Annotated in this window: 39 protein-coding genes, 1 tRNA gene and 2 pseudogenes (1 of these 42 only partly in view); 29 read left to right on the top strand and 13 right to left on the bottom strand. The window is 45.6% G+C overall.

Translation table 11 applies throughout. From position 1 onward, the window contains the following. Positions 1-143: 143 nt before the first annotated feature. Positions 144-533 (bottom strand): glycine cleavage system protein GcvH, encoded by a 390-nt coding sequence (gene gcvH / locus JGK14_RS07775; RefSeq protein ID WP_293184463.1) that lies wholly within the window; start codon positions 531-533, stop codon positions 144-146. A gap of 60 nt (positions 534-593) precedes the next feature. Here gcvH and JGK14_RS07770 point away from each other — a divergent pair, with 60 nt between their 5' ends. Beyond that, positions 594-1,421, top strand: coding sequence for an alpha/beta hydrolase (locus tag JGK14_RS07770; RefSeq protein ID WP_325314924.1), 828 nt, complete (start codon positions 594-596; stop codon positions 1,419-1,421). Positions 1,422-1,597: 176 nt separating this feature from the next. On the opposite strand, the gene JGK14_RS07765 is transcribed toward JGK14_RS07770, so the two are convergent. After that, a complete protein-coding gene (locus JGK14_RS07765; RefSeq protein ID WP_293198058.1) occupies positions 1,598-3,913 on the bottom strand; it encodes a phosphodiester glycosidase family protein in 2,316 nt (771 codons plus the stop codon). A 631-nt stretch (positions 3,914-4,544) separates the two neighbouring features. On the opposite strand from JGK14_RS07765, the gene JGK14_RS07760 reads away from it, so the two are divergent. The 4 genes from JGK14_RS07760 (at position 4,545) to JGK14_RS07745 (ending at position 10,392) form a co-directional block, all read left to right on the top strand. Next, entirely contained in the window at positions 4,545-9,281 is a 4,737-nt protein-coding gene (locus JGK14_RS07760) for a glutamate synthase-related protein (RefSeq protein ID WP_293324109.1), read from the top strand. Between the two features lie 241 nt (positions 9,282-9,522). Continuing rightward, positions 9,523-9,708: a hypothetical protein gene (locus JGK14_RS07755; protein ID WP_293211281.1), complete on the top strand. Its 186-nt coding sequence runs from the start codon at positions 9,523-9,525 to the stop codon at positions 9,706-9,708. A gap of 48 nt (positions 9,709-9,756) precedes the next feature. Further along, on the top strand, positions 9,757-9,954 hold the full coding sequence (locus tag JGK14_RS07750) for a hypothetical protein (protein ID WP_293184477.1): 198 nt from the start codon (positions 9,757-9,759) through the stop codon (positions 9,952-9,954). Between the two features lie 3 nt (positions 9,955-9,957). Further along, positions 9,958-10,392: a hypothetical protein gene (locus tag JGK14_RS07745; RefSeq protein ID WP_293193851.1), complete on the top strand. Its 435-nt coding sequence runs from the start codon at positions 9,958-9,960 to the stop codon at positions 10,390-10,392. 214 nt (positions 10,393-10,606) lie between these two features. Here JGK14_RS07745 and JGK14_RS07740 read toward each other — a convergent pair whose 3' ends face one another. The 4 genes from JGK14_RS07740 to JGK14_RS07725 all read right to left on the bottom strand — a co-directional run bounded on the left by JGK14_RS07740 (position 10,607) and on the right by JGK14_RS07725 (position 13,922). Next, positions 10,607-10,831, bottom strand: coding sequence for a type II toxin-antitoxin system HicB family antitoxin (locus tag JGK14_RS07740; protein WP_293324106.1), 225 nt, complete (start codon positions 10,829-10,831; stop codon positions 10,607-10,609). Between the two features lie 5 nt (positions 10,832-10,836). Continuing rightward, on the bottom strand, positions 10,837-11,076 hold the full coding sequence (locus JGK14_RS07735; protein ID WP_293324103.1) for a DUF4926 domain-containing protein: 240 nt from the start codon (positions 11,074-11,076) through the stop codon (positions 10,837-10,839). 10 nt (positions 11,077-11,086) lie between these two features. Beyond that, on the bottom strand, positions 11,087-11,422 hold the full coding sequence (locus JGK14_RS07730; protein WP_293277136.1) for a DUF6883 domain-containing protein: 336 nt from the start codon (positions 11,420-11,422) through the stop codon (positions 11,087-11,089). A 61-nt stretch (positions 11,423-11,483) separates the two neighbouring features. Then, on the bottom strand, positions 11,484-13,922 hold the full coding sequence (locus tag JGK14_RS07725) for a tetratricopeptide repeat protein (RefSeq protein WP_293324100.1): 2,439 nt from the start codon (positions 13,920-13,922) through the stop codon (positions 11,484-11,486). Positions 13,923-14,027: 105 nt separating this feature from the next. On the opposite strand from JGK14_RS07725, the gene JGK14_RS07720 reads away from it, so the two are divergent. Continuing rightward, positions 14,028-14,222 carry a hypothetical protein gene (locus JGK14_RS07720; protein WP_325314923.1) on the top strand — a complete coding sequence of 65 codons (195 nt, stop codon included), beginning with the start codon at positions 14,028-14,030 and terminating at the stop codon, positions 14,220-14,222. Positions 14,223-14,317: 95 nt separating this feature from the next. Here the strand turns inward: JGK14_RS07720 and JGK14_RS07715 are convergent. From JGK14_RS07715 to JGK14_RS07705, 3 genes and pseudogenes are all read right to left on the bottom strand, one after another. Next, positions 14,318-14,675: pseudogene (locus JGK14_RS07715) on the bottom strand (DUF5615 family PIN-like protein). Next, on the bottom strand, positions 14,675-14,920 hold the full coding sequence (locus JGK14_RS07710; RefSeq protein ID WP_293193839.1) for a DUF433 domain-containing protein: 246 nt from the start codon (positions 14,918-14,920) through the stop codon (positions 14,675-14,677). The pseudogene JGK14_RS07715 and the gene JGK14_RS07710 overlap by 1 nt, the downstream one beginning before the upstream one ends. Positions 14,921-15,124: 204 nt before the next feature. Next, positions 15,125-15,394 (bottom strand): hypothetical protein, encoded by a 270-nt coding sequence (locus JGK14_RS07705; protein ID WP_293184503.1) that lies wholly within the window; start codon positions 15,392-15,394, stop codon positions 15,125-15,127. A 236-nt stretch (positions 15,395-15,630) separates the two neighbouring features. Between JGK14_RS07705 and JGK14_RS07700 the strand changes: the two genes are divergently transcribed. The 19 genes from JGK14_RS07700 to JGK14_RS07610 all read left to right on the top strand — a co-directional run bounded on the left by JGK14_RS07700 (position 15,631) and on the right by JGK14_RS07610 (position 46,807). Next, on the top strand, positions 15,631-15,834 hold the full coding sequence (locus tag JGK14_RS07700) for a hypothetical protein (RefSeq protein ID WP_293146445.1): 204 nt from the start codon (positions 15,631-15,633) through the stop codon (positions 15,832-15,834). A gap of 151 nt (positions 15,835-15,985) precedes the next feature. Beyond that, positions 15,986-16,058 (top strand) — tRNA-Ala (locus tag JGK14_RS07695). 240 nt (positions 16,059-16,298) lie between these two features. After that, a complete protein-coding gene (gene gcvT / locus JGK14_RS07690) occupies positions 16,299-17,450 on the top strand; it encodes a glycine cleavage system aminomethyltransferase GcvT (RefSeq protein WP_325314922.1) in 1,152 nt (383 codons plus the stop codon). A 19-nt stretch (positions 17,451-17,469) separates the two neighbouring features. After that, positions 17,470-17,598 (top strand): hypothetical protein, encoded by a 129-nt coding sequence (locus tag JGK14_RS07685; RefSeq protein ID WP_293181185.1) that lies wholly within the window; start codon positions 17,470-17,472, stop codon positions 17,596-17,598. 5 nt (positions 17,599-17,603) lie between these two features. After that, entirely contained in the window at positions 17,604-18,110 is a 507-nt protein-coding gene (locus JGK14_RS07680) for a GUN4 domain-containing protein (protein WP_293181188.1), read from the top strand. Positions 18,111-18,346: 236 nt separating this feature from the next. Continuing rightward, positions 18,347-21,088: a DEAD/DEAH box helicase gene (locus JGK14_RS07675; protein ID WP_293211275.1), complete on the top strand. Its 2,742-nt coding sequence runs from the start codon at positions 18,347-18,349 to the stop codon at positions 21,086-21,088. 480 nt (positions 21,089-21,568) lie between these two features. Further along, entirely contained in the window at positions 21,569-24,334 is a 2,766-nt protein-coding gene (locus tag JGK14_RS07670; protein ID WP_293324085.1) for a glycoside hydrolase family 10 protein, read from the top strand. A gap of 743 nt (positions 24,335-25,077) precedes the next feature. Beyond that, entirely contained in the window at positions 25,078-29,019 is a 3,942-nt protein-coding gene (locus JGK14_RS07665; RefSeq protein WP_293181197.1) for a PAS domain S-box protein, read from the top strand. A 9-nt stretch (positions 29,020-29,028) separates the two neighbouring features. Next, on the top strand, positions 29,029-30,453 hold the full coding sequence (locus JGK14_RS07660; RefSeq protein WP_325314920.1) for a hybrid sensor histidine kinase/response regulator: 1,425 nt from the start codon (positions 29,029-29,031) through the stop codon (positions 30,451-30,453). 314 nt (positions 30,454-30,767) lie between these two features. Next, a complete protein-coding gene (locus tag JGK14_RS07655) occupies positions 30,768-31,163 on the top strand; it encodes a response regulator (RefSeq protein ID WP_293181203.1) in 396 nt (131 codons plus the stop codon). Beyond that, positions 31,160-33,646: a response regulator gene (locus JGK14_RS07650; RefSeq protein ID WP_293216679.1), complete on the top strand. Its 2,487-nt coding sequence runs from the start codon at positions 31,160-31,162 to the stop codon at positions 33,644-33,646. Before JGK14_RS07655 ends, JGK14_RS07650 begins: the two co-directional genes overlap by 4 nt. 209 nt (positions 33,647-33,855) lie before the next feature. Continuing rightward, entirely contained in the window at positions 33,856-36,495 is a 2,640-nt protein-coding gene (locus tag JGK14_RS07645) for a response regulator (RefSeq protein ID WP_293181209.1), read from the top strand. Between the two features lie 570 nt (positions 36,496-37,065). Continuing rightward, positions 37,066-39,738 carry a response regulator gene (locus tag JGK14_RS07640; protein WP_442921437.1) on the top strand — a complete coding sequence of 891 codons (2,673 nt, stop codon included), beginning with the start codon at positions 37,066-37,068 and terminating at the stop codon, positions 39,736-39,738. Then, on the top strand, positions 39,713-41,371 hold the full coding sequence (locus tag JGK14_RS07635) for an adenylate/guanylate cyclase domain-containing protein (RefSeq protein WP_293181216.1): 1,659 nt from the start codon (positions 39,713-39,715) through the stop codon (positions 41,369-41,371). The genes JGK14_RS07640 and JGK14_RS07635 overlap by 26 nt, the downstream gene beginning before the upstream one ends. Positions 41,372-41,439: 68 nt before the next feature. Continuing rightward, on the top strand, positions 41,440-41,955 hold the full coding sequence (locus JGK14_RS07630) for a DUF1499 domain-containing protein (protein ID WP_293225020.1): 516 nt from the start codon (positions 41,440-41,442) through the stop codon (positions 41,953-41,955). Between the two features lie 371 nt (positions 41,956-42,326). Then, a complete protein-coding gene (locus JGK14_RS07625; RefSeq protein WP_325314919.1) occupies positions 42,327-43,178 on the top strand; it encodes a DUF2382 domain-containing protein in 852 nt (283 codons plus the stop codon). A gap of 493 nt (positions 43,179-43,671) precedes the next feature. Continuing rightward, positions 43,672-44,565, top strand: coding sequence for a DUF2382 domain-containing protein (locus JGK14_RS07620; protein WP_293181225.1), 894 nt, complete (start codon positions 43,672-43,674; stop codon positions 44,563-44,565). A 476-nt stretch (positions 44,566-45,041) separates the two neighbouring features. Continuing rightward, positions 45,042-45,527, top strand: a complete 486-nt coding sequence (locus JGK14_RS07615; protein WP_293197127.1) for a glutathione peroxidase — start codon at positions 45,042-45,044, stop codon at positions 45,525-45,527. A gap of 818 nt (positions 45,528-46,345) precedes the next feature. Beyond that, a complete protein-coding gene (locus JGK14_RS07610) occupies positions 46,346-46,807 on the top strand; it encodes a VOC family protein (RefSeq protein ID WP_293181234.1) in 462 nt (153 codons plus the stop codon). Between the two features lie 74 nt (positions 46,808-46,881). On the opposite strand, the gene JGK14_RS07605 is transcribed toward JGK14_RS07610, so the two are convergent. Continuing rightward, positions 46,882-47,304, bottom strand: a complete 423-nt coding sequence (locus JGK14_RS07605) for a CHASE3 domain-containing protein (protein WP_293192293.1) — start codon at positions 47,302-47,304, stop codon at positions 46,882-46,884. Positions 47,305-47,389: 85 nt separating this feature from the next. Further along, the gene (locus tag JGK14_RS07600) at positions 47,390-47,662 is read right to left on the bottom strand and encodes a hypothetical protein (protein WP_293239261.1); all 273 of its coding nucleotides are present in this window, start codon (positions 47,660-47,662) and stop codon (positions 47,390-47,392) included. A gap of 129 nt (positions 47,663-47,791) precedes the next feature. Between JGK14_RS07600 and JGK14_RS07595 the strand changes: the two genes are divergently transcribed. Beyond that, positions 47,792-48,397: a hypothetical protein gene (locus tag JGK14_RS07595; protein WP_325314918.1), complete on the top strand. Its 606-nt coding sequence runs from the start codon at positions 47,792-47,794 to the stop codon at positions 48,395-48,397. Between the two features lie 229 nt (positions 48,398-48,626). Here the strand turns inward: JGK14_RS07595 and JGK14_RS07590 are convergent, their stop codons facing one another. Continuing rightward, positions 48,627-50,762 (bottom strand): sensor histidine kinase, encoded by a 2,136-nt coding sequence (locus tag JGK14_RS07590; RefSeq protein WP_293192290.1) that lies wholly within the window; start codon positions 50,760-50,762, stop codon positions 48,627-48,629. Positions 50,763-51,118: 356 nt separating this feature from the next. Between JGK14_RS07590 and JGK14_RS07585 the strand changes: the two are divergent. Further along, positions 51,119-52,332: pseudogene (locus tag JGK14_RS07585) on the top strand (RNA-guided endonuclease InsQ/TnpB family protein). Between the two features lie 32 nt (positions 52,333-52,364). Here the strand turns inward: JGK14_RS07585 and JGK14_RS07580 are convergent. Next, positions 52,365-52,712, bottom strand: a complete 348-nt coding sequence (locus tag JGK14_RS07580; protein WP_293181249.1) for a slr1659 superfamily regulator — start codon at positions 52,710-52,712, stop codon at positions 52,365-52,367. A 223-nt stretch (positions 52,713-52,935) separates the two neighbouring features. Between JGK14_RS07580 and JGK14_RS07575 the strand changes: the two genes are divergently transcribed. Then, positions 52,936-53,823: an RNA-guided endonuclease InsQ/TnpB family protein gene (locus JGK14_RS07575; RefSeq protein WP_442921436.1), complete on the top strand. Its 888-nt coding sequence runs from the start codon at positions 52,936-52,938 to the stop codon at positions 53,821-53,823. A gap of 25 nt (positions 53,824-53,848) precedes the next feature. Further along, on the top strand, positions 53,849-53,967 hold the beginning of the coding sequence (locus tag JGK14_RS34000; RefSeq protein WP_442921435.1) for a zinc ribbon domain-containing protein. 163 nt of this gene lie beyond the right edge of the window; the window shows 119 of its 282 coding nt (coding positions 1-119); the start codon lies at positions 53,849-53,851; its stop codon lies off the right edge, out of view.

The raw sequence follows: 53,967 nt of genomic DNA, 5'->3' as shown, positions 1-53,967 counted from the left end.
CAAATAGTCTCGTGCGATCGCCCGAGTTGCGGACAAAGCTACCCAAATAGTCAAGGATGGGTAGCTTTGTCCATAAATTAAGTTACAGTTTCAAACCCCATGCCCTGTTTGGCCCATGCCCCATGCCCTGTTTGCCCCATGCCCTACTCCCCTTCTACCATTTTGCGATAGTCTTGAACCGACAAAGCATCATCCGCATCGCTAGCGTTGTCAACGCGCACTTTCAGAAACCAGCCAGCGCCGTAGGGATCTTCTGCCAAGTTTTCGGGAGACTCTATAATGTCATCATTGCGTTCTACGACTGTACCAGTCACAGGCGCTTTCAAGTCTTCAACTGCTTTCACTGACTCGACTGTACCGAATGGTTCGCCCTTTTCCAACCCTGCACCGACTTCAGGCAAATCTAGAAACACAATATCACCGAGTTGGTCAACTGCAAAGGAACTGATGCCGATCGTGGCTATTTCCCCTTCGAGTCGGATGTATTCGTGAGTGTCTAGGTATTTTAGGTCATCGGGGTATTGTAGTGCCATGTTTTTTCTCGCAATGAACAAAGTCTCAATTAAATCTTATTAAATTATGGGCATTGAGTTATGGCAAATTGGAATAAAAAAAATATGAACCTTTTACTTTTCGGGGAATTCTCTGTCCAACGAGTCTTTAGCTCTATAATTTTTATCTACGCTTTTCTGTGTCTTTACGCAGTCTTTTTTTCAGACAGGTTGATTTTTCAACCTCCCGCTGCTGGCTACCAGGATACCAGCGAAATCATTAAACTTAGCTCAGCTAATGGTCTGAAAATTTCTGCTGTTCATTTTCCGAACCCCCAAGCCCAATATACCATACTTTACAGTCACGGCAATGCAGAGGATTTGGGATATATTTGGTCGGTTTTGCGAGAGATTCGAGATAGCGGGTTTGCTGTATTTGCTTACGATTATCAAGGTTACGGTACGAGTCAGGGAAAGCCTTCTGAGTATAATGTTTATCGCGATAGTTCGGCGGCTTACGGTTATTTAACCGAACAGTTGCGAGTTCCGCCTAAGCAGATTATTGTGTACGGACGTTCTGTTGGTGGCGGGCCGGCTATTGATTTGGCTTCGCGGCAATCTGTGGGCGGTTTGGTGGTTGAAAGTTCGTTTGTTTCGGTTTTTCGGGTGTTGACGCGGATTCCGCTTTTCCCGTTTGATAAGTTTGTGAATGTTGATAAAATTGGTAAAGTACGATCGCCCGTTTTAGTCATGCACGGTAAGGCCGATCAAGTAGTGCCGTTTTGGCACGGAGAGCAGCTTTTTGCGGCTGCTAAGCAGCCGAAACTTAATTTTTGGGTCGATCGCGCCGGACACAACGATTTAATGGAGGTCGCTGGCGATCGCTATGCTACGACTTTGCGAAGGTTTGTTGGTGCGATCGCCAATTAAGTTTGCAGTCAGGACTTGAGTCCTCAGAAAGAAGGACTGATATCGTTTCCGGTTGCATCGGAATGATTTAACCGCAGAGAACGCAGAGGACACAGAGAGAATAGAGAGATTAACAATTCCCATGCTACCGGATTTGATATGAAGTCCGAACGATCGAACCTTTTTTTTCGATTTATTTAAGGTTGAATGAAAATGCCGATCGCATTATGGACTCTCGCAGCAGTAGACGGCGGGCGATCGAGCAAACTGCCTCCCAAATACAAACTTGTCGAACTTCCCCCATCCAAGTTTAAAGCCTCCACAGCACCCATTTGCTGCAATATCTGCGCCAGTTCCGCGAAATTTGGGCCGGCCCCGCCCGCGCGATTGTGCACCGCTACAATTAGCAAATTCCCCGCAGCAGTGCGCCCGATCGCACTCCGAATCGCCGTCTGTCGAACATAGGCATCGCTAAACCCTTCCGCCTTCGCATCCACAGCCACTCGACTGTTTTGTACCAACACCGGCCCGCCACCGAGAATGTAGGGAAAGCGGTTGAAATCTGCCGGAATTGTATTAGTTTCTAAACGCAATAAAGTACCAACCGCCAATTGAGATGCAGGGGACAAATCGGAACGCAAAGCTAAAATATAACCGTTCCCTGGAATTGGAAAATTGGTTTTTCCCGTGGCACCTCCGGGGGATTGACTGACAACTCTATCGCCCGCAACTGTGACAACTATTTCATCGTCGGAAAACGGAGTATAAGTCCCTCCCCAATCGGGATTGTAACGACCGATTCCAGATTCCACGTAGGCACTATTTAACTGAGAAATAGATAAACGTTGATTCGCAGAAGTTATTAAAGTTTCTTGCAAAGTCAAACGATCGATCGCAAATTCGCCTCGATCGTTCCAAGCGATCGCCCCGCGATTCAATATCGGCCCGGAAAGCCATTTCGTATCCCGCCGAATCGCACCTAAAGCTAGTCGATTGATGCGATTGAAAAATCCGGCATTAATTGCAGCAGCCGTTCCCGAAAGTTCCGCTGTTTGTAATAAAGGTGCACTACCTTTCTCTGTCGGCGGATTGCTCAACAACGGTCGAATTTTGATGCCGGATTGACGCGGATTCACTTCTAAGGAATATACCGGGAAACGCGCTGTTCCTAAATTTTGATACTGTTGTCTCCATCGAACTCCCGCCGCCCAAGCAATGTCTTTTTCTACTAACGAGTCGGGGCGAATGTCGATTACTAATCGATGGGGATTTCCTAAACTGAAAACTTGCGGCCGCCAGCCTAAGGGAATTTGTACTTTGATTCTGGTTTGATTCCCCGCAGGTTCGATTTTTAGCGATCGCAATTGCTGACTGGTTGCAAAAATGCGATCGCCCAAAGTGCGATCGACTTTGGCATCGATCGCGATCGACCATTCTTGACTGGCGATCGCCTGTATGGGTGCTAGCGGCTGCGAGAATGCTGGTTTTGTCGGGTCGTCTGGTGTTTCGAGGTTTGGTGTTACGGGGCTGACCTGCAAAGGGATAGCGGGTTTTGTGGGGTCGTCTGTTGGTGATGGGCTGGGTGTATCCACAAAGTTAACTTGCCACGGGGCGGCGCGATCGAGATCTAGAACAATGCGATCGCCCGTTTCTCTGGCTGCTTGCCGAATTCCGGTGACATTCGCAGGTTGAGTGGTGATTTTTAGGAGATTATTGTCGATCGATATTTGCCAGCCGGCAAGTTTAGCAAAATCGGTAATATCTAAGTAACGATACGCACCAGTCGATCGCACTGTCAAACTTTGAGCATTACTTAAAGATACGGAAAACCACTGTACAGGTTGTTTGGTACTGTCGGCGGTGGACAGCAAATCGACTCCGGCAGATTGCATTAAGCCAACATCCGCAATCCAAGTTCTGAAATTAGTAGAAGTGTTATTTGTTGGCTGCTGAGTCCAAGCTAAGGGCAGAATCCGGCCGTTGAGAGAGACTTGGCGGCCTTGTTTGATTGTGGCAACTGGTGGTATAGATTGAGTCATTAGTTTTAACTCAGACTTTGCACTATTTTTGGCCACAGGCAAGATGCCTGTGCCACTATCCATCAAGCTATTTGTGGGGTGGGCATCTTGCCCGCCCCCAGAGGCCACAGGCAAGATGCCTGTGCCACTATTTATCAAGCCTTTCTTTGTGGGGTGGGCATCTTGCCCGCCCCCAGAGGCCACAGGCAAGATGCCCCCAGAGGCCACAGGCAAGATGCCTGTGTCACCATTTATCAAGCCTTTCTTTGTGGGGTGGGCTTCTAGCCCGCCCTCAGTCACAGGCAAGATGCCCCCAGAGGCCACAGGCAAGATGCCTGTGCCACTCCGACTCTCTTGGGCTGTTGCAGGTTGATTCCAGACTGAGTACAGAAGGATCGTCGCCAGTACGGGCGAAATCGACACTGACAATATCCAGGGCCAAACACTCGATCGCCTTCTGTTAGCTGCTACTAGCCGTTTTTGTCTAATGTGCATTTTTTTATTCTGGAAACCTAAAACCATTAACCTTCAAAAACGCCTGTCTTATAGCACAACGGTAAAAAATTCTAATTTTATTGGATAATCTTAATTTCTTTGGCTGTGTAGTTGGCTGTAGTTAGTTGCATAATATTAAGGCAGGGTTTAATTAGTTGTGAGCCTCGCTGCTACAACACTACTTGCACCTACTCACGCCCGCGAGCAGGTGTCTTTTATGTCTGGGGCGCTGACGAAAGCAACTAAACACCGCAGTGAACAAAATAAAGCTAAAGTTACTATTTACTGATGTTCGCTGCAAGGCGATCGAGCGGACTCAGGAAAAAACACGCAAAAAACTCGATCGCCCCCAATATATCTAGTTGCTGGGTAGCAATTCCTCAAAGGATCGCTGCTTGTTAACAGCAGCGTATTCTGCCAGAGATCTCCGAAGCGATTCGATCGAGATAATTTAAAATCTCCAAACAGGGTTTCCGCGTTACGTACAGGAAGCATCTACGTAAATTTTTATCGAATCAGCTTGCTATGTGCTGTTTTAAGATTTACTAGACTCCCACCGCTCGGCAGCATTCTCTCTCCGAGCTATAAAAACAAATCAACCACACAATCACAGAAATAACATTCAATCAACATGGGTAACACGATCGATCTAAACAGCAACGTGCATCAAACTGAGCGAGGAACTCCATTTGCCGGCCAAAACTGGTTAGTGGAAGAAAGAGATGCCTGCGGTGTGGGGTTTATTGCCAATCAAAGCGGCGAAGCTACGCACTCACTTATTCAAAAAGCCCTCCCAGCCTTAACTTGTCTGGAACATCGCGGCGGTTGCAGTGCAGACTCCGATTCTGGCGACGGCGCAGGTTTGATGACTGCAATTCCTTGGGAATTGTTGCATACTTGGTTTGCCGAACAGGGAATTGTGCCTCCACCACAGGAAAACTGCGGGGTAGGAATGATGTTTCTGTCTCAAGATGAAAGTCAAGCCAATACCGCGCGGCAGGTGGTTGAGGAAGTTGTGAAAGCACGCGGTTTCACTGTGGTGGGATGGCGGAAAGTTCCCGTTGTACCGTCGGTTTTGGGCCCGCAAGCACGGGAAAATCAACCTCAAATCGAACAAATCATTGTAAGTTCACCAAACTTAGCCGGAGATGAGCTCGACAGACAGTTATTTCTCGCCCGCCGCACGATCGGACACTCGCTATCGGATCGCCCAGGCTTCACCCGCCAAGACTTTTATAGTTGCTCTTTTTCTTCCCGCACGATCGTCTATAAAGGCATGGTGCGATCGGCAATACTCGGAGAATTTTACCTCGATCTGAAAAATCCCGCTTATAAAAGCGCCTTTGCCGTCTATCACCGCCGCTTCAGCACCAACACCATGCCCCGCTGGCACCTAGCCCAACCCATGCGCTTGCTGGGACACAACGGCGAAATTAATACGCTGTTGGGCAATATTACCTGGATGAAAGCGCGACAAGCGAATTTATCTCACCCGAATTGGAGTCAAGCCGACATCGACACCTTCAATCCCATTGTCAACTCCGAAAGCAGCGATTCGGCAAACTTGGACAACGTGATGGAAATGTTGGTGCACTCCGGCCGATCGCCCCTGGAATCGCTGACAATTATGGTGCCCGAAGCCTACAAAAATCAGCCGGATTTGGTTCCCTATCCCGAAATTGTCGATTTTTACGAATATTACAGCGGTATTCAAGAACCTTGGGATGGCCCGGCGCTGTTGGTATTTAGCGATGGCAAGCAAGTAGGTGCTACGCTCGATCGCAACGGTTTGCGTCCAGCCCGCTACTGCATTACTAAAGACGGTTTGGTAATTGTCGCCTCCGAAGCCGGAGTTGTCGATATTCCCGAAGCAGATATCGTCGAAAAAGGCCGCTTGGGGCCCGGACAAATGATTGCAGTGGACTTGCAAACCAAGGAAATTCTCAAAAATTGGCAGCTAAAACAGCGGATTGCGAAGCGCCACCCCTACGGCGAATGGCTCAAACAACACCGCGAAACCTTGCAACCTCAGCCTTTTGCCGAAACCGCAACCCTCGACTCGCAAGCCCTGTTAGCCACCCAAACTGCTTTTGGCTACACCGCCGAAGATTTGGATATGGTAATTGTGGAGATGGCAAGTTCTGGAAAAGAACCGACTTTCTGCATGGGCGATGACATTCCCTTAGCTGTGTTGTCAGAAAAGCCTCAGTTACTTTATAACTATTTCAAACAGCGGTTTGCTCAAGTGACAAATCCGCCGATCGACCCCCTGCGCGAGGGGATGGTGATGTCGCTGACAATGAATATGGGTTTGCGCGGCAATTTACTGCAAGCAACACCGGAAAATGCCAAGCTGCTAAAAATTGATTCCCCCGTACTCAACGACGGTGAACTGTCTTTCTTGAAAGACCAAAAGTCTTTCCCTGCAAAGCAACTGTCAACTCTTTACAAAATTACTTCCGGGCCTGCTGGCTTGCAAAGCGCAGTCGAGCAACTTTGTCAAGATGCTGTGGAGGCAATTCGATCGGGCGCAAGAATTCTGATCTTGAGCGATCGACCATCGCAGGAAAAAGGCGAATCTGCTGCTGTGGGATTGAGTGATGAATGCACTTACATTCCCCCCTTGCTAGCAGTTGGTGCAGTTCACCACCACTTAATTAGCGTCGGGATGCGGATGCAAACTTCGCTGGTTGTGGATACGGCGCAGTGCTGGAGCACTCACCACTTCGCGTGTTTGATTGGTTACGGCGCGATCGCAGTTTGCCCTTACTTGGCACTGGAAAGCGTGCGCGGCTGGTGGTTTGACACCAAAACTCAAAACTTGATGGAACACGGCAAAGTTCCCAAGATTACGGTGACTGAAGCTCAAGCTAAATATCGCACAGCGGTAGAAAACGGCTTGCTGAAAATCATGTCGAAAATGGGGATTTCGCTGCTGTCTAGCTATCAAGGCGCGCAAATCTTTGAGGCGATCGGGATTGGCGCCGATTTGCTCGATTTGGGATTCAAAGGCACTGTGTCTCGAATCGGCGGTTTGAGTATCGCTGAACTTGCTAACGAGGTAATGTCTTTCCACTCTCAGGCTTTCCCAGAATTACTGCTGAAAAAGCTGGAAAACTTCGGCTTCGTGCAGTACCGCCGAGGTGGCGAATATCACATGAACAGCCCGGAAATGGCCAAGGCTTTGCACAAGGCTGTGGCTACATTTAAGGCTGATACTAACGGTAACGGTAACGGGGCCGAAGTCTCTCCCGCCGCGAGCGGGGACGCTCGCACTGAAGCAAAAACGGCTTACGATCATTACGAGGTTTACAAAAAACAGCTAGAAAACCGCCCGGTTACGGCTTTACGAGATTTGCTCGACTTTGCGAGCGATCGCCCTTCCATCCCCATCGAAGAAGTCGAATCTGTAGCAGATGTTGTCAAACGCTTCGCCACCGGCGGAATGTCCCTCGGCGCTTTGTCGCCGGAAGCCCACGAAACACTCGCCATTGCAATGAACCGCATCGGCGGCAAATCCAACTCCGGCGAAGGCGGCGAAGACCCGATTCGATACAATGTGCTGAACGATGTGAGCGCGGCCGGCTTCTCACAAACCCTACCTCACTTAAAAGGTTTGCAGAACGGCGATACAGCCTGTTCGTCAATCAAACAGGTAGCTTCCGGGCGTTTCGGGGTAACTCCTGAGTATCTGATGAGCGCCCAACAAATCGAAATTAAAGTCGCACAAGGTGCGAAACCGGGTGAAGGCGGTCAATTACCGGGGCCGAAAGTGAGCGAGTACATTGCCTATTTGCGCCGATCGAAACCGGGTGTCACTTTGATTTCGCCTCCTCCTCACCACGACATTTATTCGATCGAGGATTTGGCGCAGTTGATTTTTGACTTGCATCAAATCAATCCGAAAGCGGGTGTTTCGGTGAAGTTGGTATCGGAAGTCGGTATCGGCACTGTAGCAGCGGGCGTTGCGAAGGCAAATGCTGATGTGATTCAAATTTCCGGCCACGACGGCGGCACCGGTGCGTCTCCACTTAGTTCGATTAAACACGCAGGTTCTCCGTGGGAACTCGGATTGACCGAAGTTCACCGAGTGCTGATTGAGAACAAGTTGCGCGATCGAGTTTTACTGCGCGTTGACGGCGGCTTCAAAACTGGTTGGGACGTAATTATCGGCGCTTTAATGGGCGGCGAAGAGTACGGTTTCGGCACCGTGGCAATGATTGCCGAAGGCTGCATTATGGCTCGCGTTTGCCACATGAATAGTTGTCCTGTGGGCGTGACAACTCAACAGGAACACTTGCGGAAACGGTTCCCGGGAACACCGGAACACGTGGTTAATTTCTTCTATTTCGTAGCAGAAGAAGTGCGGAGTTTGTTGGCGAAATTGGGTTACAAGTCGATCGCAGATATCATCGGCCGCGCGGATTTGCTGAAAATGCGCGATGGGGTGAAACTAACTAAAACTCAAGCGATTAATTTGGATTGTTTGACGAAGTTACCGGATACTAAGGGCGATCGATCTTTCTTAGTCCACGGCGACATTCACAGCAACGGGCCTGTGTTAGACGACGAATTGTTGGCGGATGTTGAGATTCAAAGTGCGATCGCCAATCACGGCACTGTCAGCAAGAATCTAACATTGGTAAATACCGATCGCACTGTGGGAGCGCGTTTATCAGGTGCGATCGCGCTACAACACGGCAACACCGGCTTTACTGGTGAAATCACCCTCAACTGCACAGGTAACGCGGGCCAAAGCTTCGGCGCGTTCAATTTGCCGGGGATGACGCTGGTACTGTCTGGCCAAGCTAACGACTACGTTGGTAAGGGGATGCACGGTGGCGAAATTGCGATCAAACCGCCGATTGGTGCGACGTATGATGCAGCCGAAAATGCGATCGTCGGTAACACTTGCTTGTACGGCGCGACGGGCGGAACCCTGTTAGCTGCGGGTAAAGCGGGCGAACGGTTTGCGGTGCGTAACTCAATGGCGAAAGCAGTCATTGAAGGTGCAGGCGATCACTGTTGCGAGTACATGACTGGCGGCGTCATCGTCGTCCTAGGAAAAGTCGGCCGGAACGTCGGCGCTGGAATGACTGGCGGCTTGGGTTATTTCCTCGATGAAGATGGCAATTTCCCGGCGCACGTCAACGGAGAGATTGTGAAGATGCAGCGCGTTTCTACGGCCGCTGGTGAGGCGCAATTGAAGGAGTTGATTGAGATGCAGCGCGATCGAACTAACAGCAAAAAAGCCGCGAAGATTCTCGCAAATTGGTCGGAATATTTGCCGAAGTTCTGGCAAGTTGTGCCGCCAAGTGAGGCGAATTCGCCGGAGGCTTCGGAGCAAAAGATTGCTGTGGAAGTTTAATTTTGCGGCTGGTTAAATAGATGAGGGGTGACGCGAGTTGCCCCTTTTTTGATAATTATTCTGGGTTTTTGAGTTGTAGAGTCGATCGCAACGCTGCGGTGTTATACTAAATGTCAGGTGTAACACCTGTTAATATAAGCAACTTTTAAAGCTATATGAAGACAGGTGTATTACCCGAGGACAAGTGTTTGAAGGTAAAGAGTAGAGATAATGGGTATTAATGTATGCGAGCAAACAAGCAATGCCTTCCAAAAAGCCTGTAATCACCATCCGAGTCAACCCCGAAGAATATGAGGTTTTGCAAGAATGGGCTGATTCCGAGTTCAGAAGTGTGCCCAGCTTAGTGCTGGCATTCGTTCGGAAAACGCTCTTAGAGCGCAAGCAGCAACACCCAGACTATCGAACTCAACAACCTAAATCTAAATGACCTTGCCATTGACACCATTCAAATGAACATTATGGAGATACGATCGTTGTGACCAATTCTCAACCAGAGGAAGTCACCTCAAGCCACTCCGTCACCGAACGATGGCGGTGTTACGCAATGCAGGAAAAATACGGCTGGCGACTGCTACGAATCAAACCGACAAAAGACTCAACCCTCAAATACTCCTGCATATTTGAAGGTGAAACCAGTTTTCCTAACTACATGGATGAAGACGAGGAGGATTAACAAATGGGCAGAAAATACATTATTTTTCGCGCTGACTGGACAGAAGAAGAAGGTGCCGAGAACAGACTTTTAGCTCACACCGGAGGGCTAACCGACATTTTGGCAGAGTATTTTGATTCATCAAATTCACCGATTCCCGAACCTGGTTATCGGCCGCTAGAGTTCCAAACTCTGACAGAATCTAAAGACACCCAAATAGCTGGTGCTGATACTCATTACCGCGTAGGCGACTGGGAAGTAATTAGAGTAGAAGAATACCAGACAGCCATCCCGAACAATGCCTTTGAGGCGATCGTGGTTTGCTACTGCAAATACTCCCCTGTTCAAACACCCTTGATACCGATGCCAAAATCTACGGTTTCAGTTGACTCCTTCGGTTCCGAGGAAAAATATCGGCAGTATCTCGAACAAACAAAGCAAGCAACAGCACTTGTTTAGAAATAATCTCGACTAGGAAGGTATGGAAATTTTCATACCTTTTTTGATTATTTGCGGTTGGCTAAAACAAAAGTGGCGATCGATCTCCCAATTCGTGCCAATTTTGCCTAGAATAGATATAACCTATGAAATAACATCTGTCATGCAAAGTTACACGATCGCAGAAGTCTGTAATCCACAGGCGACAATCTTTATTAATGATGTTTAGAGATGCTTATGCGTGTTGTAAAAATTGACCGAATAATTGCGGCTGTGGCAAGGGTTTACCATCAGCTACGGTCGATTCAGTGAGAAGTTCCAAAACCTCGCGGGCATTTTTTAATGCGTCTTCGTAAGTATCCCCGTGGGTATGACAATAGTCTCCCCATTCGGGAAAACTAACGACATAGCAGCTATCCTCATCTGACCACTGAATAATAATTGTATAATGACTGTTCATTTAAGTTATGCGTAGGCAGGAAGTGGCTCATAAACGAGTTGAATTAGTTTTTCTGAGGGAACAGTTTCCATTGCATAGGTATTACCTTGAGCATCCGCAAAATCCACTAAATAAGCGCGATCGTCAAAGCTCATCAGAATCGTGCCAACTTGTCCAGGTCGGAGCAAAATTGGCTGAGAGGTTTCTTTATGAATTGCCTGAATTTCTGCGATCAAGGCAACAACATCATACTCGTGTAACGTCATTATAGTATCCTCACTTATTGACAGGATAGGTATTAGTGAGCCTGGGAAAGTCTTCATCGGTGCGAATCATCCAACATGACAGCACCCAAGAGCTTCCAGTTTCTGTAGTCATAAAAAATTTGACATCATACTGGGTTCCATAGTTGTCTGTTTTATAAATTTCTGCCTCTTTATTGACCGCAGATTCTAGTAGAGCTACTTCTAAAATAGCTTTATTTTCTAGTGTAATTCCCAATCGATTTCTAAACAGGATGGCTTTATCTTTTCCTTTGGGATGCTGCATATTTAGTGAGTATCGCTCAAGCTTGTCGCCAAGCAGTGCTTTCTCTCCGTTGGGTAGTTTCATCTGTTGAAATGGTATAAGTCACTTGGCTGGACATGAATCAAGCTGGCGTCTCCTCCATTTTTCATTTTTCATTCTCAATTTTTAATTGTAACGCCTCACATTCCACCGCCAACGAAATACCCAACTCTGTCGCCAGCGCTAACGCTTGCTGACAATACTGCCGCGCCATCTCAACCTCGCCCAAGCCTTGATGCAGTTCTGCCAAATTTTTCAGGACTTCAGCTTTACCTGCTAAATCACAAATCTCACAAAAAATTACCAATGCCACGTGCAAATTTTTCAGCGCATCTGAATACTGCTCTAGTTTAATTTGAGAGTTTCCCAAATTGCATAGGGCACCACCTTCTCCGCGACGATCACTAATATCATGAGCAATAGTTAGCCATTGCTGAGTGTAGTTAACTGCCTGCTGATATTTGGCTAGAGCATGATAGACAAGCCCTAAGTTTCCCAGGGCATTACCTTCTCCTCGACGATCACCGATGCTATGCTTGATCATCAAAGATTGCTCAGTGTGGTCAATCGCTTGCTGATACTTACCTAGACAATGATAAGCAAGTCCTAGCCCGCCCAAGGCATTACTTTCTCCTCGGTAATCGCCAATCTTACGGGAAATCGTCAACCATTGTTGAGCATACTCAATCGCTTGTTGATAATCGCCCAACCTACGGCAAGTGAGTCCTAATCCACCCAAGGCGTTACCTTCTCCCAAAAAATCGTTAACTTTACGAGCTATTGTTAGACTTTGTTGATAAAAATATATTGCCTGAGAGTATTTAGACATATGAAAATTGTAATTTCCTAGCATTAGGTAACAAGTTATATCTGTGTCAGGAGTTACTTTGTTGAGTAGTTTCAGGCATGATTTTTCTCCATCTTTGTAGTAGCTCCAAAACTCTAGTTGTCTAGGAATATGAACTTTTGAAAAAAATTCTAAAGGTGTTAAGAGAATTTTTCTAGCCTCTTCCCAATTTCTGATTTCGCAGTAATGGTCAAACGCTTCCAGATAACCACGCACGGTTTCCAATTTGGGTGCATTAGGTGAAGGTTTGTAGGCAGTCAGCCATAGATCGGCTGCTTGACGTTCGGCAGATGTCCAGACCACTGTATCGGCTTTCAGCAGCTCGTAGGCGACGGAGCAAATCAAATTGTGTTGGCGAATATCAGTGCCTTCTTTTTCAATCAAAGCCCGATCGCCCAAAACTCGATAAGCCACTTTTTGCTGTTGAGACGATCGATCGCCAATCATCGCCAACCAAAACTTTTTCGGAACCGGGCGACGAAACACCGCACTGCGACAGAGTAAATCCAGAGCATCCGCAGGGAGTTGTTCTAAGGATTTCTTGATGCGTTCTCGGACTTTGCGATCGAGGGCTTCGTTGTATTCCGTTTCATCCAAGCGAGTCGCTTGTAGTTCCCTCGCAACTTGCTCAAATTCTGGTTGATAAATTTGCCAATAGCCGGAAACATTGCCTGCAAATTCCTGCAAAATATCTTCAGCAATCACCTTCAAAACCAGCGGATGACCTTCATATATCTTGGCGATGCGGGTGAGGATATCTTGGTTAGAAGGTTCGACAATGACGCCGCGTTTGGCAAAGAATTCCAGTTGTTCTAGCTGCAACAGCCCATTCAGTCGGTATTCTGCCCAAGTATTCGGGTAGCGATCGCTAAATTCAACCAGTGCTGTAGGAAGCGCTTGCGCCGTCAATACCAAGTGGCTGACAAGACCTGACTCGGTAAGGAAACGCTGAAGAAAAGTTGCCCAATAAGTATCAACAAATTCATTCGGTTGTTCGGGATTGAGCAAGCGTTCCAACGAATCTATTTGAATCCAGTACGAATGAGATTGCAGCTTTTGCAAGAGTCGTTTGGCTAGCCGATCGGGATTATTTCGTTCCTGGGGATCGAGTTCGCGATCGCCCAATTTAGCTAATAATTCAGCAACAACAGAGGCAAAATCTGGGCTTTGTCCCTCCAAAATTTCCAGATAAATCCATTCAAACGATCGCTCTTTCTCCCAGGTTTTACTAGCTAGACATTCTCCCAGCGTCGTTTTGCCAATCCCAGAAATACCCTTAATCCACAACAACCGAGTCTGTCCTTGCAATTTGGGCAGAAGTTCTTCAACGATCGATTCACGCCCCACCCAAGTTTGCGGATTGTAGGTCGAAAAATTAGGAAAGAGGAGAGATTCAGAACTAGGAGGGGAAATGCGATCGGTATTTGCAGAAATTAGGTCAGGCTGATACTGGGCGCAGAGAGCGATAAGCTGTGGTAACTTTCGCTCACCACTCCTTGGATCGTCTGCTTCATTTTGAAATACCTCAATCTTAAAATCCTTGTAAAGTTGTCGTCGGTGCTGAGTCAGAGCATCTTCACTCACTCCCACATCCGCCATGATTTTTTCGCGGGTGTCACCTCTCAGAATTCCTAAGAGGACTTGTTTACGTTTTGTTGGCAGATTATCAAACACTTCCAGGAATTTTTCTCGTCTCATCACAACTTTCCCCCCAAACTGAGAATTTTCTCACTACCCATATTATGAGATATCAAACCCAGAAACTGTATGAATAACAGCTCAAAACATACAGGAGTCAAGGCAATGTCTTATCAACATTCATCCAATAGTGCCAACCAAAGCGTTCCTTCCATTGTGACCATCGACACTCTGCCCATTATCGAGCATGGCGAATCACCGACGGCAATTATTCTGTCGATCGCGATTCTGAGTTCGACACTGATCGGCAGCATCACCGGATTAGTGCGCGTCATTTTAATGACCAAACCTCGCCGTTAGACTGAATTGAGCGATCGTATTTCTAGAAAAGTGCGATCGCTCATAGTTTAATTAAAAAAAATTAGAAAGACAAGTAACAATCGCAGTTTCAATAACTACGGTAGCGGGCGTTGACGAATTTGATCGCGCTCCACCACCGTAAACCATTCCTCAAATTGCAATCCTTCGATCTGTAATAAATTTAACAATATTGATGCTGGTTCTTCCGGTGTGTGAGGACGAAACCGTAAATAAATGACACCTCTTGGCGATCGCATCCGCAAGCGATAAATGAGTTCACCGTAATCGCGATCGAACGTCAAAATCACCCGTTGCTCATCCGTCGCACGAGCCAAAACATCCGCATCCTCAATTCGGGCGAGAATCCTCGGTAACAGAAGCGACTTCCAGATCCGCTTGTCGTAGCAGTCGTACACTCTGAAGAGGAAAGTTTTCATTTGCCAGAAACCGCATTAACTTGCCTCAGCAAAGAGTAGAGGCGTGTAAAATACGTCTTCTTTGAGGCATTCCGCAGCGAAGGCAAATACAGCTTGGATAGATTCATGATTAAGCGTTGGGTAGTTTTCTAGAACTTGTTGCTCAGTCCAACCTTCTGAAAATAGCCCTAAAACGAACTCCACGGATATTCGTGTCCCCTTAATTACAGGCTTTCCAAGCAGAATTTTAGGATTTGAGTGAATGTATGTTTTCCAGTTCATAGCCAGCTTGCCTCTACGGAGTCTGCATCTATTTTGAAACGTTTCTCTCTAGCTTACTTCATTTATCGTCTCAAATTCACGCCGCGATCGAATTGTGCGATCGGCACTTCCAGCTCAATACTCTCTAAAGTATTATTTGTAGGCTAGGCGCAGGCAGGAAGTGTCTCATAAACGAGTTCCATGAGTTGTTCTGAAGCAACGGTATCAGAGATTATGACGTGAGACTTCTGCTGTTTGAGCTAAAAATTCTTGATAAGCCGATTCATCTCCAAAAGAGTCGATCGACACCTGAGCGTTTGGCATCGGTATCAGCGGAGTTTCGACGGGGACATATTTGCAGTATCCAACTACAATCATCTCAAATTCGTTATTAGGTATTGCTGTCGGGTACTCTTCCACCCTCACCACTTCCCAGTCTCCTGTACGGTAGTGGGTGCTAGAAGCGGAACCGTCAGCGCTGTGAAACTCCAGCAATCTGTACCCTTAAAAATGCAATCCCGCTTGAGAAGCGAACTCAAGCCAACTACTGTAAAGCAGAGCTAGCTCTCATTTACTTTGCATATCGTAATTATCAAGAAAACCTATACTTTTTCTTGATGGCTTTGTGCTGCTCCCCATCCGTTTAACATCAATACTTAAATACATATGAGCTTATCTGCACTCCGCGAAAACTTTTGTTACAATATGTAAGCTGTTACAAATCGTAACTTATGCTGGTTTCTATTTTAATAATTGACGTTGCCCTCGTTGCCTGGTCATTGCATCTAATGCAAGAGGCGATCGCGCAACGAGAATTTTCACTAATCCTAGCCGGCACCCTAGTTGCGGTTTCAGCCGCAGCCCTGGTAGTCGTCTACTTCCTCATGGGGTCTTGTTTGAGCCATTTAACCGAAATATCCCAGCACACCTACTAAATCGTAGTAGCGATCGACAATTGTCAAAAAGCGAGGATTTTTTTTGAAAAAAAAGCCAAAAGCCTTGCCCATCCAAGGCTCCAAACTATTTTTTCAAAAAGGCTTGACAAATATCGGTCAGTTAAGGCATGATTGAGAGCGCGAAAAGAAAGGGGAATTAGCTCAGTTGGTAGAGCACTACAATGGCATTGTAGGGGTCAGCGGTTCGAGCCCGCTATTCTCCATAAGTCAAGATTAGAGGGCGGTTGAAACCGCGTCTACACAAACGAAGTCCGCCTCCGCGGACTGAAGAGAATAACATAATCTTCACAGCGTATTCTTCAACGCACTTGGAGTGGGTTTTGTCTGTATACACGCGGTTTCAACCGCGAGCGTATTCTTAAATTCGATCGCACCACACACCACAAAAACCAACTTTCCCCTAAAATCAAAACAGTCTACCCGCAACCAACAAAGCGCTACCTGTGGCAAACTCAACTGAACCCAACAATCCAGAGATAACGAGTCAGCTTGCGCGATCGCCTCTGTACGAACTATCATTGCAGCTCAAAGGTCGAATGGTGCCCTTTTCCGGGTGGGAGATGGCCGTGCAGTACGCAGGTATCACCAGCGAACACCAAGCAGTACGCCAGCAAGCAGGAATGTTCGACATTTCCCACATGGGAAAATTCTGTTTGAGAGGGAAACAGGTAATAGAAAAATTTCAACCCTTAGTACCGTCAGACTTAAGTCGGTTGCAACCAGGACAAGCTCAATATACAGTCTTATTAAATGACAAAGGCTGCATCCTAGACGACATTATTTTCTACTGCCAAGAACCCGATGGAACCACGGGCGAAGAACGTGCAGCAATCATTGTCAATGCCGCCACTCGCATCACAGACAAAGCCTGGATTCTCACCCACTTAGACTTAAGCGAACTTATTTTTACCGACATCTCGGAAGACCAAGTTTTAATTGCAATTCAAGGCCCGGAAGCTGTTAACTGTCTCCAGCCTTTTGTCGAAGATAACCTCGCACCAATTAAAGCTTTCGGACACTTAGAAACTAAGTTGTTGGGACAGCCGAGTTTTATCGCCAGAACAGGTTATACTGGCGAAGATGGATTTGAAATCATGGTGGATACAGAAACCGGAAAACAAGTCTGGCAAAAATTCCTAGATGCTGGCGTTGTTCCCTGCGGTTTGGGTGCGAGAGATACTTTGCGTTTAGAAGCAGCAATGGCACTTTACGGTCAAGATATCGATGACAATACTACACCTTTAGAGGCTGGATTGGGTTGGGTAATTCACCTCGATAGCAAAGGCGATTTTATTGGGCGCGAGGTTTTGGAACAGCAGAAAGCTACGGGAGTATCGAAACGGTTGGTAGGGTTGGAAATGCAGGGGCGGCATATTGCGCGCCATGGCTATCCGGTAATAGTTGCAGGGGAAAAAGTAGGAGAAGTTACTAGCGGTACATTATCGCCTACTTTGAATCGGGCGGTAGCCCTCGCGGTTGTTCCGGCAAAATTAGGTAAAATTGGCCAGCAGTTAGAAGTTGAGATTCGCGGGAAAAATTACCCGGCTACAGTGGTGAAAAAGCCATTTTATCGATCGCCAAATCGCCCAAATTAAATAAGGTTCGATCGGGTGAATGTCAAAGTCAAAAAATAGACTCAACCCGATGGTTTTAAGTGCTTCGAGGGCGAAATTGGATGCTTCGGTGGTTGATTTGATTTGTTTGACACACTCAAGTGCGATCGAGGATTACAAAAAAGGTTGAATTCTATGTCACAAGCCGAAAAAAATGAGGTTGAGTTAGTTTCTGCCGTGGGTATCGATTATAGCAAATTGCGAGATTTAGTGGCAGCTAACAAGTGGGAAGAAGCCGATCGAGAAACCCTGAGAGTGATGTTGAAGGTGGCGGGTACGAAACAAGAATGGCTGGATACAGAAAGTATTGAAAAATTCCCCTGCGAGGACTTGCGTACCATTGACCAACTTTGGGTAAAATATTCTAAAGGTCACTTCGGCTTTAGCGTGCAGAAGCTTATTTATCAAAGTCTGGGGGGAACCAGTGGATATAATAGCGAAGTTTGGGGCAGGTTTGGCGATCGTGTGGGTTGGAGACAAAAGAATCAATGGGTCTACTACGAAGACATCACTTTTTCAGAGAAAGCACCTGAAGCTCAGCTTCCAGTTTTAGATTGTTGGAATATTTGGGGGATTTGTTGGTGGTTTGATGGAGAGAGGGGAAGGGAGTGGGTGTCTATTCTCTCGCGTCGAGACTTGTAGAGTTTAGCATTTAGGCATTTCAGGGTAATTGGGAATTGGGAATTGGTAAATTCATCGCAAGAAATATTTTTCCACTCTCCCCTCTCCCCCTCTCCCCCTCTCCGAATTCTCTCCCTCTCCTCTTTGTTCGAGTGCCGATTTGCGGGCGTTGGTCTAAAATCAATACAGTCGTCCTCTGCTGCCTTGCTTTCGGCAAGATTTAAGCATACTTACCCTGCAACCTCATAATAATCCTTGTGCCTAACGCTTCCCAGAACCGCCAAGAGCTGGATCTGAAGACCATATTTCCATTTGAGCTAGATAACTTTCAGAGAGACGCGATCGCCGCCCTCGATGCAGGTAAATCCGTTGTCGTGTGTGCTCCCACGGGCTCAGGGAAAACTTTAATCGGCGAATACGCCATCCATCAAGCACTATCCAGAGGGCGGCGCGTCTTCTACACCACTCCCCTCAAAGCTCTCTCCAACCAAAAGCTGCGGGACTTCCGTCATCAATTTGGAGACGAGATGGTAGGTTTGCTGACGGGCGACATCTCCTTCAATCGAGATGCGCCGATTTTGGTGATGACTACCGAAATATTTCGGAATATGCTCTACGGTACGCCGATCGGCGCTGTCGGTGCTTCCCTCACCGGAGTCGAAACCGTGGTGCTCGACGAGTGTCACTACATGAACGATCGCCAGCGGGGTACAGTCTGGGAAGAATCAATCATCTATTGTTCCAGCGAAATTCAACTCCTCGCCCTCTCAGCAACCGTTGCTAATAGCGACCAACTTACAGACTGGATTAACAAAGTCCACGGGCCCACAGAGCTTGTCTACTCAGACTTTCGGCCAGTGCCGCTACAATTCCACTTCGCCAATCAAAAAGGGATATTTCCCCTGCTAGACGAAACCGGCAAAAGAGCTAATCCGCGATTAGTCCCCAAAAAGAAGCAGCAAAAAGCAGAAAGAGGTAGCATTCCGACTCCCAGTTTGACCGATGTTTTGTCTCGGTTGGACGATCGCGATATGCTACCAGCAATTTACTTCATCTTCAGCCGTCGCGGGTGCGACCAAGCAGTAGCAGAAGTAGGCAATTTCTCCCTAGTTAACGCAGCCGAAACAGCCGAACTCAAACGCATTATTGACGATTTTTTACAGCGCAACCCAGAAGCAGAACGTTTCGGTCAAAAAGAAGCACTTTTAAAAGGCATCGCCGCCCACCACGCAGGCATTTTGCCCGCCTGGAAAGGTTTAGTAGAAGAACTTTTTGGCAGAGGTTTGATTAAAGTCGTATTTGCCACCGAAACCCTCGCAGCCGGGATCAATATGCCCGCCCGCACCACCGTCATTTCCACCCTGTCCAAACGCACCGACAAGGGACACCGACTGCTAAACGCTTCAGAATTCCTACAAATGGCCGGTCGGGCAGGTCGCCGGGGCATGGATGAGCTGGGGCACGTGGTCGCAGTTCAGACCCGCTTTGAAGGCGCAAAGGAAGCCTCCTATTTGGCAACAGCCAAAGCCGACCCCCTTGCCAGTCAGTTTACGCCCAGCTACGGCATGGTGCTGAATTTGCTGCAAACTCACACGCTTGAGGAAGCTCAAGAGTTGGTAGAACGCAGTTTTGGTCAATACCTTTCTACCTTGTACTTGCAGCCGCAGCAATCAGAATTAGATCGGTTGCAAACAGAATTAGCGGTGCTCGAAGAGTCCCTGGCTGCCGGAGGTAATGTCTCTACCCTGGAAAAACAACTCGCCCATTACGAAAAATTGCAGGGAAGGCTCAAAGAAGACAAACGTTTGCTGAAAACTCTATTGCAGCAAGCAGAAGAAACGCGAATTAAGGAGATGTCGGTAGCTGTAGCTTTTGCAGTGCTAGGGACGGTTCTGAGTCTGAAGGGCAAACACGTCCCGACAGCCAAACGATCGCACACAACCCCAGTCCCCGCCGTACTGGTTGCCAAAATCCCAGGTTCCGGCCAAGCACCTAATTTGGTATGTTTGGGCAAAGACAACCGCTGGTATATCGTCGCGATTAGCGATGTCGCCACCCTCCACGCCCAACTACCCCGCTTGAGTGTCGCAGATGGCTTAAACCCGCCTCCGGAATTGACACTGAGACTCGGCCAGTGTCGCTTGGGAAGTGAAGAAACTGTGGCAATTGCTCAATCGATCCCAGAATTGCCCGCACCGGAACCGAGCCCAGAGGCGATCGAGCAACAGCAGAAAATCGCCGCCCTAGAAGATAAACTAGAAACTCACCCAGTTCTCGAATGGGGCAATCCCGGTACTTTGCTCAAGCGCCAGCGCCGCGGCGAAGAATTGAAAAAAGAAATCCGCAAAGCCGAACAAGACTTAGAAAAGCAGCGAGCTCGCTACTGGGAGCAATTTCTCAATTTAATTGACATCTTGCTAAATTTCGGTTGTTTGGAAAGAGTAATTTCCCCAGATGGGAACCGAGATGACTCCTCCGACAGGTTAGTACCCACAATCTTGGGCCAAGCCTGCGCCGCCATTCGCGGCGACAATGAACTGTGGCTGGGTTTGTCCCTAATGTCTGCGGAGTTTGACGAACTCGACCCCCACCACCTCGCTGCTGCTTGCGCGGCCTTGGTTACAGAAGTTTCTCGGCCTGACAGTTGGACTCATTACTCGCTGTCGCCGGAAGTTTTGGCACCTTTGGACAATCTGCAAAAAGGGCTGCGCCGCCGATTGTTTCAAGTACAGTACCGCCACGAAGCTGCGATCCCGATTTGGCTGGAACGGGATATCGTGACTTTGGTGGAACAGTGGGCTCTGGGCGTGGAATGGCTGGAACTGATTAGTCACACGAGTTTGGATGAAGGGGATGTGGTGCGGATTTTGCGCCGGACTTTGGATTTCTTGTCTCAGATTCCTCATGTTCCTCACGTGTCGGATTCTTTGCGGAAGAATGCTTGTCGGGCGATGCAGTTGATCGATCGATTCCCGGTAAATGAAGCGGCAACTCAGTAAGGATCGCGAATTAAATAATTTACACATATTTGTGGGATGGGCGTCCCGCCCGTCCCACAAGAACAATAAAAATTGTAAGTTATTTAATTCTCATTCCTAAGGTTCGATCGTTCGGGAGCATCTCAGTCTTGCATTTATTATAGTGCGAGCGTCCCCGCTCGCGTATTGTACAATACGCGAGCGGGGACGCTCGCACTCAAAGAAAAAATGCTTTTTACAAAAATGAGATGCTCCCGATCGTTCGGAATGCGAGTCCTTCATAAATGCGGACTAAAGTCCTCACTACCAACCTTTTTTATGGCGATCGTTCGATCGCACCCGAGATCGGTTCGCTCGAATTCGATCCCATTGCAGGCGGGCGATCGCATATTTTCCTGATTTAGGTTGCATGACCTGATAAAAAATTGTATTGTGCGAGTTAATTGCTCGAAATTGTTATTGAAATTTTCCTAAGTGGTGTGGTGGGTAATTCTCGTGTCAATGCAACAAATCAAAAAGCCCGATAGAAATCCAAAAATTCGCTTTTTCACTTTCTTGCAAAGAGTCTTCATTGGCACTCTAGCGAGTACATTACTCAATCTCTCCATCCTATTTCCCTCTCCCAGTTTTGCGGAAGTAGTTCTGGGAGTTGTTCGCAGTTCCGAGAATTCCCCCGACTGGGTGAAGATTACCACGCGCCTCTGGGAAAGCGGCATTGCTTACAAACCAATCAATCTCGAAGACATCAAAAATTTGGCGGATTTAGCAGGCGTTAATGTGCTGTTTTTGCCCAATATTGAAACTTTGACTCCGGCACAAATTAAAGTTTTAGAAGCTTGGACAAAACAGGGCGGCCGCTTGATTGCTTCGGGCCCAGTCGGCCGCAGTTCCCCAGCCTTAGTACGTCAATCTTTACGATCGCTCCTCGGGGCCTATTGGGCTTTTCCGTTGACTCAGCGGGGGGCGGTGCAACCGCGCACCCGCTGCCGCGATCTCGCTTGTACCAGTTCAAGCAACTGGGTTCCCCCAGAACAAAAAAATGCCTCTGTTCAAGGCGGCGTCTTGATTCCCGCCGACGCGAACAGTCAAACCATCGCTACCTGGAAAGATAGTTCCGGTTCCTCCGCTGCGATCGCCACCGATCGCGCTACCTATCTCGGCTGGCGCTGGGGTAGCGACGGTTCCCCAAATATAGACACGGCTTGGCTGCGGGCCTCGATCGCCCGCTGGGGAGGAACTGTGGGTAGGCCTGTCGAGCCGCCAACAGCAGCCGCACCACCGCTGCCAAATCCCCCCTCCAGGGTCACGAGAAATACCCCCAGTTCGCCGCGCAATACTCCGCTGAGCCGACTTTCTCCTTCTCCCCCCCTTCCAGATCCCGTACCTGCAACTTTTACAGACCCTTCGGATCAGTCGGCGCCGGCGGGTTTGGACGTGCAGATAAATTCCAATAAGCCGATCGTCAGCATTGAAGCCTACTTGATGCGCCAAGAACTCACCAACCTCCTCGGCAGGTTTGAAAGCGCCCTGACAGCAGCTAATTCAGGCAATACCGCCGTCAATCTCAATGCTGCTATCCCCCCTCAATTGGTGGCGTCAAGCAACAGTGTCGGTGGGCCGCAGGCGAGTCGCCCGTTGGTTTTACCAGCAGCAACCACAGGGGCGATCGCCAAGGCCCGTCAGGTTTTGCAAAATTTTGACCAACTCCTGCAAGAGCAAAAATACGCTGAGATCAGGCAGCAGTGGGTGCAAGCGCGCCAGTTGCTCTGGCAAAATTACCCCCAGGAAGGGCAGCGCATTGGGGCGGAAATTCGCGCCGTTTGGCTCGATCGCGGTACGATCGTCGCAGCGCGATCGGAACAGGGTTTAGCCGCTGTGTTCGATCGACTTGCCGCCGCCGGGATCAATACCGTTTTCTTTGAAACTTTAAATGCCGGATATCCGATTTATCCCAGTCAAGTTGCACCGCAACAAAACCCCCTCACAGTTGGCTGGGATCCTCTGGAATCTGCGGTTAAATTAGCCCACGAGCGAGGCATGGAACTGCACGCTTGGATTTGGACTTTTGCCACGGGCAATAAACGCCACAATACTTTAATTGGCAAACCTGGTTCTTATCCAGGCCCGGTACTTTCGGCCTATCCAAATTGGGCAAATATTGACAATAAAGGACGCACGCAAAACCCTAACGATGGTAAATTTTATCTCGATCCTGCAAACCCGGAAGCGCGGAATTATTTACTAAAAATTATCAGCGAAATTACCAGCAAATACAAAGTAGATGGTGTGCAATTAGACTACATTCGCTATCCTTTTCAAGATGACAATGCAGGTTTTGTCTACGGCTACGGTGCAGCAGCAAGGCAGCAATTTAAACAGTTAACTGGTACCGATCCGGTGAATATTTCGCCGAGTTCTGGCAATTTGTGGCGGCAGTGGGTTGAGTTTAAAACCAATCAAATTAATAGTTTTGTAGCTGAAGTATCTCAGCTTTTGCGGCAGAATTATCCGCGCACTATTCTGTCAGTGGCGGTGTTTCCCCACCCCGAAAGTCAGCGGATTTACAAAATTCAGCAAAATTGGGAAGTTTGGGCCCGTCAGGGGATTGTAGACTTGATTGTGCCGATGACTTATGCTTTGGATACGAACCGACTTCAGCGCATAACTGAACCGCTAGCAAAGGAACAAATGCTCGGTTCGGCTTTGATTTCTCCCTCGGTTAAGTTGTTGACACTCCCGGAAGTTGTGGCGATCGACCAAATTCAAGCTTTGCGCGATTTGCCGACTGGGGGCTATGCTATTTTTGCGGTGGAAAGTATCAGCAGCGGGATGCAGGGCTTTTTTAACCGCACTCAAGGGCGAGCGGTGCGATCCTCTACGAGGGCTTCGCTAACGACTTCTGCTTCCGAACCAATTCCTTACCGCCAGCCCTTTGCAGCAGCAGCTTCGCGCTATACTGCTCTCAAGCAGGAATGGAGTTTTTTGTTGGCTAACAATCAGTTGCGGGTGTCGGAATCTGAACTGAAAGTTCTCAAAAGTCGATCGGAGGAATTGGGGGTCGCCTTGAGCAGATTGGCTGCAAGTCCTTCTGCCGAAAGCTTAACAACTGCTAAAAGATTGTTGGCGAGTTTTGAAGCTCAATTTCAATCTACGATGCGCTTGCATTCTGGGGAAAATAGCTATCAGGTGCAAACTTGGCAAAATCGTTTGGAAAGCTTGGATATGTTGTTGCGTTACGGCGAAAGGGTGGAGTTGAATCGCAGGTAAATACAGGTGTTTCGGGTGCCGGTGGCTGCGGATAGTGCGATCGTACTCAATCACCTGAATCAGTAGTTGCCCAAAAACTGTCTGCTGAAATACGCTATGGTAATTAAAATTAATACCTTAGACAGTTGTCAGTAAGGACAATCTCTGCACTGCACTTATAGCAATCTGCATTGCCTGCAATCAGTAAGTAAGTCATCGAAAAAAAAACCAGATTATCTTGTAAGGGCGGGTGCCGGTTAAAATTTTATGATAGAAGCGAGTAGAGTCGCCCTCTCACTCGCCCAACTCTTGTAATGTTTATTAGTAACCACCTACTGAGGCGGTGGAAATCCCTATTGCCTGTCCGAAGACAGGAAGGCCAGCAATCGCGATCGCCAACAGCCGGCATTGCTTCGCGCTCTCAAATCCGGTTAAAAAACTCTAATTAATACCAATCATGAAAAACATTGCTACTACGGAAATTAGAGGCTATCATCTGTTGTAGGGAAACGGCATTGCCGTATCCGGCATAGAGTTATGCAAATGAAAGATAATTTTTATATAATTAATCATTGTAGCAAGACTTTTTCAAATTGGTATAAGTTTGTAGTCACGAGGGAAGTCCTCAAAACTCTCAAAAGGCGATCGCCAACACTTTTATGATGAGTCAGGAACCGGATTTGAGACAACTCCCTCCTGTATCGCTCCAAGACTTTAAGATCTACTAATTTCCACGACCAATTTCAATTATTTTTAGGATGAATATGTTTCCTAAACCGCTGAATCGCTTTGCTACCAAAATTATCGGCAAAGCTCCATTACAAACTGTGCTCGTGCTTCCTTTTTTAGTGCAAATTGTTGGCACAGTAGGAGTTGTAGGTTGGCTGTCGTTCCAAAACGGTCAGCGGGCGGTTAACGATGTGGCCGCTCAGTTGCGGGGAGAAATTAGCGCTCGCATCAAAGACCGCATTGAAAATTATATGTCAATTCCCCACATTGTCAATCACCTGAACGTTCAAGGCGTAAAATTGGGGCAGTTGAACCTAGAAGACAAACAAAAACTCGAACTTCATTTCCTCGAACAAATTCAATATTTTGATTCAATCAGCATCATTTATACAGGCAAAGAAAATGGAGACCACTCAGGAGCAATCCGCACTAAAGATCGGATTCTGATATCTGCTGCTGACAGATCGACTGGCAATAAATTAGCTCGATATACTGCTGACCCTCAAGGAAAACGCGTTAAATTAATCGAAATTTCTCCCGAAAAATACGACCCGCGAGTTCGTCCTTGGTACATAGCAGCGGCGCTAGCCAAAAAGCCTGTTTGGACTCCAATTTATACAGACTTCTTGACCAGAGAACTGGCAATTACTGCTTCTTTGCCTATCTACGACAATGATGGTAAGCTGTTAGGAGTAGCTGGCAGCGATTTGCTGTTTTCCAAAATCAAAGAATTTCTCGTCAGCCTCAAAATTGGCAAGTCGGGACAAACTTTTGTGATGGAGCGATCGGGGATGTTAATTGCCACTTCAAAGCCGGGTAAAGAATTTGCAGTACAAGGTAAAGAAGCAAAACGCATCAAAGCTTCAGCCAGCGAAAATCCGGTAATTCGCCAAACTGCACAGCATTTAGATAAATTCTACCAAAGCTTAGCTAAAATCAATAATTCTCAACAGCTTACCTTTGATGTTGACGGTCAGCGAAATTTTATTCAGGTAACTCCTTTTCAAGACGATCGAGGGTTGGATTGGCTGATTGTGGTAGTTGTACCCGAGTCAGACTTTATGCAGCAAATTAATGCCAATACCCGCACCACTTTTTTGCTGTCCGTTGCAGCTTTGATTGGGGCGACCATTCTTGGGATTCTGACTGCTAAATGGGTGGTGCGGCCGATTTTAAAATTGAATGCGGCGGCGAAAGCTTTGGCACGCAATGAATGGGATACAAAGCTCGCTTTGAATCGCGAAGATGAACTCGGAGAACTTGCCGCTGCTTTCAACAGCATGGCAGAGCAATTGCAGCATTCATTTACTTCGCTCTCGGAAAGCGAAAACCGAGTCAAACAATTTCTCGATGCAGTACCGCTAGGCATTTTTATTGTCGAAAAAAATGGTAAACCTCACTACATTAATCCTATAGGAGAGCAACTTTTTGGTCAAGGAATCATAGCAGCAGATGCCGAAAATTTGCGCCAAGCTTACAAAGTTTATTTAGCTGGAACCCAGGAAATTTACCCGGCGGAACACGACCCTATTTTAAATGCTTTGCAGGGCAAAAGTGTCACTGTCGATGACATGGAAATCTGCTCCCGTGACAAAACTGTTCCCCTACAAGTTTGGGGAACTCCTATTTACGACGCCCAAGGACATATTATCTATGGGATGTGCGCCTTTCAAGATATTACGGAACGCAAACAAGCGGAGCAACTGTTAAAAGAATACAACCAAAACTTAGCAGTCCAAGTTGCAGAACGTACCGCCGCTCTTGCCAAGGCAAAAGAAAAGTTTTCTAAAGCTTTTCGTTCTAGTCCAAATGCAATTACGATCACGAGAATCAGTGACGGTCGCCACATAGAAGTTAATGAAAGCTTTTGCCGGATGATTGGCTACACGCACGACCAGATTATTGGTAAAACAGCCGTAGATCTAAATTTTTGGGCGAGTCTAGGAGAGCGCGATCGCATGATTCAAATGTTAAGAAACCAGACAGCCCTTCACAATTACGAGCTGAGATTTCGCAAAAAAAACGGTACAGAAAGAACGGCCCTGCTGTCTATTGAAACCATCGATATTGAGGGAGAAGCTTGTTTTCTCTCGATTTCGAGCGATATTACCGATCGCCAAAAAGCAGAAACCGCCCTCCGCGAAGCAGAAGAAAAATATCGCAACATTTATGAAAATGCTTTGAATGGCATTTTTCAAACTGCTGCTGACGGGACATACCTCAGCGCCAACCCCGCTTTAGCTGAACTCTACGGTTACGAATCGCCCGCAGAATTAATCGCAGCACAGCCGAATTTCAAGAACCAGCTTTACGTGAAACCCAACCGCCGCAGCGAATTTGTAGCGCTGATCGACGAGTACGGGATACTGTCTAACTTTGAATCGGAAATTTACCGCAAAGATGGTAGCATCATCTGGATTTCCGAAAATTGTCGGGCCGTGTGCGATCCCGCAGGAAATCTACTTTATCACGAAGGTTTTATTAAAGATATTACGGATAGCAAAGAAGCACAAATCAAAATGGAGCAGGCGAAAGAAGCCGCCGAAGCAGCCAACAAAGCTAAAAGTACGTTTCTCGCCAATATGAGCCACGAATTGCGATCGCCCCTGAACGCAGTCATCGGCTTTGCTCAAGTCATGATCCGCAGTAAAAATTTGTCTCCCGAAAATCAAGAAGATGTCGGGATTATCCTGCGGAGCGGCGAGCATTTGCTGACGTTAATTAACCAAGTTTTAGACTTGTCAAAAATTGAAGCTGGACGCACTACCATTAATGAAAAAAGCTTCGATTTATATCGAATCCTCGATGATTTAGAAGATATGTTTGCTCTCAAAGCTGAGGAAAAAGGCTTGCAATTAATCTTCGATCGAGATGCAGAAGTTCCCCATTACATTTCCACCGATGAAGTGAAATTGCGCCAAGTATTAATTAATTTGCTCAACAATGCAATTAAATTTACTTCACAAGGTGGAGTGTCGGTGCAAGTGAAAGGAGGAAAGCGGAATTTACACAAAAACAGCGCTGATGAAATGCCCGGCCGCTACTCGCTCCATTTTGAAGTTCAAGATACTGGTGCAGGCATTGCCACCGAAGAAATCCATCAGTTGTTTGAAGCATTTGTGCAGACAACAACGGGTAAAGATTCTCAAGAAGGGACGGGTTTAGGTTTAGCGATCAGCCGCCAGTTCGTGCAATTGATGGGAGGTGAAATTACTGTTAGCAGCGAGGTGGGCAAGGGTGCGCTATTTCAATTTGATATCCAAGTTCATCTGGTGGAAGCTAGTGATATTGAAAGTAAAAAAGCTCTACGTCGAGTTGTTGCCCTCGAACCGAATCAGCCACCTTACCGCTTGCTAATTGTGGACGACAAACCTTTGAACCGCCAACTGTTAGTAAAACTTCTCAGTCCGTTGGGATTTCTGTTGAGAGAAGCGAATAACGGTCAAGAAGCGGTGGATATTTTTAGGGATTGGGAACCGCATCTAATTTGGATGGACATGAGAATGCCTGTAATGGACGGGTACGAGGCAACGAAACAGATTAAAACTACAACTGGCGGGCAAGCAACGGCGATTGTTGCCCTGACTGCTAGTGTTTTGGAGGAAGAACGGGCGGTGATTCTTTCGACGGGTTGCGATGATTTTATGCGGAAACCGTTCCGAGAGGAAGATATCTTTGCGGCCATGGGGAAACATTTAGGAGTACGCTATATTTATGAAGAGCCAACAGAGGTCAGTATGGGGGGTGCGGGGGAGTCTAGTCAGGATGTGCTGACACCAGAGGCGATCGCCTCTCTTTCTCCAGACTGGAGGGTTCAATTCAAGCAAAATATTTTGAGTGTAGACATGGAGGCGATCGCCAGTTCGATCGCACAAATCGGCACTATCAACCCCTCTCTGGCAGCCGCGCTTCAAGATTGCATTAATAATTTTGAATATGACAGAATTTTGACCACAATCGATCGCAGCGAACAATAGTAAATACCGATGACTTCAACTTTGCAGAACACCAATCGAGCTAATATTTTAGTAGTGGACGACACGCCACAAAACCTGCGGCTATTGGCAGAAATTTTGAGCAATCAAGGCTATCAAGTTCGCCCAGTTCCTAACGGCAAACTAGCACTATCTGCCGCTCAAAAAATGCCCCCAGATATAGTTCTGCTGGATATTATGATGCCGGATATGGATGGCTATGAAGTTTGTCAGCGACTCAAAGATTCTGAAGTAACAAAAGACATTCCGGTGATTTTCATCAGTGCGATTAACGATGTGATGGATAAAGTTAAAGCTTTTGCAGTTGGGGGAGTGGACTTTATTACCAAACCGTTTCAGGTTGAAGAAGTTTTAGCCCGGATTGAAACTCATTTAAAAATTTGTTCTTTGCAACAAAGTTTGCAAGAAAAAAATCAAGATTTAGCAACTGCTATCTACCAATTGCAAGCGACACAAGAGCATTTGATTCAATCGGAAAAAATGGCAGCACTGGGACAACTGATTGCCGGCATTGCCCACGAAATCAATACTCCGCTAGGCATCATAGGTTCATCTATTGATAATATTTCTAATTTTTGGGACGAAAACTTAGAAAAAATGCCTCAATTTTTTCAACAACTTTCTGAAGAAAGCCAAGCTTGTTTTTTAGCTTTGCTGCACAGATCTACAAATCACGAAACGCTATTTACTAGCAGAGAAAAGCGCAAAATTAAGCAGCAGTTGCGTAACGAGTTGATGGCAGGAGGCATTGAAAATGCTGAAGAAATAGCGGATAGTTTAGTTGACATGGAGATTTACGATCGCATAGAAGAATTGTTGCCATTTTTTAAATTGCCGGATTGGGAAGTGGTTTTCAATACTGCTTACCAGTTTGCGAGCTTTAAGAAAAGTATTAGCCTGATCCAAAGAGCGACAGCCAAGTCGGGAAAAGTAGTATTTGCCTTAAAAAGCTACGCTCATTTCGATAGCAAGCAAGAAAAAGTGCAGGCGAACTTGCATGATGGCATTGAAATGGTGTTAACTCTTTATCAAAATCAACTGAAACACGGCATAGAAGTAGTCAAAAACTATGGAGATTTACCGAAAATCATGTGTTATCCGGATGACTTAAATCAAGTTTGGACAAATCTAATTCACAATGCCCTGCAAGCAATGGATTATAAAGGTATTTTGACGATAGAAACTAAGCAGCAAGAGTCAGATCTTGTCCTCAAATTTACTGATGACGGCAAAGGTATTCCCCCAGAAGTTATTCCCAAAATTTTTCACCCATTTTTTACGACTAAATCTGCGGGGGAAGGTAGCGGTTTGGGATTGGACATCGTGAGAAAAATTGTTGACAAACATGAAGGTACAATTGCTGTAGAGTCGGTACCGGGACAGACAAGCTTTACAGTCTCCCTCCCAATCTATTAAACTAAACTTACACCTGTTAAAAAAAGAATGCCACTGTCAGCAAGCACCAAACCCCGATTGTCATCAGTGATACCCAATCGAACATCCCCAATCCTCCAATGCCAAAATGGTATTATCCGCAGGGGCTGATTCCCGATAGCGACAGGGGCTGTCTCGCTGACAAACATAAGATTTATTGCGATTGACCGGGTTTCTTTTGTGAAGTTCTATTAAAATAAAATAGGGGACATAGATAGTGCATCCTCGCCCGAAATCAATAACATAGAAGCAAGTCATGTCGGTAAACCCATTAAAATAATAGCAGAGAGCAAAAGATGAATAAGCCTGTAATTCTTTGCGTTGACGATGAACCCGATATCTTGAAGACTCTCAAGATGCAGCTCAAGAATGAATTTAAAGATGATTATTTTTACGAATTAGCTGAAAGTGGTGATGAAGCTTTAGATTTACTGGAGGAGTTTCCAGCAGAAGCTGAGGTGATTGTGGTTGTTTCTGATTGGCTGATGCCGGGAATCAAAGGTGATGAACTGTTAATTAGAGTTCACCAAAAATATCCTAAAATCGTTAAGGTGATGTTGACGGGGCAAGCGGATAAAGAGGCTCTTCAGCGGGCAGTAAAAGAAGCCGATTTATACTGCTGTTTGTACAAACCGTGGAAAAGTAAAGAGTTAATAGATACGATCAAATCTGGGCTGGCAAAGTTATTATGAAAAAACCTGTGATTGTTTGTATTGATGACGAACCGGATGTTTTGAACAGTTTAAAGATTGAACTGAAAAAGGCGATCGGGGATCGGTGTATTATTGAAACGGCTGAGGGCGGGGAAGATGCTTTAGAGTTACTGGAAGATTTGCAGGCGGATGAATACGAGATTGCGTTGGTGCTTTCCGATTATATTATGCCGGATATTAAAGGGGATGAACTGCTTAAAAAAATTCACGAACGATCGCCCGATACGCTGACTATTATGCTGACTGGGCAAGCTGATCTGGAAGCTCTGAGCAATGCTATAAAGTATGCTAAATTGTACCGTTACATCCCTAAACCTTGGCATAATGAAGATTTAAAATTAACGGTAGTAGAAGCAATTCACAGTTACTTGCAAGACCAAAAGTTAACAGATGAAATCCTGAAGCGGCAAGAAGTAAATGCGGCGCTGTCGGCGAGCGAAAGCCGCCTGAACCAATTTTTAGCAGCTCTGCCCGTGGGGGTATCTGTTTACAATCCCGACGGCTCGATCGCCTATTTCAACCAAGCAGCGCGGGATTTGCTGGGTGCAGACACTATCCCGGAAAGCACTGCGGAACAATTAGCTGCAACTTATCAACTTTATGTTGCCAATACTGATGAGCTTTACCCGCCGGACAATCTGCCAATTTTGCGCGCACTCAAAGGAGAATTTGTCAAGGTTGACGATGTAGAAATCCGTCAAGATGGCAAAATAATTGCGATCGAGATCAATACTACGCCAATTTTTGACGCTAGGGGAAATATTGTTTATGCGATCGCAGCTTTTCAAGATATTACCGATCGCAAACGAGCCGAAAGAATACTAGCAGATTACCAGCACACCTTAGAAACCAAAATAGACGAACGCACAGAACAACTGCAACAAGCCGCCTTAGCTGCTGAAGCTGCAAACAAAGCTAAAAGCACGTTTTTGGCCAATATGAGCCATGAATTGCGGACTCCTCTCAATTCCATACTGGGGTTTGCACAAATCATGGAAGGCAGCTCCAATTTTACTGTCGAAAACCACGAAAATCTGAGTATTATTCGTCGCAGTGGCGAACACTTGCTGGCCCTGATCAATGAAGTTTTAGACTTGTCAAAAATTGAAGCGGGGCGGATGATACTTGACCCTAAAGACTTCGACTTATACCGCTTGCTTGACGATTTACAAGATATGTTTCAAATGCGGGCAAAGAATCAAGAGGTTCAGTTGCTTTTTCAGCGAGAAAATGACGTTGCCCAGTATGTGCGAACCGATGATGTCAAACTGCGGCAAGTGCTGATAAATATTCTCAGCAATGCAATTAAGTTTACGGAACAAGGTTCAATCGTTTTAAGGGTTTCACAATTAGAAAAATCGAGAATAGTTGACTTATTGAACAGTCCAACAGCTTGCATTGATACTACAAAAAGTATTAGAGAGTTTGCCACCGATAGAAGTGATGTGGCAACTGTTGTGCCCAGAGATGAGCCTGATGATTTAACTGACGATCGGGTAATTTTCCTTCAGTTTGAAATAGAAGATACAGGCGTTGGCATTGCTTCGGAAGAATTGGGGAATATTTTCAAGGCATTTGTGCAAACATCTTCGGGTCAAAGAACTCAGAAAGGTACGGGTTTGGGATTGACGATTACCCGTCAATTTGTCCGGCTGATGGGAGGAGAAATCGTCGTAGAAAGTGAATTAGAACGCGGCACAAGTTTTAAATTTGAGATTCCAGTCGGTGTGGTTAATTTTGCTGATATTCCCGCCCCAGAAATTAACCGCGAAGTTACTGGGTTGGAACCAAATCAACCCTGGTATCGAATTTTAATTGTAGACGATCGCGAAGACAACCGCCAACTTTTAGTCAAAATTCTTTCTCCCTTGGGTTTTGGAGTGCGAGAGGCTAGCGATGGCTGCGAAGCAATAGAAATGTGGGAAAATTGGCAGCCGCATTTAATTTTGATGGATCTGCGAATGCCAGTGATGGACGGCTATGAAGCTACTAAAGAAATTAGGAACAGAATACAGCAGCAAGAGCGACAAGAAAAGGGCTCTGTGATTCCGAAGATTGTTGCTTTGACAGCTAGCACTATTGAAGAAAAACGATCGTCTGCTTTATCTATAGGCTGCGACGATTTTATTAGCAAACCTTTCCGCAAAACTGATATATTTGATACGCTCCACAAACATTTGGGAGTGAGGTACCTCTACTCTTACTCAACTGATTTTATCCCAACGGGCGATCGCCACAATCAATCTGACGCTCCCTCTAATGCTGCGCTTGCTTATTTGCCTGCACTTCCCGCAGAATGGATAGAAAACATGAGGCAGGTAATACGTAGCGCTGATTTTGACTTAATTGCGAGGACGATCGAGGAATTAAGGTACGATCATCCTGAATTTACCGAAATCCTCCAGGATCATCTCAATAATTTTGACTACCAAAAAATTCTCACTTTAATTGCCGAGGCATAAAAATAGCATAGTAGAGGTGACAGTTGACAGTTGACAGTTGACAGTTGACAGTTGACAGCTACCCATAGCTGTCGATAGAAGAGGATTGAAGCAATGAATCATTCTACCGTTACCCAAAAAAGTTGGTAAAAAAATCGGTTGAAATCTGATTTTTTACCAAAATTGTAGCAGCAAAGAGAGAAGCAAAAAAAACTCCGGGAAGCAAAATCATGAAAAAACCTGTGATTGTTTGTATTGATGACGAAGCTGATGTTTTGAACAGTTTAAAGATTGAACTAAAAAAGGCGATCGGCGATCGGTGTATTATTGAAACAGCGCAAGGAGGAGAAGATGCTTTAGAGTTATTAACAGATTTACAGGCTGACGAACACGAAATAGCTTTAGTTGTTTCTGATTATATCATGCCGGATATCAAAGGAGACGAACTGCTCCAAATAATTCATGAACGATCGCCCAATACGCTGAAAATTATGCTGACCGGTCAAGCAGATTTGGAGGCAATCAGTCACGCTATCAAGTATGCCAAGCTGTACCGCTACATCCCCAAACCTTGGCAAAAGGAAGATTTGAAGTTAACAGTAGTCGAAGCAGTTCACAGCTATTTGCAAGACCAAAAGTTGGCTGATGAAGTTATTAAGGGGCGAGAAGCAAACAAGCAGTTGCAGATAGCCAACCAGGAATTGTCGGCAAGCGAAAGCCGATTGAATCAATTTTTAGCAGCTTTGCCTGTGGGGGTATCTGTTTACAATCCCGACGGCTCGATCGCCTATATCAATCATACCACCGAGCAGTTGCTGGATGCAGATACTGGGTTGGCAGACAGTATGCTAGGCAACAGTGTTGAACAATTAGTTGCAAGTTCTCAATTTTATGACGCCGAAAACGATCGGCTGTATTTCCCTGAAAATTTTCCGATCTTGCGGGCGCTGAGAGGGGAATATGTCAAGGTGAATGAAGTTGAAATCCTTCAATACGGGCTGACAATCACTCTAGAAATAAGTGCCAAACCTATTTTTGACAGCAACGGAAATATTGTTTTTGCGATCGCAGTTATTCAAGACATCAGCCAGCGCAAAGAATTAGAAAATTTCCTATCAAATTACCAGCGTACCTTAGAAGCTGAAATTGTAGAACGCACAGAACAATTGCAAAAAGCTGCCTTCGCCGCCGAAGCAGCAAACAGAGCGAAAAGTACCTTCCTTGCCAACATGAGTCACGAGTTGCGTACACCTCTCAATGCCATACTCGGCTTTACTCAAATCGTCGAACCCAGCCCGAATTTGACAGTAGACGACAGAGAAAATCTCAGAATTATTTATCGCAGCGGCGAACACTTGCTGACTTTAATTAATCAAGCTTTAGATTTGGCAAAAATCGAAGCGGGGCGGATGACACTTTTTCCGACTAACTTTGACCTTTACTGCTTGCTTGACGAATTGCAAGAAATGTTTGACCTGCGAGCAAAAAATCAAGATTTGCAGTTGATTTTCCAGCGCGATGCTGACATTCCGCAGTACGTGCGAACCGATGAAGTGAAGCTACGCCAGGTGCTAATCAATCTTCTGAGTAATGCGATGAAATTCACTCAAATCGGCGGGGTGTCAGTAAGAGTGCGCCGGAAGTTAGAAGGTATTTCAGCAGCGAATTCGATCGCAAATATAGCCAAAATAAGCGAGGAAGGGGAAATTGTCAGTCCCTTGAAAAATTCGACAGATTCAGATTTAGAAGCAAGCAATTATCCAGAAATTTCTATAATTTCCCGTCAGTCTGAAAGTAAAGTATTGGCAAAAACGGATAATTTAAATATTTCTAATTCTCTGTTTTTGGAGTTTGAAATAGAAGATACGGGAGTTGGTATTGCCCCAGAAGAAATGGGCAATCTTTTTCAAGCATTTGTGCAGACAGCATCTGGTCAAAAAGCTCAACAAGGTACTGGTTTGGGATTGACAATTAGCAACGAATTTGTACGGTTAATGGGTGGCGATCTAACTGTAGAAAGCCAGCTAGAACGGGGTACTATTTTTAGATTTGAGATTGAAGTTAGTGCAGTTGATTCCGCTGCAATTACTGTTCCAAAAAACATCCGTGAGGTGATTGGACTGGAACCAGATCAGCAATACTATCGAATTTTAGTTGTGGACGATCGCACAGACAACCGCAAACTGTTAGTCAAAATGCTTTCTGGCTTGGGTTTCGGAGTCGAAGAGGCTAGCAACGGCCGTGAAGCGGTAGAAATGTGGGAAAATTGGCAGCCGCACTTGATTTTGATGGATTTGCGAATGCCGGTGATGGACGGCTACGAAGCGACGATCGAAATTAGATCGAGGATACAGCGGAGAAAGGAAGAGGAACAAGGCGAGGGGAAGATGGATATTCCCAATCCTCAATTCCTGAACCCGAAGATTGTTGCTTTAACAGCTAGTACCCATGAAGATAAACGCTCTTTTTCTTTGTTGATGGGTTGTGATGACTTTATCAGAAAACCTTTCCGCAAAATGGATATATTTGATATGCTGAGCAAACATTTGGGGGTGAGTTATATTTATTCTGACTTGACAGGCTCTGATTCAATGGGCGATCGCAATAACCTATCAAATTCTTCTAATACTTTGTGTGCTTCTTTGCCCAACCTTCCCGCAGAATGGATAGATAATATGAGGCAGGTAATTCGCAGTGCTGATTTTGACTTAATTGGGATCACAATCGAGGAAATAAGGGCTGCTCATCCTGAATTTGCCGACATCCTTCAAGGTCATCTAGAGAATTTTGATTACCAAAAAATTCTCAACTTAATTCTCGAAGCAGAGAAATTCAATAGTACGGTTCATCAGTTGACAGTTGACAGTTGACAGTTGACAGCTACCTCTTCCGTCGATAGAAGAGGATTGGAACAATGAATCATTTTGTTTAATTTCCCCCTAAAAGGAAAGGCTTCAAACCCAATCTTTAGGCGTGAAGTTTGAAAAAAAAATATCTGGATGACTTATGGCTAAAAATAATAGATATAAGTGCTCGACTTTAGTGGTGGCAATATCAAAATTTTAGACTAGACTTGAATTGCAGTCATTCACAAACAATCTTGAAATTATCTGTATCGCTTACCAGTTTCTCTGTAAATCAAACCATGCAAAAGCTCTCAAATTTATCTGTGGTGTAAATCTCAAATCAACTTGCTGACCAAGAATTTCTTGATGGTACAAGCCCACGGATTTATCCGTGGAATTAATCCCAAATCGAAAATCTAAAATCCTCTCTTCCCCGGAATTTATCCGTGGGGTCAATCTAAAATCTAAAATCTAAAATCTAAAATCGATTGACTGGGGTGGTAAGGTAGTGAAACTGGCAAAAAAGCGAAACCAAACAACTATTTTTTGCCTTGGATAAGTAAATATTCAACAAAAAAAATGGCAAATAAATTTATGAAGAAACCTGTGATTGTTTGTATAGATGACGAGCCTGATGTTTTGGAAAGCTTAAAGATTGAGCTCAAAAAGGCGATCGGCGATCAGTGCATTATTGAAACGGCAGAAGGTGGAGAAGATGCTTTGGAATTGCTAGCAGATTTGCGGGCTGAGGAGCATGAAATAGCTTTGGTGCTTTCCGATTACATCATGCCGGATATTAAAGGGGACGAGCTGCTCAAACAAATTCACGAACAATCGCCCGATACCCTGACAATTATGCTGACGGGACAAGCCGATTTACAAGCTCTGAGCAACAGCATCAAGTATGCTAAGTTGTACAGATACATCCAGAAACCTTGGCAGGATGAAGATTTACAAATAACAGTGGTAGAAGCAGTACACAGTTATTTGCAAGACCAAAAATTAACAATTGAAACTATCAAGCGACAACAAGCCAACGAGGAGTTAAAGAGAGTCAATGCGGAGTTAGAGGTGGTAAACGCAGACTTGAAGCTAGCCAACGAGGAATTATCTGCGAGTGAAAGTCGGCTGAATCAATTTTTAGGAGCTTTGCCGGTGGGGGTATCTGTTTACAATCCCGATGGCTCGATCGCGTATTTGAATCATGCAGCGCAGGAATTGCTTGATTCACAAACTGTCCTCGCGAGGGCTGCCCAAACATGGCGTGGAATGGATCAATTTTATAACGGCGAGAGCGATCGCCTATATTTTCCTGAAAATTTTCCGATTTTACGGGCGCTGAGAGGGGAATCTGTCAAAGTTGATGATGTTGAAATCACTCAATACGGTTTGATAATTACTTTAGAGGTAACTGCTACGCCAATTTTTGACAGCAGCGGAAATGTTGTTTTTGCGATCGCAGCTATTCAAGACATCAGCGAGCGCAAAGAAGCAGAAAGAGTCCTAGCAAATTACCAGCGTACCTTAGAAGCTGAAATTGTGGAACGCACAGAACAACTGCAACAGGCTGCATTAGCTGCCCAAGCAGCAAACAGAGCGAAAAGTACGTTTCTCGCCAACATGAGCCACGAGTTGCGTACCCCCCTCAATGCCATACTCGGTTTTACTCAAATCGTCGAATCTAGCCCAAATCTAACAGCAGAAGACCGAGACAATATCAAAGTTATTCACCGCAGCGGCGAACACTTGCTGACTTTAATCAATCAAGCTTTAGACTTGGCAAAAATCGAAGCGGGCCGGATGATTGTTTTTCCGACAAACTTCAATCTCTACGACTTGCTTGACGAAATGGAAGATATGTTTCAACTACGAGCGAAAACTCAAGGTTTGCAGTTAGTTTTTCAGCGAAATACAGATGTTCCGCAGTACGTGCGAACTGATGAGGTAAAACTGCGCCAAGTGCTAATCAATCTCCTCAGTAATGCCATGAAATTTACCAGAGTTGGCGGGGTATCTGTAAGAGTGAGGTCTCTTAGGCAAGGCAGTTCGGCAGGGACAGATGTAGGGGATGTCATGGATGTAACAGATAGAAGTAATAGAGAAGAAGCAAGAGGAAATGATTCAGAAGGCGAAATTGTCATTGCCGGTGAAAATCCTACAAATTTAGATGGTTCGACAAGTTACAGTCTGCCTGAGAGTGAAAATTTGACGGAGAATAATTTAGATTTGTCTGGTTCGTTGTTTCTGCAATTTGAAGTAGAAGATACAGGAAGTGGCATTTCTCCCGAAGAATTGGGCAAGGTTTTTCAAGCCTTCGTGCAAACAGAATCCGGTCAAAAAGCTCAAAAAGGGACGGGTTTAGGCTTGACGATCAGCAGCCAATTTGTACGGCTAATGGGCGGCAATATTACTGTGGAAAGCGAGCAAAATCGAGGTACGATTTTTAGATTTGAGATTGAAGTTGATGCAGTTGATGCCGCTTCGATTCCTACCCCGGAAATCAGCAGCCTGGTGATGGGAGTGGAACCAGATGGGCCATCCTACCGGATTTTAGTTGTGGACGATCGCAAAGACAACCGCCAACTTTTAGTTAAAATGCTTTCTCCCTTGGGTTTTGCAGTGAAACAGGCTAGCAACGGCCGTGAAGCGGTAGAAATCTGGGAAAACTGGCAGCCGCACTTAATCTTGATGGATTTGCAAATGCCGGTGATGGATGGCTGCGAAGCGACGATGGAAATTAGACTCAGGATACAGCAGAGACAGTCCAAGCAAGCAATGGGGGAGGAAATCAACGTCTCTGGTGTCGAACCTCTGATTCCGAAGATTATTGCTTTGACAGCTAGTACCATTGAAGGGAGGCGATCGTTTGCTTTATTCGTCGGCTGCGACGATTTTATTAACAAACCCTTCCGCAAAAATGATATCTTTGATACCCTTCACAAACATTTAGGGGTGAAGTATCTATACTCTAACTCAACGGATTTGATGTCAGCGGGCGATCGCCACAATCTATCTGACTCCCAGTCTAATGATGCGCTTGCTTATTTACCCATACTTCCCGCACAATGGATAGATCACATGAGGCAGGTAATCCGCAGTGCTGATTTTGACTTAATTGGGATAACAATCGAGGAAATAAGGGATGCTCATCCTGAATTTGCCGAAATCCTCCAGGGTCATCTCGGTAATTTTGATTACCAGAAAATTCTCAATTTAGTTGCCGAGGCGGAGGAATCTGATCGTGGAGATGAAGGCGGAACAAACTGAAAACTATCAAGCAGATATTTTAGTAGTTGACGATACGCCAGACAATCTGCGTTTGTTGATTAGAATCTTGCAAAAAAATGGCTATAAAGTTAGACCTGTTACTAATGGTTTTTCGGCTATAGATGCAATTCAGTCTAGCGTCCCAGATTTGATTTTGCTGGATATTATGATGCCGGATATTAACGGTTATGAATTATGTCAAAAACTAAAAGTACAACCGCAATTTAGCGAAATTCCCATCATTTTTATCAGCGCGTTAGAAGAAGGAATAGATAAGGCAAAAGCTTTTGAAGTAGGCGGAGCAGATTATATCACAAAACCTTTTCAGGTTAAAGAAGTATTGGCGCGAGTGAGCAATCAACTGACCGTGCGTTCTTTGCAAATGCAACTGCAAGAAAAAAATCAAAAATTGACCGATCAAAATGTCCAGTTGCACCAGGAAATTGCCGATCGCCGTCAGGTTGAAATGGAAACAAGATTGCTGCTGGAGGCAACTCAAGCTATTAGCAAATCTGACGATTTTGAGTCGGCTATAGATGTGATTTTAGGTTTAATTTGTCAAACTATTGAATGGAATCTGGGCGAAGCTTGGATTCCTAACAGTGACGGCGTTTTAAGATGTGCTAGAGGCAGGTACGTCAGCGATTTGAGTTTTGCCCAATTCAGACAGACAAGTTGGCAGCTAACTTTTGCTCCTGGTGCGGGACTCCCAGGGAGGATTTGGCAGTCGCAGCAGTCCGAATGGATCGAGGATGTTTCTACTGCACCGGAACAAGTGTTTCTGCGATCGGAAATTGCGGTAAATGTGGGATTGAGAGCGGCTTTTGGTTTGCCAATTTTGGCGGACAACCAAGTGTTAGCTATTTTGATTTTTTATCGCGAAAAAGTTCTGGAATCTCAGCCGCGTTTGCTGGAATTGGTGAGTGCGGTTGCTACGCAGCTCGGTTCGCTGATTCAGCGGAAACAAGCTGAAGCAGCGCTGAAATTGCAGCAAAAGCAAACAGAGAAATTGCTGCTGAATATTTTGCCTAAACCTATTGCTGAGCGCTTGCAAAAAGAGCAAAAGCTGATCGCGGATCATTTTGATGAGGTGACGGTATTGTTTGCTGATTTGGTTGGTTTTACAGAGTTTTCGGCTCACAAAAGTCCGACGCAGTTGGTAGAAATTTTGAACGGGATTTTCTCGGAGTTCGATCGGTTGTCTGAGTTGCACGGGTTGGAAAAGATTAAGACGATTGGGGATGCTTACATGGTGGTTGGGGGTTTGCCGACGGCGCGCCCGGATCACTCTGAGGCGATCGCACTTTTAGCTTTGGATATGCAGGTAGCTTTGAGAAAGTTTAATCTCAAAATTGGAGAAGGTTTTCAATTGCGGATCGGAATTCACAGCGGTTCGGTGGTGGCGGGAATTATTGGGATTAGCAAATTTAGCTATGATTTGTGGGGAGATACTGTGAATGTTGCTTCGCGGATGGAGTCGAACGGATTGCCGGGTAAAATTCAAGTGACGGCGAAGACTTACGAGCGTTTGAAAGAGCAGTTTATTTTTGAAGAACGGGGGCCTATCACGGTTAAAGGTAAAGGAACAATGCTGACTTACTGGTTGCTCGAAGAACAAACTCAATCTATTTAGGTTTGAGATGTCAATTTCAATTAATATTAAAATTAGATCTAAATCGCACTTTCTGGAGGACTCATCCTTTGCAAACAGTTGAAACAAAATCGCCGACAGCATTGAAAAGAGTCCTAGTTGTTTTAATATCGCTGGTAGCTGTAGCGGTACTGGCGATCGCAACTTTTACCCTAATTCCCGGAGAAAAAACCATGTTTGCTGGAAAAAGACCTACTAATATCGGCATTGTATCAGGAAAACTGGCAGCGTGTCCTGCTTCCCCCAACTGCGTCAGCAGCTTCAGTCAAGATGCCGAGCACCAAATTGAGCCTTTGGCTTACACTTCGTCGCCTGCTGAGGCTATGGCTAAGCTCAAAGGGGCGATCGAGTCCTCGGGCAAAACTAAAATTATCACCGCAACCGATAATTACCTGTATGCGGAGTTCACCAGTGCTTTGATGGGCTTTGTGGATGATGTGGAATTTTTGGTAGATGATGGGGCAAAGGTGATTCACGTGCGATCGGCTTCGCGTCTGGGACAGTCGGATTTAGGAGTTAACCGCAAACGCATAGAAATTATCAGAGCTCAACTAAATCCACTCTAAACTTAAAATTTCTAGCTTTCCTGAAGCCTCTCTCCTGCAAGATGAGCCAGGGGAGTTTTATTTTCTGAAAAATGAATTTAAGACTACAGGTACGTAGTTGGGCTTTAGCCCTCTTTATCTATACGTCTAAAGAGGGCTAAAGCCCAACTACGTACCTAATTTTTATTTGGTTCCTCGCAATGACACTAGCCCTAACTGAACCGTATTGTGACTCAATCAGGTATTGAATAGCTGAGCGCGCTAGCACCGACACCGCGCTGTATTCCTATAGTATTAAACGCCCTAAATTGAGCAGTTCAGACTTTAGGGAGAGGGAAGTTAAGCCATTAATTTCTACTATTAATTTAAGTAGAGCGACGAGGAAAAAACACATGGCACTTCAAAGAATTGCAGATTTTGAGCCTAATTATAAGGAAGAAATATTTGCTGGAGACGACATCAAAGGATTTGATGTTTATGCCGGCGACTCTGACGAAAAAGTAGGCACTGTTTATGACGCATTGGTTGATGAAACTGGCCGTTTTCGCTATCTGGTAGTTGATACCGGCATTTGGATTTTTGGTAAAAAAGTATTGCTGCCGATCGGTTCGGCCCGCTTCGACTACGGAGCCCATCGCGTCTACGCCACAGGCCTTCGCAGCAAAGCTCAAGCAGAACAATTGCCGGCTTACAATGAAATGGAACCCCTAGATTACGATCGCGAAGAACAGGTGAGAGGCGTTTACCGCACTCAAGGTACTGCGGCAAGCACTGCAACTCCTGCTAGCTACGATCGCAGCAGCTACAGCTACGATATCGATCGCCCCCTCTACGAAACCAACGAACAGAACCACCAAAATCTCAAGCTTTATGAAGAACGCTTGATTGCCAACAAAAACCGCGCCAAAACAGGTGAAGTAGCAGTTGGTAAGCGGGTGGAAACTGAAACAGCAAGAGCTTCAGTACCCATTGAAAAAGAACGAGTCGTAATCGAGCGAGTCACACCAGTCGAAGCTGGTAGAGTAGTTTCAGTCGGCGAGGCTGACTTCCAATCAGGGGAAGTTGCACGCATCGAAGTCTACGAAGAAACGGCCGACATTCACAAGGAAGCCTACGTGCGCGAAGAAGTCAACGTCAGAAAAGAAGTTGTTCGCAGCACGGTTGACGGGGAAGAAACCTTGCGCCGTGAAGAATTAGACATTCAGACTGACGGAACTCCGGTTGTAGATAATAAAACTATCTAAACCAACCGCAGGAAGTCTTGAATAGGAATTACGCATTAATCACATAATTCTCTCACCGCACAGGTTTGAATTTGGCGATCGCGCAATTCCTAGATGACGCAATACGCTTCAGTTAAGCCCGATTCCCCCTTAAGAAGGGGGGGAAAAGAGTATTCTTCAAGTCCCCCTTTTTAAGGGGGATTTAGGGGGATCTCCGAGGACTCAACAGTTTTAACCCAAGCGTATTCCTATATAACGGCGGGTGGAGTGCGAAACTTGCCGGTTTTGGCCAAAGTTTATGCACTTTCCCCGCCTTTACCAGAAAGAATTGGTTGAAAGCCCCAAGCTTTTTCGGGAGAAATTAAAATCAGACTATTCATTACTCCAATCCTCTGACTTCTAGGTAGAGGTCGGTTTCCTTCGGTCAACTGTCAACTGTCAACTGTCAACTGTCAACTGTTGAACAATTCGCCCCAATTCATAATAAAAATCCCTAAGCAGGAAAGTTTTAAAAATGAACGGTCAAGCATCAGCCGAAAAAGTAGCCACAGCCAAATCAAATACCCGTCTCAACCGGGTGCCGGAAAAAGTCAGGACTAAGCTAAAAAGTTTTACAGTAAAAGACAACCAAGGTCACTTGGTAGGCAAAATCAAAGATGTCTATTTCGATCCTAACGGTCAGCTAAACTTTGTGGTATCAGGGCTAGGTCGCGAAAACCCCCGCATTTTTTTAGTAAGTATCAAGCTGCTCAAAAAAGTAGATTATCATCAAAAGACTCTGTTTGTAAGTATTAAGTCCGATGCAGTCGATCTGCTGCCCGGAATTGGGGGAACGGCAGAGTATGAGTATTTAGGAAAATCCTCAGAACAGCTTGATGAAGTGAGCAATAGCGAGTCAACTAATCCCTCAACAGTTATGTCAAATCTAACAGATGCCGATCGCCAAAATGAACATTTAGAGACCGATGAGGATGACGAAAACTTGGATATTGTCGATCGAGAAGTAATTCGCCTGCTAGAAGAACGATTGGTAATCAATCGCAGCAAGCGCAAAGTCGGCGAAGTCATAGTCCGCAAAGAAATTGAGACTCGGATGGTACAAGTGCCGATCCAGTGGGAAAAGTTGATTGTCGAACAAGTCGGCGACGATCCGAAGGTTTTGGCAGAGATAGATTTGGGCGAGGGAAACATCACCGGTATAGATTTGGCAGAGATTAAGAGCGATCGCCAGGAACCGACAGTTAAGGCAGAATTTACGTCTGTGCAGAAAGCTAGCAAGATCTTAAATGCGATCGCCTCTCAACCCCGCCACGGTTGCGTCAAAGTCCGCCTAGAAATAGTTTTGGAAGACAAGCAACTTGAGGATACGTACCAAAAATGGATGACGGAAAGCCACTCAGATAAGTGAGGTACGTTGTTGGGCTTAAGCCCTCTTATACTTATCGTGTAGTAAACGGGGTCGCATCAAAAACTCCATTTACAGTCATACCTCATCTTTCGTTATAAATGTTATATATAAAGAGCGCTCAAGCGCAACTACGTACCTATTGTCTTAAGCAAACGGTATTGTCTTATATATAGCCTTTCTCAAAAAGATGAGGTATGACTGACAGCTTACATAACCCTTAAACGTATAGGGCCTTCTTCCCAACAACGTCCGCGAATCTTTCGCTTGATCCGCTATATATATGCAAGAGCGCTGAAGCGCAACTACGTACCTATTGAAAAATTTCATCGGGTTCACAAATATCTCTACTCTAATATCCGCCGGAACTCTGCAAACCCCCCTGGTCTGGATTTTTTAATTTTGAGCGATCGGCAAATCGACAAAATCTTACCAAATTGCGGTAAAATTGTGCTAGTCAAATTTAGAAATATTTGAAAATGCCCAGCACCATCTCCGACATTAATGTAAAAACGATCGCAGGCGCAGACAAGCAGCTAGGAGAGTACACTGGCCAGGTACTCTTGATAGTTAACGTAGCTTCCAAATGCGGCTATACACCTCAATACAAAGGACTCGAAGAATTGAGCCAGAAGTACGGCGCCGCCGGACTCCGCGTTTTAGGATTTCCCTGCAACGACTTCGGAGCTCAAGAACCCGGAAGCAACGCAGAAATCGTCAATTTCTGCACTACAAAATACGGTGTCAGCTTTGAATTATTTGACAAAGTAAGCGCTAAAGGCAGCCAGCAGCACCCGCTGTACGCTAAGCTTACGAATGCAGTCGATCCCAAAGGTGAGGTTTCCTGGAATTTTGAAAAATTCTTAGTTAGCAAACAGGGTGAAGTGGTTGCCAGATTCCGCAGCAGCGTGGGCCCAGATTCGCCGGAATTGATCGCTGCGATCGATCGAGAATTGGCAAAATAAGCAGTTCGCCAACGGATTTTTTAACCGATGTAACGGATGGATGTTTAGTTATTGTAGGGTGCGTCAGGGCTAAATGTTTTGCATACAGACTAACAATTTTCTCCCTGATACCAATTTTTTATGAGGCTGCTCCCGAATCTGATCCCCCCTAACCCCCCTTAATAAGGGGGGGACTGGAATCTTCTCAAAGTCCCCCTTCTTAAGGGGGATTTAGGGGGATCGGAATATGTGCAACTTCACATTAAATTGGTATGACGCACCCTACGGTTAATTAGCTTGTTTTTTCTTCTCTTCCTCATTGTTGAGAAGCAATCAACAATTAACAAATACCGGTGATTGGATTTAATTGGAGAACGTTTTAATTTAATGGAAAATACATCGGGATTAGATTTAGCCGTAGGTTTACTGGCGTTCGCGATTCTGGGAGGCGGGCTGGCCATGCTATTTGTAGGTATGGCATCGTTCCCTAAAGAAAAGTAACAATAATTGAGATTAAGTCCTCACGATCAAACTTTAAATGGGTTCGTAGTGAGGACTTCAGTCCTTATAGAACCCATTTGACATCTTTGAGTTTTTGGGTTTGGTGACTAGAAATATAGACAGAAACCAGTTTCTGAGATTTACGCTAATGTCGAGAAACCGGGTTTCTACGAGTTTTTGGGTTGGGTGACGAGAAATATAGAGAGAAACCCGGTTTCTCAGATTTACGCAAAATAGATCTCAAATGGGTTCTATAGAAATCTGAGGACTGAAGTCCGAACGATCGAACTCTGAGGAAATTTAACATCATCCAATTTTAACAGTAGCAATTGACAACCATGCAAACTACCGAAAGCACCGTCAAAATTGCCTTGGCGCCGGGGAACTTGCGCCGGGTTCACCATATCGCTTTAAACGTGCGCGATATGAAAGCTTCCTGCCACTTCTACGGTACAATTCTCGGCTTACACGAACTCACAGGTGCAGAAATTCCCGCAAGTTTAACCGAAATGGTGGCTGCTGGTAAAGTCGCTAATTTCATCACTCCAGACGGGACTGTGATTGACTTATTTTGGCAGCCAGATTTGGAACCGCCAAACCCAGATCCCCAAAAGGCTTTTACTCGCGCTAACCACTTGGCCTTTGACATCGATCGCGATTTGTTCGATCGCGCTCTGGAAGTGCTAAAGTCTAATGAAATTGCGATCGACAGTGGCCCGGTCACGCGCGCTACAGGACGCGGCATTTACTTTTACGATCCCGACGGATTTATCATCGAAATCCGCTGCGATCCTGCTTAAATATTTGCCAGCAGGACGATCGGTGCGGATTGCTCAGAGCGCGAGCGAGAAGATCGATCGCACTCGGTACTTTTTTAAATTTGTGCAAATCCCTGATCTGGCAGTTGATTTTCTCCCACCGCAATTTCGAGTTGAGCCAGCAGCGGAGGCAAACTCTTCTTTGCTTCTAAATATGGTGCTAGAAAATCGCGGCGCTTCGTCAACCCGTAACCCCGAATGCCCGTTTCCGCATCCACCACAGTGGTTAACAAGCGGTTGGTTCCGTGAAGTATTTCCTTATGAGTATCTGCTCGCTTTCTTATCTGTATTGCACTATCCCGGAGTCCTGCAATTGCGATCAGCGAAGCAAACAGACAAATCACGGGGATAGCAACGATGACTGTTCCCCGCTGGCGAATTGGTCGGTCTGTCCATACAAAGTGGACGAAGCGATCGAGCAAATACTTCACGGATATTGTGAGGAGAAAGTTTGCTGCCAGTATATCGCTTTTTGGCAATTTATGCTATGGAACAGCTTGTTTTTTTTATGTTTGGCGATCGCCCGGGCGTAACCGTAGAAACTAGATTATGCCCCGGCGATGGCTAGCTACTGACAGTGACAGAAGATTTTTTAGCAAGGTTTTTAAGCCCAAGCAAGGAGAAGGAAAAGCGTTTTTTCGGCAGCGAGATAGCAGGCACAGCAGAAACACTTGTTTCTACTTTACTTTCCTGTTCGCTTTCGGCTTTGGGTTTCAAACTAGAGTCTGTTTCGCAAACATTCTGAACTGCTGGAACTACAGTCCATTTGCCTGTAGTGGGATCGCGATAAGAAGTGAAAGGATTTATTTTTAGCGGTTGACTGCAAGGTTTAATCATCTCGATGCACTCCTTTAATTTTGAGAACTTGTGCACTGCTGTCGGTGGCATTGCTATCTCGGCAGTAGAGGCCGCAGTTTGAAGGTTCAAGGGAGAAGGCAAAAAGCCGAATTGTGTTTCTGGGTTCTTATGCCTTTGATAATTCCTGATTTCCTGTTAACTTTTGCCTTCTACTGGTTAGCGACGATAGCATTACTTTTACCAAATTGCCTTTGTATAAGCAATACCCCCACCCCCCCCCTGTGGCAGGTTGAGGTGCGGATTTTAAATGCAGGAAGGCGCTATATTCTGGTTGTGGCACAAGTTTGGGATAATAAAAGTATTCTAGGCTGGGAAAAAATGCGACTGTGTGATCGGCAACAGAGGTCGATCGCGATCGGTATCACAATTAACAGGGAATTGGTTATTGGTTATTGGTTATTGGTTGTTGGTTATTGGTTGTTGGTTATTGGTTGTTGGTTGTTGGTTATTGGTTATTGGTTATTGGTTGTTGGTTATTGGTTATTGGTTGTTGGTTATTGGTTGTTGGTTATTGGTTGTTGGTTATTGGTTGTTGGTTATTGGTTGTTAGTAATGGCGAATTATTGCATCTTTTACCCATCCGTTAAATCTGTTAAATCCCCATCGCATGGGGAGCATCTCAGTTTTGCAAGAAACATTTTTTATCTTTCGTGCTGTCCCCGCACAGCAAAGCTTATACACGCACGCGAGCGGGGACGCTCGCACTATAAATAATGCAAAACTGAGATGCTCTCCATCGCGTGCTCGTTGCCTTCTTCCTTCTCCCTTCTCCCTTCTCCCTTCTCCCTTCCTTCTTTCTTCTTTCTTCTTTCTTCTTCCTTATGACCAATGACAACTGTCAACTGTCAACTGTCAACTGTCAACTGTCAACTGTCAACTGTCAACTGTCAACTGTCAACTGTCAACTGTCAACTGACAACTGTCAACTGTCAACTGTCAACTGTCAACTGTCAACTTTGACCTTTAATTGAACAATAAAAGTAGAGCCAACACCTAACTGACTCTCAAGAGTGATATCGCCGCCCATCATCTGGCAAAACAAGCGGCTAATCGCCAATCCCAAACCAGTGCCTCCGTACTTGCGAGTAGTCGAAGCATCCCCTTGCATAAAAGGTTGAAACAAACCCTGCTGCTGTTGTTCAGACATTCCAATCCCCGTATCAGATACCTGCAAATAAACCCAATCGCTATCGCCTGCTGGCTCGCGAGTGGCGCCCAGCAGCACCGTTCCACCTTCGGTAAACTTGAGGGCATTTGAGAGCAAATTAAACAAAATTTGCCTGACTTTAGTTAAATCTGCATACATTACTCCCAAATTTGGAGAGCAAGAAACTTCTAATTGATTGTGATTTTTTTCAACTAAAGGGTGCAAAGTTGCAACAACTTCTTCTATTAAATTGCCGAGGTCAAATTCTTCTAAGTAAACCTCCATCCGACCGGCTTCTATCTTAGAAAGGTCGAGAATATCGTTAATTAAAGTCAGCAAGTGTTTGCCGGCGTTACGAATTTTTTGGGTATCGGGGATGAAGTCATCGAGTCCGGAGTCCAGTGCTTCTTCTTCTAGCATTTCGCTGTAACCGATAATGGCGTTGAGCGGCGTTCGCAGTTCGTGGCTCATATTGGCTAAAAAAGTGCTTTTAGCTCTGGAAGCTGCTTCTGCTTTGTGTAAGGCTTCTTGCAAGGCGATTTCGGCTCTTTTACGATCGGCAATTTCGCTGCGGAGCAGTTGATTGGTGGCGGTGATTTGAGCGGTGCGCTGATCGACGGTCATTTCTAGCTGCGCTTTGGCTTTGGAGAGTGCTTCCTGAGCTCGCTGGCGTTCAAATCCTTCGATCGCCAGCGCGACTAAATTTGCTAAAGAATCGGCGAAGGTGCGCTCCTCCAGAGCCCACTGGCGGGGCGCGCCGATATGTTCTAGAGAGAGGATGCCCACGATCTGGCCGCCGAGCCTAATTGCTACATTTAAGATCGATGAATTTGGCTTGCTCTTATTCGGCAGCACACCGGAATGTTCGGCGATCGATGATAAGTGGCACAAGTTTGTTTCGATCGAGTTTTGAGTGTGCGGCGCCGGTTCTAAACCATTGTCTTCAGCTAGATTTTCGCCCGGCGCGTCGTTTTCTATATCTAAAATTGAAAATTTTAAATCGCTTGCTGATATGCACTGGCGGCTCAAATGATGCTCGTGAGTGCGATCGTACAAGTCGAGACAAACTAATTTGAGGTTGGGGATTTTAAATTGAGAATGATTGACTGACTCGTTATCGTTTCGGGGGGCCGCCTCTGTATCGAGAGATTCTTTTTGGTTGCGGGCGATCGCTCTGTGGGTAAAATTTAGCTGAGGATCGATCGGGTAGCCAGTTCCCAATCTGTCGTGGTTGTAAAGCCAGACGCTGACTTTTTCCACCTCCAAAGTGCGCGCAGCAGCCTCAGTAATTTCGCGAATTCCCACAGTCAGCGCACCGCTGTTGAGAGTCCTCTGCCGCCCTAGCTGCAACAGGGCCAGACTCTGCCGCCGGAGCCGCTTTTCGCTCTCTTGGAGAATGTTTTCTGCTTGCTTGCGCTGAGTGAGATCGTACAAGGCGCACAATGCCGTCGGCTGACTCTTAAACTGGAGGGACTGAACCGAGAGAATTGCCCAGAAAGGGGTTCCGTCTGATTTTTTGCAGTGGAGTTCGTAGTTTTGCAGGTATCCGTCTTGGGCGAGGGCTTCGAGTACCTTTGGGCGATCGGCGGGGTTGAGGTAAAAGTCTGGGGTACAGCAGCCGATCAATTCTTCTAGGGGTATGTTTAGCAGAGAAGCCAATTGAGCGTTTGCATACAAAATTAAGCCGTCCGAGAGACGAGAAACCAATACCGGAACGGGAGTTGCCGAGGCGATCGCCCGAAACTGCTGTTCGCTTTCGCGCACGGCCAACTGAGCTTGAGAGAGCAAGTGAGCTTCCATCGTATCCGAATGTTGGGTGGTAGTCTCCAGCAAGATTTCTAGATCGGACTTTTCGCGTTTCAAGTTTTCTAGTTCCGCACTCAGTCGCTGAACGTCCAAAAGTAGCTGTTCTCTCGATGGTTCTTCCTGCATAGCAATTGAAAATTGGTAATTTTTAGTCTGAGAGGGAAGTTTTTTACAGTTTGGTGCTAACTTAACTATGACTTATTCGCATTAACTTCAGGTGCTCTCATCCTGGTTCCCCAAGGCGGGATAGGTGAACACCTTTACCTTGTGCGATTTACCGAAAATCTGGGTTTAAAGCCCCGTCATAAGCTTGACGGCTTTACAAAGTTTTGTGAACTTGCGGAAAACCAACGGTAGAATGCGGGTTCTGGGTTCCAGTATCTGTGAAATATTAACGGTAGAATGAGGCTTTGGGTCGCTGCTCAAAAAACAGTCCGGGGTATTGATATAGGCAAGTGTAATATAAGATAGGAGGTAAGACAATGCTAGTTTTTGAGTTCAAAACATATGGGAAATCCAGTCAGTTCGCGGCAGTAGATGAAGCAATTCGTACTGCCAAATTCATTCGCAATAGTTGTATACGCTATTGGATGGATAATCAAAAGGTTGGTCAGAACGATCTACAAAAATACTGCGCTGTACTGGCTAAAGAATTCCCATTTGCTTCAGAACTCAACTCAATGGCTAGACAAGCTAGCGCAGAGAGAGCATGGTCTTCTATCTCCCGATTCTACGATAACTGTAAACGGAAAGTTACGGGTAAAAAAGGGTTTCCACAATTTCAGAAAGATTGTCGTTCTGTTGAATACAAGACATCTGGTTGGCAACTTGCTTCGGACAGAAAATCCATAACTTTTAGTGACAAAAAAGGAATTGGAAGGTTAAAACTGAAAGGGACGCGGGATCTAAACTTCTATCAAATTAGCCAGATTAAACGGGTGAGATTGGTAAAAAGGGCGGATGGTATATACGTTCAGTTCTGTATTGATTTTAACCGAACGGAGAATACAAAACCAACCGGAAATACCATAGGTCTAGACGTTGGTTTAAAGGAATACTACACCGACTCTAACGGATTGATGGTTGGAAATCCTAAGTTCCTCCTCCGGAGTGAAAAAGTTCTTAAACGTTCAGGGCGACGTGTCTCTAGAAAGGCAAAAAATTCAAAAAATAGAGGCAAGGCTAGACAGATTCTAGGTAAGCGACACCTCAAAATAAGTAGGCAACGTAAAGACCACGCTGTAAAGTTAGCGCGGTGCGTAGTTCAGTCCAACGACTTGATAGCTTACGTAGGCGCTTCGCCGTGCCGAAGGCAGATTTGAGAATCAAAAACATGGTGAAGAATCACTGTCTGGCTAAGTCTATTAACGACGCATCTTGGTATCAATTTCGTGTCTGGCTTGAATACTTTGGCAAAGTATTTGAGAGGGTAACGGTGGCGGTAAGTCCGCAATATACCAGCCAAGAATGCTCCCTTTGCGGTGTAATTGTGAAGAAAACGCTATCTACTAGGACGCACGTCTGTAAGTGCGGTTGTGTAATGGATAGAGACGAAAACGCAGCTAGAATCATCCTGAGTCGAGGATTAGGTACGGTAGGGCATACCGGAACCTTTGCACTTGATGCAAGCAACGCTTTAGGAGATGAAGCCTCTACTCTTGTTGGAGAAATCCTGCTCGAGCAAGCTACATCGTAGATTAAAGAATCCCGCGGTACGGCCGGGGAGTGTCAATAATCCAATTCTAAGTGTAAGGAAGGCATCAGCCGCTGCAAGTTCTTGAGCGATTTTCCCTGCCATGGTATCTGTTTTGAGCCTTGTATGCTGATTTGAATATTTTTTAGCTGGCGCACTTTGATCACAAATTTTGATATAATGTTAATTCCTGAACTATTTAAAAATTCTAGTTTTCGCAAGTCTAGAGTAATCATATTAGGCGAGGAGTCCGTCACTTCGTTGAGCAGATCGACGATCGGCGCGTATTCTTCCATCTGGCTGATGCGAAACGAGCCGCAGCAGGTAACTGTTTGGGTAGCGCGATCGTACTCAATGCTGTAATCTTTGGTCTCAATATCCATACTTTTGTCACTTGTCGGTTATGAACGGTAAAGGGGCTTTGGCTGCGGGAGCGAGGATGGAGAGTCAGTCTATGTTAGATTTAAAAATTGAAGAATGAGAGATTTACCAAAAGATTGGGTCTAAAGCCCCGTCCTTATAGGACGGCTTTAATTGCGGGTGTAAAGATTCATAAATCAGTTTATTTATACTCACAATAGTTTATAAACATGATAAAATAGTTCCATGATTGTACTAGAGTTTAGGTTGAAAGGCAACCCACAGCAATACCGAGTCATCGACGAGATGATCCGCACAGCTCAGTTTGTCCGAAACAAAGCTCTTAGATATTGGATCGACAATCAGGGAGTCAAACTACTTGACCTCTACAAACAATGCGCCATCATGGCGAAAGAGTTTGAATGGGCAGGAAAACTTAACTCAATGGCGCGTCAAGCGATGGCCCAACGTGCCATTTTTGCTATTCAACGTTTCTTCTCTAATTGTAAAGCTAAGAAGCCAGGAAAAAAGGGATATCCGCAATTCAAAAAGCACACTCGTTCCGTAGAGTATAAGACATCAGGTTGGAAGCTTTCTACCGATAAAAGATGTCTGACTTTTACGGACGGTTTTGCTGCGGGAACATTCAGGTTGCTCGGTAGTCGAGACTTGCATTTCTACTCACCCAAGGAAATCAAACGAGTTAGGGTAATTCGTCGTGCCGATGGTTACTACACTCAGTTTTGTATAAATGTAGAGCGGACAGAATCAGTGATTCCGACTGGTAAAGCTATTGGGATAGATGTGGGATTAAACCATTTCTATACCGATAGTAGTGGGGAGACCATGACAAATCCTCGGCATCTTCGTAAAAGTGAAAAAGCTTTAAAGCGGTTGCAGAAACGAGTTTCACGGAAAAAGAAAGGTTCTGGTAATCGAAAGAAAGCAATCAATAAGCTAGGTAGAAAACACTTGAAAGTTAGTAGGCAGCGCAAAGACTTCGCCATTAAGACGGCGTTGTACGTGGTGAAATCTAGCGATTTCGTAGCTTACGAAGACCTTCAGGTGAGAAATATGGTGAAAAACCATAAACTTGCGTTGGGAATTAGCGATGCAGCGTGGTCACAGACTTGATCATTATTTGCAATACTTTGGAAAAGTGTATGGTAAAACAGTAGTTGCTGTAGCACCTGGGTACACTTCCCAAGATTGCTCAAGTTGTGGAAATCGTGTCCAGAAGTCGCTATCCGTCAGAACTCATATTTGCCTGTGTGGCAC

The sequence above is a fragment of the Microcoleus sp. PH2017_28_MFU_U_A genome, from assembly GCF_020738035.1.
In the GTDB taxonomy this organism is placed as follows: domain Bacteria; phylum Cyanobacteriota; class Cyanobacteriia; order Cyanobacteriales; family Microcoleaceae; genus Microcoleus.
The sequence above is the reverse complement of the archived record's forward strand: the minus strand, read 5'-3'. Positions and strand labels throughout refer to the sequence as shown.

Coding starts and splice junctions, on each gene's coding strand:
- JGK14_RS07655 (WP_293181203.1), top strand. CDS start 30,768: ATGAATAAGCCTGTAATTCTTTGCGTTGACGATGAACCCGATATCTTG.
- JGK14_RS07595 (WP_325314918.1), top strand. CDS start 47,792: ATGCCTTTGATAATTCCTGATTTCCTGTTAACTTTTGCCTTCTACTGG.
- JGK14_RS07700 (WP_293146445.1), top strand. CDS start 15,631: ATGCTGGTTTCTATTTTAATAATTGACGTTGCCCTCGTTGCCTGGTCA.
- JGK14_RS07645 (WP_293181209.1), top strand. CDS start 33,856: ATGAAAAAACCTGTGATTGTTTGTATTGATGACGAAGCTGATGTTTTG.
- JGK14_RS07765 (WP_293198058.1), bottom strand. CDS start 3,913: ATGCACATTAGACAAAAACGGCTAGTAGCAGCTAACAGAAGGCGATCG.
- JGK14_RS07720 (WP_325314923.1), top strand. CDS start 14,028: ATGTCTTATCAACATTCATCCAATAGTGCCAACCAAAGCGTTCCTTCC.
- JGK14_RS07665 (WP_293181197.1), top strand. CDS start 25,078: ATGTTTCCTAAACCGCTGAATCGCTTTGCTACCAAAATTATCGGCAAA.
- JGK14_RS07685 (WP_293181185.1), top strand. CDS start 17,470: ATGTCAAAGTCAAAAAATAGACTCAACCCGATGGTTTTAAGTGCTTCG.
- JGK14_RS07725 (WP_293324100.1), bottom strand. CDS start 13,922: ATGAGACGAGAAAAATTCCTGGAAGTGTTTGATAATCTGCCAACAAAA.
- JGK14_RS07600 (WP_293239261.1), bottom strand. CDS start 47,662: ATGATTAAACCTTGCAGTCAACCGCTAAAAATAAATCCTTTCACTTCT.
- gcvH (WP_293184463.1), bottom strand. CDS start 533: ATGGCACTACAATACCCCGATGACCTAAAATACCTAGACACTCACGAA.
- JGK14_RS07730 (WP_293277136.1), bottom strand. CDS start 11,422: ATGAAACTACCCAACGGAGAGAAAGCACTGCTTGGCGACAAGCTTGAG.
- JGK14_RS07680 (WP_293181188.1), top strand. CDS start 17,604: ATGTCACAAGCCGAAAAAAATGAGGTTGAGTTAGTTTCTGCCGTGGGT.
- JGK14_RS07620 (WP_293181225.1), top strand. CDS start 43,672: ATGAACGGTCAAGCATCAGCCGAAAAAGTAGCCACAGCCAAATCAAAT.
- JGK14_RS07660 (WP_325314920.1), top strand. CDS start 29,029: ATGACTTCAACTTTGCAGAACACCAATCGAGCTAATATTTTAGTAGTG.
- JGK14_RS07575 (WP_442921436.1), top strand. CDS start 52,936: ATGATTGTACTAGAGTTTAGGTTGAAAGGCAACCCACAGCAATACCGA.
- JGK14_RS07760 (WP_293324109.1), top strand. CDS start 4,545: ATGGGTAACACGATCGATCTAAACAGCAACGTGCATCAAACTGAGCGA.
- JGK14_RS07670 (WP_293324085.1), top strand. CDS start 21,569: ATGCAACAAATCAAAAAGCCCGATAGAAATCCAAAAATTCGCTTTTTC.
- JGK14_RS07650 (WP_293216679.1), top strand. CDS start 31,160: ATGAAAAAACCTGTGATTGTTTGTATTGATGACGAACCGGATGTTTTG.
- JGK14_RS07755 (WP_293211281.1), top strand. CDS start 9,523: ATGCCTTCCAAAAAGCCTGTAATCACCATCCGAGTCAACCCCGAAGAA.
- JGK14_RS07770 (WP_325314924.1), top strand. CDS start 594: ATGGCAAATTGGAATAAAAAAAATATGAACCTTTTACTTTTCGGGGAA.
- JGK14_RS07615 (WP_293197127.1), top strand. CDS start 45,042: ATGCCCAGCACCATCTCCGACATTAATGTAAAAACGATCGCAGGCGCA.
- JGK14_RS07745 (WP_293193851.1), top strand. CDS start 9,958: ATGGGCAGAAAATACATTATTTTTCGCGCTGACTGGACAGAAGAAGAA.
- JGK14_RS07735 (WP_293324103.1), bottom strand. CDS start 11,076: ATGACGTTACACGAGTATGATGTTGTTGCCTTGATCGCAGAAATTCAG.
- JGK14_RS07740 (WP_293324106.1), bottom strand. CDS start 10,831: ATGAACAGTCATTATACAATTATTATTCAGTGGTCAGATGAGGATAGC.
- JGK14_RS07580 (WP_293181249.1), bottom strand. CDS start 52,712: ATGGATATTGAGACCAAAGATTACAGCATTGAGTACGATCGCGCTACC.
- JGK14_RS07590 (WP_293192290.1), bottom strand. CDS start 50,762: ATGCAGGAAGAACCATCGAGAGAACAGCTACTTTTGGACGTTCAGCGA.
- JGK14_RS07610 (WP_293181234.1), top strand. CDS start 46,346: ATGCAAACTACCGAAAGCACCGTCAAAATTGCCTTGGCGCCGGGGAAC.
- JGK14_RS07625 (WP_325314919.1), top strand. CDS start 42,327: ATGGCACTTCAAAGAATTGCAGATTTTGAGCCTAATTATAAGGAAGAA.
- JGK14_RS07640 (WP_442921437.1), top strand. CDS start 37,066: ATGAAGAAACCTGTGATTGTTTGTATAGATGACGAGCCTGATGTTTTG.
- JGK14_RS07710 (WP_293193839.1), bottom strand. CDS start 14,920: ATGAACTGGAAAACATACATTCACTCAAATCCTAAAATTCTGCTTGGA.